This is a genomic window from Stenotrophomonas sp. JAI102, assembly GCF_013409105.1.
Taxonomy (GTDB): domain Bacteria; phylum Pseudomonadota; class Gammaproteobacteria; order Xanthomonadales; family Xanthomonadaceae; genus Stenotrophomonas; species Stenotrophomonas maltophilia_AA.
Map to the genome: position 1 here is coordinate 57,050 of NZ_JACCCI010000001.1, position 55,056 is coordinate 112,105.

A 55,056-nucleotide genomic window follows, 5' to 3' on the forward strand; every position below is an offset into this window, starting at 1 on the left:
ATGCCTGTGCGCAGCAGTCGGTGGCCGCGCCGCCCCGTGCGCTGGCGGCGGACCTGCTCGACAGCTGGACCCTGCCCGTGGCCAGCCGCATCGCGGCGGCATGGGAGCTGCCCAAGGCCGTGCACGACGCCTTGATCCGCCAGAGCGGCAGTGGACTGGCGGCGAGCCTGCGTTTCGCCCGCGCGGCGGCGGCGGCCAGCCTGCTGTGCCGGCACGGCCAGATCGGCCAGGTCCAGGCGCTGGCCCTCCTGGAACAGCTGGACGGTACGCCGCCACATGCGCTGCAGTGGATCTGGCGGCGCGTGCACGGGCGCGCGGTGGAGACCCTGGACGGTGAAGAAGCCGAGCTCGAGGTCGCCGGGGCCGGCTGAGCTAGAGCTGCGATTCCAGCGGCAGCCAGCTGATCGCGCGCGCGCTGGCGCGCAACCAGAACCCGGTATCCGGTTCGGTATACAGCCACTGCGGTGGCTGGGCATCGCGTTCCAGCCAGCGGACGTCACCGTCCGGTCCCAGGGCCACCCAGTAGCTCTGGCTCGGGCTGGCCAGGCGCAGGTACTCCTCGCGCAGCTGCCCGGCCAGCACGGGGTCGTCGAACAGCACGCCCATCTCGGTGTTGAGATAGGCCGAACGCGGGTCGAGGTTGAACGAGCCCACGAAGCCCCGCCGGTCATCGACCATGAAGGCCTTGGTGTGCAGGCTGGCGCCGCTGCTGCCGAACAGGCCGCCGCCATCGACGTTGCCGCGCGATTTGAGCTCGTACAACTGCACGCCACTGCGCAGCAGCGGCGCCCGGTAGTGCATGTAGCCACTGTGCACGGCGGCCACGTCATTGGCGGCCAGTGAGTTGGTGATCACGCCGACCTGGGCACCACGCGCGACCATCGCGCCCAGCCCTTCGGTGCCTTCCTCGCCGGGCACGAAGTAGGGCGAGATCAACAGCGCCTTGTGCTGTGCGCTTTCCAGTTCCTGGACCAGGCGCGTCACCAGCCAGTCGGCCTGATCGTCGCGGCGATGCTTCATCGGCGGATCCGAGGCGATCTCCACGTTGGGCGTCCAGTGCAGGTCGAGCGCATCGCGGTAATACGAGCGCGCCGCCTGCGAACGCGCCACGCGCGCCAGGTACGGCTTGGCACTGTCCAGCCGCGCCTCGTGCTCGCTTTCGCGGATCAGCAGGCGCAGCTGCGGTTCGGTGTAGAACGCCAGGGCGCGGATCGGCACCGCGGTGTCGCTGTTCCAGTAGTCGTCGAAGATCGTGTTGGCCTGCTGCACCGCTGCACCGGCCACCAGCAGGTCCAGGTCGCGGAAGTTCACGTCGGGGCGGGCGCTGAAATACTCCTCGCCGATGTTGCGGCCGCCGACGATCGCCACGCGTCCGTCGGCGATCCAGGATTTGTTGTGCATGCGGTGATTGACGCTGAAAAAGCGCTGCACCATCTCGACCAGGCGCCAGAGCCCGCTGCGGTTGCGGAACGGGTTGTACAGGCGGATCTCGATGTTGGGATGCGCATCGAGCGCCATCATCAGCGCGTCCTTGTCCTGCGCGTTCATGTCATCGAGCAGGATGCGTACCCGCACGCCACGCTCGGCCGCGCGGTACAGCTCGTTGGTCATGAGGTGGCCGATCAGGTCGTCGTGCCAGATGTAGTACTGCAGGTCCAGGCTGCGGCCGGCGTGCTGGGTGATCACCGCGCGCGCGGCGTACGCGTCCAGCCCGTCGGACAGGAAGGCGACACCGGTCTGGCCGGGATGTTCGGCCTGCAGGCGGACCAGCTCTCGATCGATCGGGGTCTGGTCGGCCTGGGTGGGCAGCACCGTGGAACGCTCGCCCACGGCCTGCGGGGTGAGGTGATCGGCCAGCAGCAGGCCGCTGAGGACCAGCAGGATCAGCAGGGCGACAACGATCCCCAGCCAGCGCAGCAGCCGGCGCCAGAACGGTTTTTTCTCGGTCATGCCCCGATCGTAAGCGGCCGGGGCGTGCAGGGCGAGTGCTGGCGCGGTTTAGAAACGCTCGTCCGGTGCCAGGTAACGCCACTGGCCCGGGACCAGCTTGCCCATCGCCACGCGACCGATGCGCAGGCGGCGGATGCTGATGACCTCCAGCCCGACCTGGGCGCACATGTCGCGCAGCTGGCCCGGATGCACCGGCTTGATCGCAAAGCGCAGGCGGGTTTCGTTCTGCCAGCTCACCTTGCACGGCGGCAGCGGCCAGCTGCGGAAGCTGAGGCCGTGCGCGAGGCGCTTCATGCCGTAGGGCGCCAGCTCGCCACTCACTTCGACCAGGTATTCCTGCTCCAGCGTCGCACCGCGATCCTTCAGGTGCGAGATCACGCGTCCGTCCTGGCTGACCACCACCAGGCCGCTCTCGTCGTCGGACAGCGGCATCACCCGCTGCAGGGCGTGGAAATGCCGCTGCAGCAGGGTCACGCCGGTGGCATCGAGCTCGCTGCGGCTCTCCGGGGTCACCAGCGCGCACAGTTCATCCGAGCGCATGCCGGCCGGCTTGTGCAGCAGCATGCTCACGGTTTCGGTGCGGGTCGCTTCGGCGTTCTCGCGCAGCACGATCGTCTCGTCGGTGACCATCGTCTGCGGCTGCTCGACCACCTGGCCGTTGACGGTCACCCAGCCGCCCTCGATATAGCGCTGGGCGTCGCCACGGGAGCAGCCGATCAGGCTGGTCAGGCGTTTGTCGAGTCGGATCGGGTCGGTCATCGGGCAGGCAATATAAAACGGGAAGCGGGCGGGGAGTGTACTGGCTGGGGCCCGACGCTGCGCGATGAGGGCCGCCGCGGCTCAGCCCGGCGTGCGTTCCAGGTGGGTCAGGTACAGGCGCAGGTCGAACTCCAACTGGTGGTAGTCCGCTTCCATGTGGGTGCACAACTGGTAGAAGGCCTTGTTGTGGTCCGATTCCTTCAGGTGGGCCAGTTCATGCACCACGATCATCTTCAGGAACGGGGCCGGGGCCTCGCGGAAGACCGTGGCGATGCGGATCTCGCGGCTGGCCTTGAGCCGGCTGCCCTGCACCCGCGAGACCGTGGTGTGGGTGCCCAGTGCATGCTTGAGCACCTGGAGCCGGCTGTCGTAGATCACCTTGGACAGCGGCGCGGACTGGCGCAGGTAGCGCTCTTTCAGGCCCTGGGTGTAGTCGTACAGTTGGCGGTCGTTGCGCACCGTGTGCAGCTCGGCGTAGCGGCGTTCCAGCCACGGCCCCAGCCGGTCGCCCGCGATCAGCTCGCGCACCTGCTGCTGCAGGGCGTCGGGATAGCCGGCGAGGTACTTCAGGGCGGTCATGCAGGCGGTTGGGGCGGGGCGGGCAGACCAGTATGATGGGCTCCGGAATCCCGCAACAACAGATGCTAGGCGTATGGCGAAGGCAAATCCCCTGCAGGAGCAGCTGCTCAAGGCTGGGCTGGTCAAGAAATCCCAGGTCTCCCAGGCCGCCCGTGAACAGGTGAAAGCCCGCCACGGCAAGGCCCCGGTCGCGCCCAGCGAGAGCCAGCGCGAGGCCGATCGCCTGCGCGCGGAGAAGGCCGAGCGCGATCGCGCGCTGGAAGCCGACCGCAAGGCCAAGGCCCACGCCCAGGAACTGCAGGCCCAGGTCCGCCAGATCATCGAGGCGCACAAGGTCAAGCGGGAAGGCGAGAGCGAGTACCGCTTCAACGATGGCACGCTGATCCGCACTCTGCTGGTCAACAATGTGCTGCGCCGCCAGCTGGCCTCGGGCAGCCTGGTGATCGCCCGCCATGGCGAGGGCTTCGAACTGCTGCCGCGCGCGGCGGCCGAGAAGGTCCGCGAGCGCGATGCCAGCGTGATCGTGCTCGACAACAGCCAGCCCGTCAGCGAGCCGAGCACCGGCAACGCCGAGGACGATGCGTACTACGCCCAGTTCCAGGTACCGGACGACCTGGTCTGGTAAGCCGCGCCTGAAGCGTTCACCCGGCGCCACGCGCGTTCAGCCCTACGTCGGCTGGGCAGCGGGGCCCGGGTCTATGCTGGAGACCTGACACCGGCATGGGAGACACATCATGGCGACAGGTTGGGCAGGCGACGGCGCCGTCCAGGATCAGATCGACGCCACCGTCGATGACGCCATCCAGCGGGCGCGCGCACAGCTGCGCGACGGCCCCGGGCTGACCCACTGCGAACAGTGCGAGGCACCCATTCCCGAGGCGCGGCGCAAGGCCGTCCCCGGCGTTCGCCTGTGCGTGCGCTGCCAGGAAGAAGAAGACGCCGCCCAGCACGAAGGCAGCGGCTACAACCGGCGCGGCAGCAAGGACAGCCAGCTCCGGTAGGTGCCGACCGTTGGTCGGCACGCAATAACGCATACTGACCAACGGTCGGTATCTACAACCGGCGTGGCACGTGCCCTCAACCGTCCCCCTGGATCCCACCGGGTGCCTGCGACGGATCCCGCCAGCGCCGTACCGTGCGCTGGAAGAACATGTTGTTCGGCATCTGCAGCACCGTGCCTTCATGGCCGTTGCCGGTTTCCTGCAGCGTGGTGTAGATCAGGTTGATGTCGATGACCCGACCCTTGAGCCCGGGCTTCTCGCCGTTCTCCAGCAGTTCGATGTAGTCGTGCAGGCGGAACGGACGGGTGGTGAAGATCAGCAGCGTGCAGAAGATGTTGGACAGCACGCTCCACGCGGCGAAGAACGCCACCGCGCCGACCGCGGCGAAACCGGTGAAGGCAGTCCACAGCACCGAGGCCGATGCGCCGACGATGCTCAGCACGATCAGCACCGCACCGAAGTTGATCACGAAGCTGCTGATGCGGCGCGCACCCATCACCATCTCCGGCGGCAGGGTGTAGTGCTCGCCAAGGCGGCGGATCAGCCGACGGGCGATCAGACGCAGCAGCCAGGCCACCAGCACGGTCACCAGGATCTGCAGGGCAGGGACGCCGTAGTGCAGCCAGTCGTGGGTCCAGGCGGGCAGATGGTCTTTCATGGGGGCGGAATTCCTTTGCAGCGATAGTGCCGATCCCGCCATGGTAATGCCGATGCGCCTCACCGCATCGAGGTGCCTGCTTACTGCAGGGGACTGCGGTACACGTCGAACGCAGCGATCATGGTGGAGGCGCACAGCGGCGCATTCTGTGCGTACTGCACACAGACATCCGGCGCCTCGGGCGCCAGCGTGACCCGCATCTGCAACGGGCTCCACGGCAGCGTGCAGCCGGTGGCCAGTGAGAGCAGCACGGCCAGGCAACTGGATGACATGGGGATACTCCTTGGCGAGCGCCGGTAGTGACAAGGGATTGGATGCCGCTGCCACCGGAAAGGTTTAAAGACCGCGCAGAAAAAGAAATCCAGCGGCGGCTTAAACCTTTTCGTTGCCCCCCGCATCCAACGGATATGCTCGACACGACCATGCCCACTTCCAGCGCCCCGACCGAGGCCGATGCCGCCGATGACGACGCCCTGGTGCGTGCCGCGGCGGCCGGTGACGTCACGGCGTACGAGCGGATCTACCGGCGCCATTCGCCACGGGTGTACGCCGTGCTGTGGCGCCTGTGTGGCGGCCATGCGGCCCGCGCCGAGGATGCCCTGCAGGAGGCTTTCCTGCAGGCATGGCGCGCGTTGCCGGGCTTCCGTTTCGAAAGCAGCCTGGGCACCTGGCTGCACCGCCTGGGCGTCAACGCCGCGCTGATGGAGCTGCGTGCCAATGCCACCGGCGATGCACGCGATGCCGGCGAGGAGGGCTGGGAGTCACTGGCGATGCTGCCGGCCCAGGACCGCTGCGCCGGGACCTCGATGGACCTGGAGCGGGCGCTGGAAACGCTGCCGCCACGGGCCCGGGCGGTCCTGGTCCTGCATGACATCGAAGGGTGGAAACACCAGGAAATCGCCGACCAGCTGCAGATGGCCGTCGGCAGTTCCAAAGCACAGTTGCACCGTGCGCGCGGCCTGCTGCGTGCGCGCCTAGGAGAAACCGCATGAACCCCCATGATTCCGATCACGACGAGCTGACTGCACGCCTGCATGCCCTGCCGGCCGAGCGCGTCCCGCCGGCGCGGGTGTGGCAGGCCATCGCCGCCCAGCTGCCGGCCCAGAGCGCAGCCCCGTCCCCGGCGGCGACCGTGCCCACGTTGTTGACGCGTCGCCGACGTGGCCGCTGGCCGCTGCGTATCGGGCTCGGCTTGGCGGCCGCGCTGGCGCTGCTGATGGTGGTGCCGACCCCGGTCCCGCATACGCCGGCACCGTCGCTGCTGCAGCGCCAGGCCGATGCGATGGCCGGCGAATACCAGCAGGCCATCGCCGCCCTGCCCAATGCCGAGGTCACCGAGGACTGGCGCCCGGCCCTGCACGAACTCGATGCCAGTGCGGACACCATCCGCTCGGCCATCGCTGAAAATCCCCGCTCGCGCTATCTGCTCGGGCAACTGCAGCGTACCTATGCGCTGCGGCTGGAACTGACCCAGCAGGCGGTGTTGTCCGCCGGCCTGCCCACCTGAAGGAGAACCCCATGCGTATTCCTCTGTCCCTGATCGCCGCGCTCGCCCTGTGCCTGCCGCTGGTCGCCCAGGCCGCTACCAGCGTCAACGAACGCCATCCCCTGGGCGCCGGCGGGCGCGTGGAAATCAGCAACATCGCCGGCAAGGTCACCGTCCGTGGCTGGGATCGCAGTGACGTGGCGCTGACCGGCTCATTGGCCGATGGGCTCACCCTCAAGCAGGACAAGAGCAGCAACCGCGTGCGCTGGGAAGTGGAGTATCCGCGCGGCCGCAGCAACGGCGGGGCGACCCTGGAGCTGCGCGTGCCGCGGTCGGTGGAAGTGCAGCTTGGCACCGTCAGCGCGGACATCGACGTGGCCGACATCGACGTACGCCGCCTGCAGGCCAACAGCGTCAGCGGCAGCATCACCGCGGCCGGGCGCAGTGGCGAGACCACGTTGAACACGGTCAGCGGTGGCATCCGTTCGCAGCTGCAGACCGCACGGCTGGATGCGCGCACGGTCAGCGGCCAGCTGCTGGCCGGCGGTGGGGCATCGGGGGAAGTGGCGGCCGAATCGGTCTCCGGACGGGTCAATATCAACGCTGGGCGAATCCAGCGGCTGGCGGTGGAAACCGTTTCGGGCAGCCTGGACGTGAGCGCGACCGGCATGGCGCCGGGCGGCAAGGTGACGATGCAGACGGTCAGCGGTTCGGTCGCGCTGAAACTGCCGGTGAACGTATCGGCGCAGTTGAACGTCAAGACGTTCAGTGGCGGGATCCAGTCCGATGCCGGGCAGGTGGAGAAGCCGCGCTATGGCCCGGGCAGGAGCCTGGATGCGCGTCTTGGCTCGGGCGATGGGGATATTTCGATCAACGCCCATTCCGGGAGCGTGCGGGTCAGCCTGGGCCGTTGAGTGCGGCCACCGCACCGGCCGATGCCGGTGCGGTCGGCAGCAATGTCAGCCGGCTTTTTTCAGCGCCAGGGTATTGCCCAGCACTTCGATCTTGCCGCCACCCTTGCGGAAGGCAGCCAGATCCGCAGCGATGCTCTGGCTGCTGACGGCGGAATTGGACCCTTGCTTGCGGTCGACGCGAACGGTGTTGCTTGCCTTGGGGGAGGTCTTTGGCGTACGAGCCATGGATGCTCCTGCTATGGATGAAGCGTGGAAGAAAACGTCGACAGATCCTGCTGTTGTCGACGGTAGTCCTGCCGCACGAGGCGGCAATCATCGCCGCCCATGTCGAACTGGCGGCAGATCGCGGGTCGCTGCGAGTAGATCGTGCAGCGCAGGTGATAGGGGTCGATCGCAGCGCACCAGCCTTCTTCGTTGCGTGCCATCACCGTGCCGCCACGCGCATCGGTGTCCAGCAGATAGCCGGGCACGTTGTCGTCGGGCATCACGGTGACGGTGAGCCGACAGCACACCGCGTCGCAACGACGGCAGTCGATGGGGTCGGGCTCGGACGATGTAAGGAGTGCAGCCAGGCGTTCGCCCAATCTGAGTGTCTCTTTGGCGGCTCGGGGTGAAGCATGCTGTGAACGAGCCGGATCACAGCGATGAGCGATCCCGGCACCGCGGACAGGCCGACGGTGGCAGTATCGAAGAGGACGGTGGCCAATCAGGCCCGGAAGACAATGCTGGGTGCGTCAAGCGCATTGCGCTGTGAAGCCGAAAGATGATAGCGCTTCCGGCGTAACGTTTTGTTAATAAGGCCGTTCACGCCTCTTCAGGCCTTGTGGGACAAAGCTTGGCGAAATAGAGGGATCAGTTGGCGGCGGCCAGTGCCAGCCCGTGGACCACACCGAAGGACGGATTGCCGCGGACCAGGGTCGAACCCGGGAAGGTGTTGGCCACCGCCTGCTGCAGATAGCCGGCGCGGGACATGCCGCCGGTCAGGAACACGGCCGCCGGGTCGTGGCCGATATCGCTGCGCACCTGCTCCAGCAGGGCGGTCAGCTCGCCCAGGTAGCCGCCGGCGGCGGTTTCCAACCGCGCGGCATCGATCTGCACCTGCAGGCCACGCTCGATGAAGTCCAGCGCACTGTCATGGCGGTTCACGCTGCTCAGGGCGATCTTGCAGCGCTCGACTTCGCGGTACAGGCGCGCGGTGTTGCCCGTGTCCTGCAGGGCGGTCAGGCGCGGACCGAACGGCGCATCCACATCGCGGTAGGTGTGCTGGCGGAAATCGCGCTGGCGGGTCATGTCCTGGACCATCGCCGCTTCCACGTAATGGTGCGCCGGCACCCGGGTGATGCCGCGGCCGAACAGCGGCATGTAGCCGCCCAGGCTGAGGGCCAGGTCGATATCGGTACCGCCGCGGGCGATGCCCCAGGCGCGGTGGATGGTCGGGGCCTGGCCACCGCCGACGCGGGCATGGGCAACGTCGGTGGTACCACCGCCGATGTCCACCACCACCGCGTCATGCTCCTGCGGGCTCTCGGCGTGGTAATGCATCGCTGCGGCGGCCGGCTCTTCGAGGAAATCGATGCTGTCGAAGCCGGCCGCGATCGCCGCGCCGTGCAGGATGTCCAGCGCCTGTGCGTTGCCGGCCTCGCCGATCGAGCTGCGGAACTGCACCGGGCGGCCCAGCGTGGCGGTGCGGATGGGGGTGTCCAGCTGGCGCGAGGCGGTCAGGCGGATGTGCTCGAGGATGTGCGTGGCGATGCCGGCAATGGTCTGGCGCGCGCGCGGGTGCAGGTTGTAGCCGAGCATCGACTTGGGGCTCTGGACCAGGTTGCCTTCGTTCTCCTCGAAGTAGGCTTCCAGCGCGTCATCGCCGTAGACCGCGTTCTGCAGCAGGGTGGTGGAGCTGAGCGGCGCGCGCATCTGCTCTTCCATCCACTGCCGGCGCACCACGCGCAGGGCCTCGCGGCGCAGTGCATCGGGCGTGCGCTCCTGGCCGGCGGCGCGGGCATCGCGCGCGGCCGCGTCGACCAGCCGGGCCAGGTCGTGCTCCAGCGCGGGGGTCAGTTCGAAGTCGTTCGGGTCGCGCATCACCTCGGGGAAATACACGGTGGTGCGGAACTGTTCGGCCTGGCCGAACTGGATCGGCACGACCTTGCCGTCGATCACCACGGCGGCGGCGGAGTTGCTGGTGCCAAAGTCGATGCCGAGTTTCATGCGCGGTCCGGGCCGGTGGTCAGGGGGCGCGCACTTTGCGGCAACGGGACCGCCGACGCAAGGGCAGGGGGTAACAGGCGGTTACAATGGCGGCCGTTTCGTTACCGAAGAGTTGTCGATGTCCGCCATTCCCGCCTGCCCGCAGTGCACCCTGGAAAACACCTATGCCGATGGCGCGCTGTTCATCTGCGCGGACTGCGGCCACGAGTGGGCCGCCGGCGACGGCGCGGGCGAGGCCCTGGTGGTACGCGACAGCAACGGCAACGTGCTGGCCGCCGGCGACACCGTCACCGTGATCAAGGACCTGAAGGTGAAGGGCTCCTCGATCCCGCTCAAGCAGGGCACCGTGATCCGCAACATCCGCCTGGTCGAGGACGATGCCGAACACATCGAAGGCAACTCGGAAAAGATCAAGGGCCTGGTCCTGAAGACCTGCTTCCTCAAGAAAGCCTGATCGGCCTCAGTCGGCGCGGGCGCCCCGCTGGCGCCAGCGCTGCAGGCTGTCCAGCTTGGCCTGGTAGCGGGACTGCAGCGCATCGCCGTTTTCCGCGGCCAGGTCGCGCGCGCGCTGCATCTCCTGCGAGGCGCGGTTCGGGTTGCCGGCCAGGAAGTAGGCGCGGGCGAGGGCGAAGTGGAACGGGTGGGCGGTGTCATACAGGCGCACCGCGCGGCGGTAGAAGCGGACGGCCCCCGCATAATCGCGCCGCTGTTCCGCCCGCGCCCCGAGGATGTACTGCGCGAAGGGGTCGTTGCGCTGCACCCGGGCCAGACGGTCGTCCAGCCGCTCGGCCTCCCGGGTTTCGCCCAGCCGACGGTAGAGGACGCTGGCGTTGCTCAGGCTGGCACCGTGCCGTGGCTGCAGCCGCAGGGCGGTTTCATAATCCCGGCGGGCCTGAGCGGTGTCGCCCACGCGCGCATCGAGCACGCCGAGATTGTTCCAGCTCCCCACGAAGTCCGGCGCCATGCGCAGCGCGGCCTGGAAGTTGGCGCGTGCGCCGGCGGCATCCCCTGCGGCCATCCGGTCGGCCCCCCGGTTGTTGTAGAAGTGGGCCAGCGCCCGTTGCCGGGTGATCTTCTGCGGCCCGTACCGGTCATACAGCACGTTGTGGTCCAGATCGACGGTGCCGCTGCGACCGTCCAGCGCGATGCCGGCATTGACGTGGCCGACGCTGTAGATCACCCCGGAGGCCTGGTACCAGCTCACCACCTGGGCCACCTCCTGGACATGCGCGTCGATGCCGGCGAGGTTGGCCAGGGTGACGAACAGCAGGGTGAACGACAGGCAGTTGGCGCGCCGTGTCTGCCATGTCTCGCCGATCGTGTGGGTTGCATCGGCGTCGTAGGCCAGATGCAGTCCCTGCGCGTCGAAGATCATCTCGACCAGCCGCTGCAGGCGGCGCTCGCGCGAGTAACCGGGATCGATGACCCGCTCGTGCAGCAGGGCCAGCAGCGGGGCCGGCACGTCCAGAATCTGTGCCGGCGTGGGCAGAGCGGTGGTGCCCGGTTCGGTGGCGATGGACGGCGGCGGGGTGTCGGCCGCCCAGACCGGCGCGGCGGCCAGGGCCATCCACAGGGTCAGTACTCGGCATGCGGTCATCGCCGTCACCTCGCGGGGCGCTGGGGTCCGTCGGGTCCAGTCTAGGCGCGTTGATGGGGGCCGGCGTGCCGTTCATCGGCTGTCCGCGCCATCCACAGAGGATGTGGACCAGCGGTCGACAAACATGTGGATAACCTTGCGCAGCCGCTGCGCGGCAACGGTTCTGTGAAGGTGGTCAAAAAAACACCGCCCGGCTTGCCAGCGTCGCCGCGACGGCCAATCATGGCGGCATGCACTTTGAACCGATCCTCCTCCCTGCCGGACAGCTCGCCGCGCTGGAAACCGCCTACGCCGTGCCGCCGCGGGCGTACCACAACTGGTCGCACGTCCAGGCCGTCCTGCAGCACTGCCGCACGGTCGCCGACGCCGGCCCCGGCTGGAGCCGGCCGCGCGAGGTGCAGCTGGCCGTGCTCTACCACGACGCCGTCTACGACGCGGGCCGCGGTGACAACGAAGCGCGCTCGGCGGACATGGCGCGCGAGGCCATCGCGCGCTGGTTGCCGGATGCCGGGATCGATGCGGCGCGCGTGGTCGAGCTGATCGAACTGACCGCACGCCACAGCAAGCTTGCGCCTGGCGATGTGGACCCCGAGGCCGCGCTGTTCCTGGACTGCGACATGGCCATTCTCGGTGCGCCGGCGGCGGTGTTCGATGCCTACGACCGGGGCATCGCGGAGGAATACGCCGGGCGCGTGCCGGGCTTCCTGTTCCGGCTGAATCGACGGCGCTTCCTCAAGCAGGTGCTGGGGCAACCGCGCATCTTCCTGAGCGACTTCTTCCACCAGCGCCTGGATGCGCCGGCGCGTGACAATCTGCGTCGCCGGGTTGAGCGCTGAACCACGCCCGCTACACTGTGCGCGCTGTTTTCCCTTCGTGTGTGGCCATGTCCGTGTCCGTTCCAGATCCCGATCCGCGTCCGCAGCCGCCGGAAGAGCCCGGCCCCAACGAGTGCTGCGGCAGCGGCTGCCCGCTGTGCGTGCTGGATCTGTACAGCGATGAGCTGCAGCGCTACCGCGCCGCACTGGCGGCGTGGCAACAGCGCCACCCCGAGGCCACCGACTGAGCAAAGGCGCTGCGATGCCGCTTCCCCTGCCACGCCCCTCCCACTGGCCGCCGACGCATCTCGGACGGGTCGCCCTGGCCACGCTGCTGGCCCTGGGGCTGTTCATCGCCACCGCGCTGTGGACGCAGTGGGCACGGGATGACCTGGACTGGGTGCAGGCCACGCTGAGCCTGTATCTGCACGGGCCGTGGGGGCTGGCATTGCGCGGCGCCTACTGTGTCCTGGCGCTGGCGATCATGCTGCTGGCCGTGTCCCTGCATGCCAACAGCCGTTCACCGCGGCGCAGTGCGGCCGCACCGCTGCTGTTCTCGGTCGCCGCGCTGGGGTTGATGGGGGTGGCGATCGGCGACAGCTGGTTGCCCGAGCGCGCGCCGCTGCTGGCACCGCTGGTGCACGGGGTGTCGGCCAATACCGCCTTCCTGTGCGTGAGCGTGGCGATGCTGCTGCAGAGCTGGTACCTGCGCGCCGACCCCCGCTGGCGCGACTGGGCCGGTCCCGCGTGGTGGTGGGCCTGGCTGTGCTTCGTGCTGCTGTGGCTGCACGTGCTCTGGCGCGGGCCGCCGCGCGGCGCCGGCCAGAAACTGGTGATCGCGGTGGTGCTGGTCTGGCTGGTGTCGGTGGCCTGGCAGCTGTGGCGGCAGGCACGCCGCGACGCGCGCTGAGCGTCCGGCCATGCTGTGTACATGCCCTTGGCAGAGCAGGGGCGTATCGTTGCCGCACTAGTCATGGGATGCGCGACGATGCGGCGAGCCGGTTGGGGGATGATGCTGGGTGTGGTGCTGGCGGGGATGTCCGGACAGGCGCTGGCCGCGCCGCCGCAGCAGCTCAGTCACGGGCGTTTCGAGAACGTGCCGGTGTACCTGCCGGATGGTCGCCCGCAACGGGTGGTGGTGTGGTTCGACGGCACCGCCGGCCATGCCGACAGCCAGCAGCGCATCGATGCACTGCGCGCCGGGGGTGCCCTGGTCGCGCAGGTCGATGTCGCGCATCTGCGCCAGGTGCTGGCCCGCGAGAAGAGCGGTGACTGCGCGTTCGGTGCCGGTGATGTGGAGAATTTCTCGCGCTGGTTCCAGGCCTACCTGCACGTGCCGGGCTACCACCTGCCGCTGATCGGCGGCGATGGCGAGGGTGCGGCGCTGGCCTATGCCGTGGCCGCCGAGGCCGACACCCAGGTGTTTGCCGGGCTGCTCACCACCGGCTTCTGTCCGTCGGGCGTGCGCGAGCGCAAGGTCTGCGGTGCCGGCAGCAGCCATGGCCGCCTGCAGCCCGCCGAGCTGAATTTCCCCTGGTTGAACGCGGCCGGCGATGTGCATTGCCCGGCCGGCGAGTCGGCCGCGTTCGTGCGCAGGGTCGGCATGGGGCGCCAGTTCGAGCGCACCGCACGGGGCGATGCGTTGCCCGGCCTGTTGGCCGCGGCAAAGGTGATCGGGGCGCAGAAGGGCGTCAGCCTGGCGCCGCCGCCGGATGATCTCAAGGGCCTGCCCGTGGTCGACGTGCCCTCGAGCAAGGCCGGCGATACCTTCGCCATCTTCGTCTCCGGCGACGGCGGCTGGGCAGGCCTGGACAAAGAGGTGGCCGCCTCGTTGAGCGAGGCCGGGGTGCCGGTGGTCGGCGTGGATTCGCTGCGTTACTTCTGGACCGCACGCACCCCCGAAGGCTTCGCGCGCGACCTGGAGCGCATCGCCACGCACTACAGCCGCCAGTGGCAGCGCCGCAACGTGGTTCTGGTCGGTTTCTCGCAGGGCGCCGATGTGCTGCCGGCGGCGATCAATCAGCTGTCACCGGCCACGCGGGAGTCGGTGTCGATGATTGCGCTGTTGTCGGTCGGCAAGACCGCGGACTACGAATTCCATGTCAGCAACTGGCTCGGCGGCGGTGGCGATGGCCTGCCGATCGCGCCGGAGGTGGCCCGGCTGCCGGCCGGCAGGACGCTGTGCGTGTACGGCCAGGACGATGGCGACGCGCTCTGCCCGTCGCTCCCGCCCGGTGGCAACGCGCAGATCATCGCGCTGCCCGGCGACCACCATTTCAAGGGCGATTACGATCGTCTCGCCGACACCATCGTGCAGCACCTGCCCGCGCGTTGAGCGCCAGCGGCAGCGGACAGCACCCACGCGTGCCGACACGGGATCAATCGTGCCGGCGCGGGTCCAGCGAGATCAGCCGGGTGGCATCAAGCAGCGCGGCAGGCAGGTGCACGCCGCCCGGTGCGGCCAGATAACGGGCCCGCCAGACCGGCGCGAACTTCGACTTGAAGCGACGCAGTCCGCTGAAGCCATAGAAACGTTCGCCGTGCCGCGCCACCACGTTGGCGAAGCGGTTCCAGCGCCCGGCCAGGCGATGCTGGGCGAGCCCGGACAGCGGCGCCATGCCCAGCGAGAACCGGTGGAAGCCCTGCTGACGCCCCCACAGGAACAGCTCGATGAACAGGAAATCCATGGTGCCCTTGGGCGCGTCATCGACATGCCGCATCAGGTCGACCGACAGTTCGTTCCCGGCCGGCGCTTGCCACAGATTGGCGAAGGCCACGATACGGCCCTCGGCTTCGACCAGCGCCACCGGGAAGCGTGACAGGTAGGCCGCATCGAAGCTGCCCAGCGAGAAACCCTTTTCATCGCCGGCCTTGTCATCCAGCCACTGCTGGGAGACCACGGACAGCGCGGGCAGCAGTGCCTGCACGTCCTCGGGCGGCGCAACCCGGAAGCTCAAGCCACCGCGCTTGCCGCGGTTCCAGGCCTGGCGCAGATCGGCGCGATCGCGGCCCTCCAGCGTGAAGTCCTGCAGCGGCACCATTGCCTCTTCGCCAAGCTTGACCAGGGTCAGGCCGAGGTCGAGGTAGGTCTGCCAGTGTGCTTCACCGACCTGGTAGAACACCGGGCGCAGCCCCAGCCGGTCGGCCTCTTCGCGGAAGCGCCAGATCAGCGCGCGCACCACCTCCGGTGGGCCGACCGGATCGCCCATCGCGATCAGCGAACCCCCGTAGCGCTGCATCATCACGAAGCCGCGCTGCGCCTCATCACGCAGCACCGCCTTGTCCGCGGTGAGCACCAGGCAGGCCTGGGTGTCCTCGGCGGCGGCCAGGATCGGGGCGAGCGCGTCCAGCGTGGACGCATCGGCGGCTGGCAGCGGGCTGCGCGTGCTGTGCAGCAACCGCGCCAGGCCGAAGATGGTCAGCGCGATTGCCACCAGCAGCAATGCACGCAACGCACGTGGCGCGTTGCCCTGCAGCGCGAACTGCCACCACAGCTCGTTCTGGTATTCCACGTGGCTGTAGACGAAGAACAGCAGCCAGATCACAGCGACCAGGACCAGCCCGAGGTTGCGGATCCACGGCCATGACCAGGCTTCATCCAGCAACGCGCCTTGGCGGTAGAACTCGCGGCGCGAGGCCCATAGCGCCGCGGCCACCAGCAGCGCCGACAGCGCGATCAGTACCTGTCCACCGCGCAGCCAGATCGGCAAGGGCGAGAGCACACAGATGCCGAGTGCGAGCATCCACGCCGCATGGCTGCGTCGCTGCAGGCCCTGGCCGATCAGCAGCAGCGCGACACCCGCGAGACTGCCAAGCAGGTGCGAGGTTTCCAGGATCGGCAGCGAGGCGGTGACCAGGTGCCGGCGCGGCGTCGGCAGGGTGCCGTCGATCACCAGCGCGGCGCCGACGCTGAACACCGCCAACGCGATGATCTGGGGCAGCCACGGGCGCAGCGCGGTCCAGCCGACCCGGGTCGCCCCGGCACCGGCGCGCAGCGGGCGGCGCAGTGCGGGCGCGACCGCCAGCACCGTGGCCAGCAGCAGCGGCAGCACGTAATAGGTGACACGGTAGATCAGCGCGGCGGCCAGCACGGCGGCCGGGGCCACCTGCGGCAGCAGCTTGAGCAGGCTCCATTCGAACACGCCCAGGCCGGCCGGCACGCTGGAGATCAGGCCGGCCAGCACCGCGACCAGATACAGCCCGACGAAACCGGGCAGACCGGTCGGGGTATCCATCGGCAGCAGCACATAGAAGGCCGCGCTGGCCAGCACCAGTTCGACCACACTCAGCGCGGTGACGCCCAGCATGGTGCGCCGGTCGGGCAGCCACAGCGCGTGCCCGCGGATCTGGAAACTACGGCCTTCGCGGCCGACCAGCAGCACCGTGCCCGCATACGCGAGCAGGCCCGCCATGCCGATCGCACGCACCGCCTGCACCGTTATCGGCAGGGCCAGCGCCGCCGCGCCCGGTTCAAGCACGAAGGCCAGTGCCAGCAACAGCCACGCGCCGAACACGAAGCCCAGGGTGCTCATCAACACGACCTGGCCGATCTCGCCCAGGCTCAGGCCGGCACGGCCATAGCCGCGCAGGCGCACCGCACCACCGGTGAGCGCGGCAAAGCCCAGCGTCTGCCCCAGCGTATGCGCGAGAAACGCGGTGATGCCGACCCGCGCCGGATGCAGGCGCTTGCCGCTGCGGCGCAGGCCGATCGCATCGAAGCCGATCAGGCAGGCATAGCTGGCCAGCCCGAGCAGCACGGTCAGCGCGATCTGGCCGGCGCCGAGATCGTGGAAGGCCTCGCGGATCGCGCGGTAGCCGTGCGCGTCGAATTCGTTGGCCAGGCCGCGCAGGGCCAGGGCCAGGATCACCAGTGGGATGACGACGGTGGCGGCGCGGCGCCAAAGGGCGCGGGCCGGCATCGGAGCAGGGGCGGTGTCGGTCATCGGTACAGCGTGCTCCGGGGTGGGCGATGAAGGAGTCAACGCAGGCGTGGCCGCCTGGCCGGCAAATCGTGCGCCTGATGCCGACGCTTGCCAAGCGGATGCGCTGTGCATGCTGTGGCCGCTTTGCAGCCAGGGCCCGGCACGCGCGCGCCGCATCGGTGACAATGCCGTTTCATCCAGAGGAGCAATCGCCATGTTGGAACGTTTCGATGTCGGCCCGCGCATGTCCGAAATGACCGTGCACAACAAGGTCGCCTATCTCTCCGGGCAGATCCCCGAAGACACCAGCCAGGACATCACCGGGCAGACCCGCCAGGTGCTGGAAGAAATCGACAAGCTGCTGGCGCTGGTCGCCAGCGACAAGCAGCACATCCTGCGTGCGGAGATTTTCCTCGCCGACATCGGCGATTTCGCCGGCATGAATGCCGCGTGGGATGAGTGGGTGGTGGCAGGCATGACCCCGGCACGCGCCACCGTGGAAGCCAAGCTGGCCGATCCGAGCTGGAAAGTGGAGATCGTGGTGACGGCGGCCTTGCCGTAACCGTACCCTCCCGCCGCCGTCGCGAGGCGTGCACCGCCCCGCGTTACGGCCGGGGGGGGCTGACCAGGTCGATGCAGTCCACCGGACACGGTGGGATGCACAGCTCGCAGCCGGTGCACAGATCGGCGATGACGGTGTGCATGTACTTGGCGCCGCCGACGATCGCATCGACCGGGCAGGCCTGGATGCATTTGGTGCAGCCGATGCAGTCCGCTTCGATCACCACCGCGACCTGCGGTGCCTTGTGTTCGCCGCGCGAGCGGTCGAATGGCACCGCCGGCACGCCCAGTGCATTCGCCAGCGCGCGCGCGCCCGCATCGCCGCCGGGCGGGCAGTGATCGACGCCCGCCACGCCACGCGCCATCGCCTCGGCATACGGGCGGCAGCCGTCGTAGCCGCATTGCCCGCATTGGGTCTGCGGCAACAGTCGATCGAGGCGTTCGGTCAGGGTGTCGATGGTGGGGCTCATGGCGTGGCGGTGGCTGCGCGGTGGGGCATCAGGCCCGGCTGTGCCGGGCAGGGGGCGTGCTCGCCGGTTCAGCCCGACGGGGCTTGATGGGCTTGCCGCCATACCAGGGCTCGTGGGCGAGTGCGAGCATCGGGCGGTCTTCGCGGCTGTCGCCGTAGGCATGGATGCGCAGGTAGCGCGCGAGGTCGTAACGCCGGCGGATATGCTCCACCTTGTGCGGCCCGCAGTCGCCCTCGGCGTAGCGCCCGGTGAGGCGTCCGTCGCGGCTTTCCAGCCGGTTGCAGATCAGGTCCAGCCCCATCGCCTCGCACCACGGACGCAGATACAGATCCAGCGAGCCGGACACGATCACCACGGTGTGCTGCTGGGTGAGGTGCCAGTGGATCTGGTCGAGCATCTCCGGCCGCATCACCTCGGGCAGCACGTCACGCGCATAGCCCGCGGCCTGCGTGGTGATGTCTTCGACATGGCGGTCGGTGAAGGTCAGGCGGGTGACGCGCGCGCGCAGCCGGTGGGCCGAGATCAGCTTGAGGCGGTAGGCCAGCAGCCACGGACCCACTTTCCACCAGGCCTGCGCAAGCTGTTCGGGAGTGGCCACACGGCGCAGGAAACGGCCGTAGGTATCGCAGGTGGTGACCGTGTGGTCGAAATCGAACAGCGCCAGTTCCAACCCACACCTCCAGGCAGAAGAGCGTGGCAGGGCGACCGGGTGGCCGCCCTGCCGCCGCGGTCAGCGGACCGGCATGCCCGGCAGCGCGGTGCTGTCGGCGTCCAGCAGGGCGAGCGCGCCACCGTCGAAACCGGCCGACAGGATCATGCCTTCGCTCAGGCCGAAGCGCATCTTGCGCGGGGCCAGGTTGGCGATGAACACCACGCTGCGGCCTACCAGCTGTTCCGGCTCGCCGTAGCTGGCGCGGATGCCGGAGAAGATCTGGCGCTTGCCCAGGTCGCCGGCATCGAGTTCGAAGCGCAGCAGCTTGTCCGAGCCTTCCACGAATTCGCAGACCAGCACCTTGCCGATGCGCAGATCCAGCTTGGCGAAGTCGTCGATGCCGATGTAGGCCGGTGCGGCCTCGCCATCGGCCGCAGCGACCGGTGCCGGTGCGGCAGCGGGCTTGGCCGGTTTGGCCGGGGCGGCGGGGGCCGGGGTGGCGGCCTGCAGGGTGTCTTTGGAAGCGTCGGTCATGGCGTCGATTTTTTTCGGGTCGATTCGGGTGAACAGGGGCTCGTACACCGCGATGGTGTGCGCGGTCAGCGGGGCGGCGATGTCGGTCCAGGCGTGCACCGGCGCGGCCAGGAAGGCCTCGGCCTGCGCGGCGGTGGCCGGCAGCACCGGCTTGAGCGCGGTGACCAGCACGCGGAACAGGTTCAGGCCCTGGGAGCAGACCGACTGCAGCTGCGCGTCCGCGCCCTCCTGCTTGGCGATCACCCACGGCTTTTCATCGTCGATGTAGCGGTTGGCCTCGTCGGCCAGTGCCATGGTCTGGCGCAGCGCGCTGGCCGGATCGTTGCGCTCGTACGCCTCGCGGATCGGCGCCAGCGCGGCGACGAAGCGGTCGTACTGGGCCGCATCGGGCAGCGCTGTGGCCAAGCGGCCTTCGAAGCGCTTGCTGATGAAGCCGGCGCAGCGGCTGGCCAGGTTGACGAACTTGCCCACCAGATCCGCGTTGACGCGCGCGATGAAGTCGCCCAGGTTGAGGTCGAGATCGTCCACGCCGCCGGAGGACTTGGCCGCGAAGTAATAGCGCAGCGCTTCCGGTTCGAGGCCTTCATCCAGGTAGGTGCGGGCCATCACGAAGGTGCCGCGCGACTTGGACATCTTCGCGCCGTCCACGGTCAGGTACCCGTTGACGTGCAGGCGGGTCGGTGCGCGGTGGCCGGTGCCATGCAGCACCGCCGGCCAGAACAGACCGTGGAAGTTCACGATGTCCTTGCCGATGAAGTGGTGCAGCTCGGTGCTGGTGCCGGCGCGCAGGTGCGCGTCGAAGTCTTCGCCGGTCTTCGCGCACAGGGCCTGGAAGCTGGACAGGTAACCGATCGGCGCGTCGAGCCAGACGTAGAAGTACTTGCCCGGGTGGCCCGGAATCTGGAAGCCGAAGTACGGCGCATCGCGCGAGATGTCCCATGCGCGCAGGCCGCCTTCGGCGTTGAGCCACTCACCCAGCTTGGCCTTGACGCCGGGCAGGGCGACGTCGCCGGCCAGCCACTCGCGCAGGAAGCCTTCGAAGCGGCCGACCTCGAAGAAGAAATGCTCCGAATCGCGGATTTCCGGCGTGGCGCCGGAGATCACCGATTTCGGGTCCTTCAGGTCGGTCGGGCTGTAGGTGGCGCCACACACTTCGCAGTTGTCGCCGTACTGGTCCGGGGTGCCACAGTTCGGGCAGATGCCCTTGATGTAGCGGTCCGGCAGGAACATGCCCTTGGCCGGGTCGTAGAACTGGGCCACGGAGCGGCGCGCGATATGGCCTTCGGCCTCGAGCTTGAGGTAGAAGGCTTCGGTCAGCGCCTTGTTGGCCGCCGAGTTGGTCGAGTCGTAGTGGTCGAACGCGACGCCGAACGCGGCGAAATCGCGCTCATGGCTGGCCTGGATGTTGGCGATGAAGGCCTCCGGGGTCACGCCGGCCTTTTCGGCCGCGAGCATGATCGGGGTGCCATGGGTGTCATCGGCGCAGACGAACCAGGTCTTGCCGCCGCTCATTCGACGCGCGCGCACCCAGATGTCAGCCTGGATGTAGCCGACCAGGTGGCCCAGGTGCAGCGGGCCGTTGGCGTAGGGCAGGGCGGTGGTGACGAGAGCGGTGCGGGTCATGATGGGCGCTGTTGCCAGGGGAACCGGGGATTATCGCACGCCAAAACGCAGTAACCCGGCCGAAGCCGGGTTACTGGCGCTGGAACCCGCGCGGGGCTTACTCGCGGACCCAGGTCTGGGCGCGGCAGATGAAGGCTACGCAGCCGGACACGTCCAGCTTGGCGCCGCCGGCCTGCAGCTTCATCTTGGACTTGTAGGTCTTGCCGTTGCCCGGGTCCAGGATGGTGCCGCCGGACCAGGCGTTGGCGCCATCGGCCTTCAGGTTCCACAGGATGGTCATGCCCTTGACCGGCTTGTTCTTGTTGGCGCCCTCGCAGCCGTCGCAGACCGGATTGGGGCCCTTGTCCGAGTGCAGGATGTCCACGACCTTGCCGGTCAGGGTGCCGTTGGTGGCCTGGGTGATCTCCACGATCGACTTCACCTTGCCGGTCTTGTCATCGATGGTCTTCCAGCGGCCGACGGCGCCGTCGGCGGCGCTGGCCGACATCGCGGCCATCATCAGCGGCAGCGCCAGCAACAGGGTCTTGAAAGTCTTGCGCATGTTCCCCTCCCAGGGATGTCCGTGAACGCCGGCGCAGGCGGCCGGTACAGGGCCGACTGTATACCCATTCGCTCCGGTACGGAACGTGCCCGGCGCACGGTTCAGCCGGCGTCGGCCGGGATCTCGTACAGCTCCAGCGGCAGGTCGTCGGGGTCGGCGAAGAAGGTGAACCGGCGGCCGGTGTACTCGTCCACCCGGATCGGCTCGCAGGCCACGCCGGCCGCGGTCAGCCGCGCGATCATCGGTTCCAGCGCGTGCACGCGGAAGGCCAGGTGGCGCAGGCCCTGCGCCTCCGGGCGGCTGGCGCGGGGCGGCGCGCCCGGGAAGGAAAACAGCTCCAGCTGGCTGCCGTCGGGCAGGGCCAGATCGAGCTTCCAGGAGTCGCGCGCCTGCCGGTAGTTCTCGGCGATCACCCGCAGGCCGAGTAAGCGCGTATAGAAATCCTTCGAGCGTGCGTAGTCCGCGGCGATCAACGCCACGTGGTGCACACCGATCAGGGGCGAGGGATGCGTATCGTTCATTGCAGGGTGTCCAGCCAGCGCCGGGCGATCTGCAGCGCCAGCGGATAGGGTTCGGGGGCGTTGCGGTTGCTGAGCACGATCACCGTGAGGCGCTGCGCCGGATAGCGCAGGATCACGTTGCGGAAGCCGATGCTCTCGCCGCTGTGCCACTGCGCGCCACCGTTGAGCCGCCAGCCGAAACCGTAGAACGGCACGTCCGGCTCGGCGGTGCGCGTGGCAGGCGAGAACATCTGCTTCAACGATGTCGCTTTCAGCAGGCGCTGGTCATACAGCGCCGCGTCCCAGCGGGCCAGGTCATCCAGCGACGAATACACGCCGCCATCGCCGAGCACCGCACTGGTCGGGCTCTGGTCGGTGCGCTGCCAGCGCCCGTCGCGCTCGGTGTAACCGTAGGCGCGGCGCGCGATATCGTCCACGCCGTCCTGGTGGGCGGCACTGTCGTGCATGCCGAGCGGCAGGAAGATGCGCTGGCGCAGGAAGCGGGCGAAATCGGTGCCGGAGGCCTTGCCAACCACCAGCGCCAGCAGCGCGTAGCCGCTGTTGCTGTAACGGTAGGCCGTGCCCGGTGCGAAGTACGTCCGATCCTGGCCTTCGAGCAGGTGCAGCACATCCTGGTCGTGTACCTGCGCGGTCGCGTCGGCGGCCATCAGGTCTTCGTAATCGAGCAGGCCGCCGGTGTGGCTGAGCAGCTGGCGCAGGGTGATGGCATCCGCCGCGGCCGGCAGCGAGGGCAGCCAGCGCTTCACCGGATCGTCCAGGGTCAGCGCGCCATCTTCGGCCAGCAGCAGGACCGCCGCGGCGGTGAACTGCTTGCTGACCGAGGCCAAGCGGAAATTGGTCTGCGCGGTCACCGCGGTGCGATCTTCCAGCACTGCCAACCCGTAGCCGCGACGGAACACCGGCTTTCCGTCGTGCAGCACCAGCACCGCCGCACCCGGAACCTGGCCGTCGTAGCGTTGCATCAGCGCATCGATGCCCGGGTCCGGTGGCGTCAGCACCGGCGCTGCCACGACAGCACCGCTCCCGGCGATGCACATCGCACTGATCCACACACGCAGATGCCGGACGATGTGCATGCTCGTTTCCTTCGGGGGTCAGGGCGCAGGTGTTGTCGCACCATTTGGGCTGGCGATCCAGCGGGCGATCTTGGCATCGAGGATGTCCAGCGGCATCGAGCCGTCGCGCAGCACTTCCTCGTGGAAGCGACGCGCATCGAAACGCGGCCCCAGCGCAGCCTTGGCCTTGTCGCGCAGCTCCATCATCTTCAGCTCGCCCAGCCCATTGGCCAGGGTCTGGCCGGGCAGGGCCATGAAGCGCTCGACTTCGGCGGTGGCATCGGTGGTGCTCATGTCCGCGGTCTTGACCAGGTAATCGACCGCCTGGCGCTTGCTCCAGCCCTGCGCGTGCACACCGGTGTCGGCGGACATGCGCGCGGCACGGGTCAGCGCGGCCTGCAGGTAGCCGATGCGCTCGTACGGATCCCGGTAGACGCCCAGTTCCTCGCCCAGCGATTCGGCGTACAGGCCCCAGCCTTCGACGAAGGCGATATCGCCGCCCAGGCGACGGAAGCGCGGCAGCTTGTCCAGTTCCTGCTGCAGGCCCAGCTGCACGTGATGGCCCGGGATGCCCTCATGCAGGAACTGCATCGGCGCGGACCAGCGGCGTCGGCTCGGCAGATCGCCGGTGTTGATGTACAGCACGCCCGGGCGCATCCCGTCCGGCAGCGGCTGCTGGTAGCTCACCGCGCCGGCGGTGGCCGCGCGTTCGGGCTCGACCGCGCGGATCTCCATCGGCGCCTTCGGCAGCGTGCCGAGCAGGGGCGGCAGGCGCGCATTGACCTGGCTCTGCAGCTGCTTGTACCGGTTGATCAGCGCATCGGCGTTGGCGTACTGGAAATCGCGATCGGTACGCATGGTCCGCAGCAGCTTCTGCTGCGAGCCGCGGAGCCTGTTCTCTTTCATGATCGTGGCGATCTGCGCCTGCAGCGAGGCCACGCGCTGTTCGGCCAGTGCATGGATCTGCTCGGGCGTCAGCGTGGAGGCGGTGCTCTGCACGATGGTCTGCGCATACCAGGCCTTGCCGCCGGGCAGGCCGGCCAGGCCATCGGTGCTGCGCGCGGCGGGCAGGTACTCGGTGGCGATGAAACCGCGCAGGGCGCGGTAGGACGGCATGATGCGGAACTCGATCATGCGCTTGTACTCGGCGCTGATCCGCGCTTTGTCGGCTGCCGGGAAATCCTCGGGGAGGTTGCGTACCGGCGCCCAGAAGATGCTTTCTTCGGCGGTCGGCTTGATCACCGCATCCAGCTGCGGCAGCACTTTTTCCATCAGATCGCGCGGCTGCACCACGCCGGCGGCCATGCCTTGGCGCATGTTCGCGATGGCCTGCTCGAACAGGGCGGGAATGCCCAGCGAGCGGCGCGACCAGCCATCGTAATCCTGCACCGTGTTGAACGGTTGCGCGCCGGAGCCGGAGCCGAGGATGGCCATGATGCTGCCCAGGTTGTAGTACTGGCTCACCGGCAACATCCAGCCGGGGAACTGCTCGGCGGCCAGCGACATGCGCGCATCGCGCACGAATATCTCGTAGCTGAGCAGGTCCTGGCCGGTCAGGCCGTCCGGGCCGATCTTCTCGACCTTGCCCAGCCATTCCACGGTGAAGTCATGCGACTGCTGCCGATAGGCGGCCGAGAGGATGTTGGGGAGCTGGTCGTTGTGGCGGCTGTCGCCCTGGAAGGTGGCCTGCAGCGGATTGAGCCGCATCGAGGCATCCCAGTATTCGTCGTAGATGCGGTCCAGCTGGGCGGCCTTGCTCTGCTGGCGCACCAGCGGCTGGCGGGCCGGGGCGGCCGCCGGGCGTGCACGCGGCTTGGCCTTGGGCTTGGCGGCGGGCCGGGACTGCGTCGCGGCGGGCCGGGTGGCCTTTTTCTTGGCAGCTTCGGCCGGAGCGGCGGCACTGAAGGCCATCAATGCGGCGATGGCAAGCGCCAGGGCGCGGGCGGGGTGGGGCATCGGCTGTTTCCGTAAACGCACAGACCCGGGAGCTTGCCCGATTCGCCTGCGTACGGCCAGCATCGCTCCCCGGTCAGCTTTGTCATGTACGGCGCCCAGTCAGCTGCGGCAGCGTGATGCTGCCGCGCTGCTCAACGATCGCCGGCGCGGGTGAACGGCATGGTTTCCGGGGCGACCGCGCCGCCGGAGATGATGAAGCTCATCGCCTGGTCCACGGTCCAGTCGGTGGGCGTCAACAGCTCGACCGGCACGATTTCCAGATAGCCCGAGGTCGGATTGGGGGTGGTGGGTACGTAGACGGCGGCCAGCTCGCGGCCGCTGCCTTCTTCCTTCATCACCCGCGTCACCAGGCCGACCGACTTCATGTCGCGATGCGGGAAGTCGATCAGCACCACGCGCTGGGTGCTGCCCGGTTCGGTCTGCAGCATGTCCAGCAGCTTCTTGGCGCTGTCGTAGATGATGCTCGCCAGCGGGATGCGCTTGATCACCGCACCGAACCAGCGCAGCAGGCGCTGGCCGATCACGCGGCGGCTGAGCACGCCGACCGACAGGATCACCAGCAAGGTGGCGGCCAGGGCGATGATGTCCTGCATCCACTCGACCTTGATCCAGCCCAGGTAATGCGGGAACGAGGCGGCGATCCGCTCGGACAGCGGCACCACCAGCGGGCTGGAAATACCCGAGAGCAGCACGAACACGAATTTGACCACCACCCAGGTCAGCCAGATCGGCAGCAGGGTCAGCAGGCCGGTCAGGAACAGCCGCTGCAGGGAGGGACGCGGAACGAGTTGGGGGGCTTCGGGCGACATCCGCGCATTGTAGCGGGGGCGATGTCCGGTTTACGCTGCCGGTCCCCGCAGGACGCGGGGGCCGGGGAGAACGCTGTGGTGAAGAATGGACTGAAATGGGTGGTCGTCTCGATCCTGAGCCTGCTGCTGGCCGTGGTCGGGGTCTGGGCGGCCTCGCGGTTCTGGCCGCTGCCGGCCGAGCAGCGCGAGGCGATGCGGCTGCTGCAGGCACCGCTGCCCACGCCCGGCGCGAATGGCTTCAGCGCGTTGTGGACCCTGCGCCATGACGGTCTGGATGCTGCCGGCCGCGAGGCCGTGATGGCGCAGGATGTCGCGCGTTGGCGCCAAGGGACGCCCGGCCAGCGGCCGGTGGACTCCAGCGCGGACGGGCGCTACCCCGCGACCCCGATTCCGGCCTCGGCGAACTGCGGCCGCCGGGCCGTCGGCTGTCTCGAGGCGGTGCGCGCCGACCCCGACCGGTTCCAGGCCGCGCATGCCGGCCATGAGCCGCTTCACCAGCGCGTGGCCGCGATTGCCGGCTACGGTCACTTCGTCTCCGCGTTCGCGCCGTTCGATACCGACCCGATGGTGCCGCTGCCGGCTTTACAGCCGGTGTTCGATCCGGTGTCCGCGCACGCGCTTGCCCATGTGCGTGGCGACAGTGGCGCCGCACTGGCCGGTGCCTGTGCGGACATCCTCAGTGGGCGCCGGATGGCGGGGCAGGGCGACACCCTGATCACCAGCATGATCGGCGCGGCGATGGTGGAGAGCAACGCGCGGCTGCTGGCCGACATCCTGGTCGAACTGCCCGCCGATGCGGCCGTGCCAGCGGTCTGCGACGCTGCACTGGCGCCGATGACGCCCGCCGAGCAGAGCCTGTGCACCGCGATGCGCGGTGAGTTCGCGCTGGCCGGGGCGGGCCTGCGCCTGTCGAGCGGGGATCCGGAGGGAAACCGCCTGCTGTTGGATGTGCCACGCACCCAGGCACGCATCGCGCCGCGCTACGCGTGGGCATGCGCCGCCAGCGCCGAGCTGGTCGCCGCGCGGGATGCGCCCACGCCGATTCCCGGGCCGGCGCAGGATCGCTTCGCCTGTATCGCCAATCCGCTGGGCTGCACCCTGGCCAACATCAGCGGACCGGACATGCGCCAGTACGCGGGCCGCCCGCAGGACGCCGCCGCGATGCTGCGCCTGGTGGCGGCGCAGCGCTGGCTGCGGCAGCAGCCGGTGGCGGTGTCCGTGGCGCTGCAGACCTTGCCCGAGGCGCTGCGCTCGCCCACGCGCACGCCGGTACTCAGCGAAGAGGGGCAATGGTTGCAGGTGGATCGGCGTGTGGTCGTGGACGAGCTCGGGCCGACACTGCGGGTGCCGATGCGCGCGCCGGCACGGTGAGCGGCGCGCGGTTGGCGGTGTTCTAGCGGTCGTCCGCCGCCTCCAGCGGCTGGAATGCACTGCCATCGCCCACCGTCTCCAGCGTCCAGCGGCGTGGCGAGGTGAGCGTCTCCCAGCGCACGCTGTCTTCGTCCGAGTCGATGCTGCCCTCGGTGTGGCGCACGCGGCGGGTCGCGTAGTTGATGCTCAGGCTTTCGGTGTGCCCCGAGTTGCGCATCAGCGAGCTGTTGTCGTAGCCGATCAACGCGAAAGCGCCGTCCTGCCAGCGGAAGGTGAAGCTGGCCGAACCGGTCGACCAGCTGCCGGCATTGGAGAAGAAGAACAGCGTGGTGCGCAGCGTGCCGCGCGCGATCGAGACGCCGGGGCCGTCGTCAAAGACATCGGACAGGTTGGGCGCCTCGTGGCGGGTGATCAGCGTGTGGTTCTGCGCGGCCAGCGTGTAACCGCCCGCCGGACCGGCGAACGCAATGGCGAGCATGCGCGGGTTGCTGTCCAGCGGGCTGATGCCGAAGCCATCGTGTTCGACGATGTTGCGCGGATCCTGCTGGCGCAGCACCAGTACCAGATCATCGCGCTGGTCGCCGTTGAGGTCGCCGCTGAGCTGTTCCTCGATGCGCCAGCCGGTCGGCAGGAACCCGTCGGCCATGCTGGCACGCGCCGGCAGCACCGGATAGTCGACCGGCGGTATCCGCAGTTCCTGCGCAGACGCGGTCAGGGCGGTGAGCAGCAGCGGGGGCAACAGGAGCAGGCGCATGGTCTTCCGTGGCGGGGATCAGGCGCGCGAGCATAGCAAGCGCGCCATCACTCACCCCGCGCGCTGGCGTGCCTCGGGCTTGAGCCGCAGGTAGACCTGCTTGCGCACGCGGGCGATCACGTCGCCGTTCGCGTCGACAATGTCATTGCTGAACCAGTGCAGGTATTTCCCGCCGCTGGCGGTGGCGGCCCGCAACTGCTCCAGCAGTGTCTCGTCCAGACGGAACTCGGCCACCACCGTGCCGCGGCCCGGCGTGAGGAACTCGATCTCGCCGGCGCGATCCCAGACGTAGTAATCGCGCCCCAGGTTCTGCATCACGGTGAGCATCCAGAACGGATCGGTCATCGCGAACAGGCTGCCGCCGAAATGCGTGCCTACGTAGTTGCGGTTCCATGGGCGCATGCGCAGCTCGACGCGCACATGGCGGTAGTCCGGGCTGACATCGGTCACGTGGATGCCGGTGAACAGGAACGGCGGCCATAGATTGATGCCGTGGCGGAAGACGGAGGCCTTCATTCGGATCACGTCACGCTGGGGAGGTGATCGAAGTCTACCATTCGCTTGCGTATGGTGGGCGGTGGAGGCTCAGCCGGGGCCGCCGTCGTCGACCGCATAGCCGTTGCGCCCCGCGGCCTTGGCCTGGTAAAGCGCCGCGTCGGCCCCTTCAAAATAATGCCGTGGTTCCGTGTCCGGGCCCGGCACCCGGGTAAACACGCCGGCGCTCAGGGTGATATGCGTGGTCGCACTGCGGCCGGCCGGAATCTCCAGTCCCTGCGCCCGCGCCACCAGATCCTGCACCACCTGCACCGCGCCTTCCGGCGTGGTGTCGGGCAGGATCAGCGCGAACTCGTCGCCGCCGAAGCGGGCGGCCATGTCGCGGGGACGACGCGCGTGCGCACGGATTTCCTGGGCGATCCTGCGCAGCACGGTGTCGCCGGCCTGATGGCCGAACTCGTCGTTGTGCCGCTTGAAATGATCCACGTCGAGCAACACCAGGCTCAGCGGCCGTCCGCTGCGGCGACCGGCATCGTGCTCGGCCTGCAGGGTCTGCTCGAAGCGCAGCCGGTTGCCCAAGCCGGTGAGCGCATCGCTGTTGGCCTGGTGCCGCCAGGCACTCACCCGCCACAGCGTCCACGCCAGGAGCACGGTCAACATGCCGGTCAGGGCCGCGGCCGGCGCGAACCACAGATGGCCCGCACGCAGCAGCACGAAGCTCAGCAGCAGCGTCAGCGGCAGGGCGAGTACACCGCTCTGCCACGCCCGCGGCAGCGTCAACAACAGGCAGCACAGCGCCACCAGCAGCCCGGTGAGGGCGCTCTGCCACGCCGGCGGCAGCGGGTTGATCACCTTGTCGGCAAGCAGCATCGAGGCGACATTGGCCTGGTACTCGCTGCCACTCATCCAGCGCTCGCGGGTGGTCGGGGTAAGCAGGCGCGGCGTGATGCCGCTGGCGGTCATGCCGACCAGCACCAGACGTCCGCGCAGCAGCGCCGGGTCGACCTCGCCGTCGAGCACGTCCACATAGGACACCTGCGGGAAGCGTTCGGGCGGTCCGGCGTAGCGCACGCGCACGTAATGGTCGCGGCGCCACTGGTAGGGCGAGGCCACCGTCGGCTGGTCGTCGTGCAACCCGGGCAGCGGGCCCTGTGTGTTGGCCAGTGCCAGTCCAAGCGCTGGCCAGTGCGGTGCGCCGATCCCGGCGGTGAGGTAGAGACCACGGGCGACGCCATCGCCGTCGACTTCGATATCACTGTGGCCCAGGCTGGCCGCGTTGGCGGCGATCAGCGGGATCGGCAGCAGTTCCTCGGCCATGCGCGGGCCACTGGCGGGCGCGGCCAGCACCGGCAGCACCACGTGTCCGTTGCGGCGGATCGCCGCCGCCAGTTCGGCATCCTGGGTGCTGTCCTGGCGGTCCGGTTCCGACAACATCAGGTCCAGCACCACGCGCTCGGCACGGGCATCGGTGAGCCGGTCCAGCAGGCGTGCGTGGGTGCCGCGCGGCCACGGCCACTGGCCAAGCTGCTGCAGGCTGTTGTCGTCGATCGCCACGATCAGCAGGCGCGCATCCGGCGTGTACTCCCAGCCGCCGACGTACGCGTCGTACACCGCCTCATCCTGTTTCCAGAACCACTGCCAGTGACTGGCCACGACCGCCAGCGCACCGACCAGGGCTGCCAGCACGATGCGTTGCGGCCAGGGCAGGTGGAGGGGGGTCACAACAGCAGCCACAACAGCAGTGCACCGCCCCCGGCGGCGTAACAGGTGCGGCACGGCAGGGCGATCTGCTGCGCCGGCGAAAACGGACCGGCGTAACCGTCCTCGTCGATGTACTGGACGCGCACGTGCAGCGTGCCGCGCCAGGGGCGCTTGATCGACACCTCCGGCTGGTCGAGTTCGCGGTCGAGCAGCGGCGCGCTGAAATCGCCGCGGTGGTCCAGCTGCACGCGGTAGCGCTGGCCGGGTTCGCCGGCCTGCCAGCGCAGCGTCAGCTGGCCTTTGGCGGCTTCGGGCGGCTGCAGGGCCGGGTCGACCGGCAGATCGGTAATGGTCAGCGGCAGGGGCTGGCCGAACCGGCCGCGATGGCCGTTGCGGTCCACCGACGCCACCCGCCAGACGTAGTCGCCGGGCGCCAGGTCCTGGTCCGGGCGCAGCTGCGTGCCGCGGCCGTCCTGCTCCAGCACCGGGGCGAGGAACTGCGGATCGCGGGCGATCTGCAGCACGGTGCGCTCGGCATCGGCGACCCGGGCCCATTCGAAGCGCGGTCGCGCGCTGTTGACGGTCTGCCCATGCAGCGGGCGCACCGTCAGCGGCGCAACCGGCTGGTCACGGACCTTGAAATCCTGCCCGGCATCCAGGCCTTCCACCTGCGCCGCGCTGACCGCCCGCACCAGCACGCGCAGATCGCCCGGCGGCAGGTCGGGCAGGGTGAGCGCGGTGGCGTCGGTGTCGCGCGCGAACAGCAGCACGTCGGGTTGGTCGGCGCGGACGACTTCAACCCGGTAGCCCATGGCGTCCGTCACCGGCTGCCAGGCCAGGGCTGCGGGCAGGGTGGCCAGCCGCTGCGGATCGGTGGAAAGCACGGGCGCGGGCAGCAGGGCTTCCAGGCCTGCGGGTCGCGCATCCAGCGAGGGGCTGCGCGTGGCCTGGCCGCCGGTGACCAGGCGTTGGCCGCGGCGGTTGCCGACCTGCACGCGGCCTTCCAGCACTTCGGTCGCCGCGCCGCGGCCCTGCAGGCCGGCGCTGACCCGGAACACGGTGCCACGCACGCTGCTGGTCGCGGTGGGCGCATCGATGATGAAGCGCGACGCCGGGCCGCTGGCGGGCGTCACCCGGTTGCTGGCGCGGCCCTGCTCCAGGCGCAGGCGGGTGTCGACCATGCCGGTGTGGCCATAGCGGGAGAGCTGATCGAAGCGCAGGCGCGAACGTTCGCGCAGCTGCAGGTGCGAGTCATCGGCGAACACCACGGTGACGCTGGCATCCTCGCCGGTGATCAGTTCCTGGCCGATCCGCAGCAGATCGCCTTCCAGCACATCGCGGCGAGGCTGACCGTCGGCTTGGCTCTGCACCGGGCCGCGGACGGCGAGCACCCGCGCCGGGGCGGGCTGCACCTGCAGCCAGGCCACGGGGAAGCGCAGTTGGCTGCCGGGCGGCAGGCGGTAGGGATCGGCGATGCGGTTGTGCGACTGCAGCTGTTCCCAGGCGATGGTCGGCTTCAGGTAGCGGGCGCTGAGGTCCCAGATCGTATCGCCGGGCCGGACCCGGTAGGTCCAGTCCTGGGCCAGGAGCGGCGCGGTGGACAGCATCAAGGCCACCAGCACCAGCAGGCGGGCAGCTAAAGAGAAGCAAGGCAATCGGGTCAATCTCACGGTCGTTCACGGCCCTGCAAGGCGGGGCGCAGCCAAGTAGGCCGCCATGGCCCAGACCTCATCCTCCCCGATGGATCGCGGCCTCCAATGGGCCGCGGCGGCATTATTGCCCGGGAGCCGTGCAGGGTTTCTGAACGTGATTCACGTCACACATCGAAGACGGGCGTTCGGATAGACGACTTCGCAGGGCCAGCGCCCCGGCAGGCGCTGGCCCTGATCGATCAGAACAGCAGCGACGCCATCCGGCGGCGGTACTGGCCGACCAGATCTTCATCCTCGATCACCTTGAAGGCGTCGATCAGCAGCTTGCGCGGGCGACCGTCGTCATACGTGCGGTCCCGGCGCAGCATGTCCAGGAACTGCTCCAGCGCGGCGGCGTCCTGTCCGGACAGCAGCAGCTGCACGCCACGCAGATGGCGGGCCTGCAGGTCATCGCCATTGGCCGCGATGCGGGCATCCAGCACCTCGGCGGCCGGGGCATCCTGCAGCGCGCTGGCGAACTCCAGGCGGGCCCGGGCGCGCACGGCGCGATCATCGGTGGACAGATTGGCCGGCAGCGCATCGATCAGTGCCGTGGCCTCGGCGGTGGCACCGGTCTGCAGCAGCGCCAGGGCAAGGTCGAGCTTGAGCTCTTCCTTGTCCGGCTCGGCGGCGATGGCCGCGCGCAGCACGTCGACCTGGGCCTGCGGATCGAGCGGAGCGGCTTCTGCCACCTCCTCGACTTCTGCTGCGGCCTCCAGCGGCACCACGCCGTGCTGGCTCAGGAACTCGCGCAGCTGACCTTCCGGTACCGCGCCGGGGAAACCATCGACGATCTGCCCGCCCTTGACCAGGAACACGGTCGGCACCGAGCGGATCTGGAAGGCGGCCGCGATCTGCTGTTCCTTGTCGACATCGACCTTGGCCAGCTCGAAGGCACCGTGGTATTCGCCGGCCAGCTTTTCCAGCATCGGGCCCAGGGTCTTGCAGGGGCCGCACCAGGTGGCCCAGAAATCGACCAGCACGGGGGTCTGCAGGGATTTCTGCAGGACCTCGGTCTCGAAGGTCTCGGTGGTGGCGTCAAATACGTGCGGCAGATCGCTCATGGTTTCAGATCAACGGGAAACTGGAGAGGAAGTGTATGGTGCCGCCCGCCGCCGGACGCAACCCCACCGCGCGGAATCGGCCGGGAACGGCGACAATGCAGCCCTTGTGAACAGGCCGGGTGCAGCATGTCGGGACTTCATCGTTGGGAACGTGCGCTCGGCATTGCCGCCGCCGTGTTGTTCGTGGGCGCGGTGCTGGGCTTCGGCGCGGCGCTGCCGCTGTTCGATCCGATCGGCCACCCGGTCGCACTGCTCGGCGCGATGGGCGTGCCGCATGCGCTGGCGTTCAACATCGTCGGCTTCGCGCTGCCGGGCCTGCTCGCCAGCCTCGTCGCGCTGCGTCTGCTGCTGCGGGTACCGCGGACGGCACCGTGGTCGATGCGGGTGGGCGCGCAGCTGCTGATGCTGGCCGGGGTCGGCTTCACCGCGATGGGGGTGTTGCCGCTGGATACCCGCGATCTGGACAATCCGGCCAGCCAGTACCACGCCAGTGCGTGGATGGTCTGGGTGCTGGCCTTCGTGCCCGGGGCGGTGATGTCCGGGATCGGCGCGCTGCGGCTGCCGGCGTGGCGGGCCGTGGGCGCGCTGCACCTGGCCTGCGGGCTGGGCGTGCTGCTGTCGGCCTTCGCGCTGCAGGTGCTGCTGCCTGCGCCGCTGGCCCAGCGGGTGGCCTTCGGTGTGTGGCTGGTCTGGCTGGTGGCGGTGCTGCCGCTGGCCCCGGGCGCGTGCCGCGCCTGAGCACGGTTCGCCTGCCGCTGCGCCCCGGCACCGCGCCGAGGCCGGGGCAGGGCGATGACGTATTCGGCCAATCTCCAGTCAATTCAATGAGATGACGGGTTTGGGCGATGCGGTGGGCACCCTCGATTGGAGCCCTTTGCCGCACTGCGGTACCCTGTGCCGCTTTGCCGCCGCACTAGCGTTTTTATGACCAGCGTCGAACCCAACGTTTACGATCCGCAGCAGGTTGAATCCGCCGCCCAGCAGTATTGGGATGCCACCCGTGCCTTCGAGGTCACCGAGACTTCGGACAAGCCGAAGTTCTACTGCCTTTCGATGCTGCCGTATCCGTCCGGTGCGCTGCACATGGGCCACGTGCGCAACTACACGATCGGCGACGTGATCAGCCGCTACAAGCGGATGACCGGTCACAACGTGCTGCAGCCGATGGGCTGGGATGCGTTCGGCCTGCCGGCCGAGAACGCGGCGATCAAGAACAAGACCGCGCCGGCCAAGTGGACCTACGCCAACATCGAGCACATGCGGGGCCAGTTCAAGGCCATGGGCTATGCGATCGACTGGTCGCGCGAGTTCGCCACCTGCACGCCCGAGTACTACGTGCACGAGCAGCGCATGTTCACCCGGCTGATGCGCAAGGGCCTGGCCTACCGACGCAACGCGGTGGTGAACTGGGACCCGATCGACCAGACCGTGCTGGCCAACGAGCAGGTCATCGACGGCCGCGGCTGGCGTTCCGGCGCACTGGTGGAAAAGCGCGAGATCCCGCAGTGGTTCCTGCGCATCACCGATTACGCCCAGGAACTGCTGGACGGCCTGGATGAACTGCCGGGCTGGCCGGAGTCGGTCAAGACCATGCAGCGCAACTGGATCGGCCGCTCGGAAGGGCTGGAGATCCAGTTCGACGTGCGCGATGCCGACGGCAGCACGCTGGACCCGCTGCGCGTGTTCACCACCCGTCCGGACACCGTGATGGGCGTGACCTTCGTGTCGATCGCCGGCGAGCATCCGCTGGCCCAGCACGCGGCGAAGTCCAACCCGGCGCTGGCCGCGCTGCTGGCCGAGATGAAGCAGGGCGGCGTGTCCGAGGCTGAACTGGAAACCCAGGAAAAGCGCGGCATGGACACCGGCCTGCGTGCCCTCCATCCGGTCACCGGCGCCCAGGTGCCGGTGTGGGTCGCCAACTTCGTGCTGATGGGCTACGGCACCGGCGCGGTGATGGCCGTTCCCGGCCACGACCAGCGCGACAATGAATTCGCCAACAAGTACGGCCTGCCGATCCGCCAGGTCATCGCGTTGAAGTCGCTGCGCAAGGAAGAAAGCGCATACGACGCCACCCGCTGGCAGGACTGGTACGGCGACAAGACCCGCGAGACCGAGCTGGTCAACTCCGAAGAGTTCGACGGGCTGGATTTCCAGGGCGCCTTCGAGGCACTGGCCGAGCGTTTCGAGCGCAAGGCCCAGGGCCAGCGCCGCGTCAACTATCGCCTGCGCGACTGGGGCGTGAGCCGCCAGCGCTACTGGGGCTGCCCGATCCCGGTGATCTACTGCCCGAAGTGCGGCGCCCTGCCGGTACCGGAAGAGCAACTGCCGGTGATCCTGCCGGAGAACGTCAACTTCGTCGGCACCGGTTCGCCGATCAAGGCCGATCCGGAATGGCGCAAGACCACCTGCCCGGACTGCGGCGGCGCGGCCGAGCGCGAGACCGACACCTTCGATACCTTCATGGAGTCGAGCTGGTACTACGCGCGGTACACCTCGCCGGGTGCCCGTGATGCGGTCGACAAGCGCGGCAATTACTGGCTGCCGGTCGATCAGTACATCGGCGGCATCGAGCACGCGATCCTGCACCTGATGTATTTCCGTTTCTTCCACAAGCTGCTGCGTGATGCACGCATGGTGGACAGCAACGAGCCGGCGCAGAACCTGCTGTGCCAGGGCATGGTGATCGCCGAAACCTACTACCGCCCGAACCCGGACGGCTCCAAGGACTGGATCAACCCGGCCGATGTCGATGTGCAGCGCGACGAGCGCGGCCGCATCGTCGGGGCGACCCTGATCGCCGACGGCCAGCCGGTGGTGATCGGTGGCACCGAGAAGATGTCCAAGTCCAAGAACAACGGCGTGGACCCGCAGGTGATGGTGAGCAAGTACGGCGCCGATACCGTGCGCCTGTTCTCAATGTTCGCCGCCCCGCCGGAACAATCGCTGGAGTGGAACGAAGCCGGCGTGGACGGCATGGCCCGCTTCCTGCGTCGCCTGTGGGCACAGGTGCAGAAGCACGCCGCCGACGGCGCCGCCCCGGCCCTGGACGTGGCCGCACTGAACGCCGAGCAGAAGGCGCTGCGCCGCAAGACGCATGAAACCATCGGCAAGGTCGGCGACGACTACGGCCGCCGCCACAGCTTCAACACCGCGATCGCCGCAGTGATGGAACTGATGAACGCGCTGGCCAAGTTCGATGACGTCAGCGCGCAGGGCCGTGCGGTCCGCCAGGAAGCGCTGCGTGCCACCGTACTGCTGCTCAATCCGATCACCCCGCATGCCAGCCATGCGTTGTGGCAGGTGCTGGGCCACGCCGAAGAACTGCTGGAAGACCAGGCGTTCCCGCAGGCCGATCCGGCCGCGCTGGTGCGCGATGCGGTGACGCTGGCGGTGCAGGTCAACGGCAAGCTGCGCGGCACCATCGACGTCGCCGCCGATGCCCCGCGCGACCAGATCGAAGCACTGGGCCTGGCCGAGCCGAACGCAGCCAAGTTCCTGGAAGGCCAGGTGGTGCGCAAGATCATCATCGTGCCCGGCAAGATCGTGAACATCGTGGCGGCCCCGCAGGGCTGATCCTGTCGTACCACCGGGTGCCTGCGCGCCCGGTGGTACGGATCTCCAGGGACCGATACGGGAGGCGCCGCGCGGGCGGTCCGGTATCAAGTCCTGTTCACGCGGCATCCGGCACGATCACTGCTTGTTGCCGCGACCGCCCGGCTCCTACAGACTGTGTCCATGACCCGATTCCTGCTTGCCCTTGTCCTGACCGCAACCCTCGCCGGGTGCGGCTTCCATCTGCGCAACAAGTTGATGCTGCCGGCCGATACCGCGGCGGTGCAGGTGGTCTCCACCGCGCCTTACAGCGAACTGGTCAAGTTGCTGCGCCGTGGCCTGCAGGCCTCCGGGGCGCAGATCGCCGACAGCGACAGCACCGGGCCGGCGGCCCAGCTGCAGGTGCTGTCCGAGCGTTGGGGTGATCTGCCGATCGCGATCGATGCCCAGGGTCGTGCCCAGGAATACAGCCTGCGCTACGCCGTGATCTTCATCTTCCGCCGCGAAGATGGCAGTGAGCTGGTGCCGCAGCAGGTGATCGAACTCTCGCGCGATTACGTGTCGCCGCCGACCGACGCCACCGGTACCACCACCGAGCGCGAGATCCTCGCGGACGAACTGCGTCGCGAGATGTCCGCCTCGATCATGCGCCGCATCGACAGCGTGGTCCGCGCCGAGCTGGAACACGGCCGTGCCCCGGCCAAGCCGGGTACCGCGCCGGTCGAGCCGCCGGCGGCCACCCCGGCCCCCCCGACGTCGACGACCCCGACGCCGGCGGTACCCGCCGACGTTCCGCAGGGGCACTGAGTCCGGTCCGCCTGCGGATCGGCCTGCCCGCATGGAACTGCGCCCCGAACAGCTCGCCAGCCAACCGGCCAGCCAGCCGTTGGCACCGGTCTACCTGATCGCGGGGCCCGAGACGCTGCGCGTGCTTGAAGCGGCCGATGCCGTGCGGGCACGTGCCCGCGCCGATGGCGTCAACGAGCGCGAAGTGTTCGATGCCGATGGCCGTGACTTCGACTGGAACCAGCTCGACGCCAGCTTCAACGCGCCCAGCCTGTTCAGTGCGCGTCGCCTGATGGAACTGCGCCTGCCCAGCGGCAAGCCGGGCAAGGAAGGCGCGGAGGTGATCAGCCAGTTCTGCGCCAATCCGGCCCCGGACGTGATCCTGCTGATCACCTGCAACGAATGGAGCAAGGCACACCAGACCAAGTGGGCCGATGCCGTCGGCCGCGCCGGGGTGATCTCGGTGGCCTGGGCGATCAAGCCCCATGAACTGACCGAGTGGATCGAACGTCGCCTGCGCGGCAAGGGCCTGCGTGCCGATCCACAGGCCGTGCAGCGCCTGGCCGAGCGGGTGGAGGGCAATCTGCTGGCCGCTGCCCAGGAAATCGACAAGCTGGCCCTGCTGGCCGATGGCCAGACCCTGGACGTGGAGACCATGGAGTCGCTGGTGGCCGATGCCGCCCGTTACGACGTGTTCCGCCTGGTCGAAGCGACCTTCTCCGGCCAGCCCGCCGCGGTGCTGCGCATGATCGCCGGCCTGCGTGCCGAAGGCGAAGCCGTGGCCGCGCTGACCCCGATCGTGATCCGCGAACTGCTCTCCACCGCCGGCCTGGCGCGGGTGCAGGCGCGCGGTGGCAACCTGGCCGCGGAGATGAAGAGCCGTGGCATCTGGGAATCGCGGCAGGCGCCCTTCAAGCGCGCGCTGCAGCGTCACCCCGAGGTCAAGCGCTGGGAGCGCTTCGTGGCCGAGGCCGGGCTGGTCGACCGCATCGCCAAGGGGCGCGCCGACGGCGATGCCTGGCTGGCGCTGGAGCGGTTGCTGATCGCCGTCTCCGAAGCCCGTGCCGTGCGCCTGCTCGCCCGGGCCTGAGCCCATGGGGCTGCGCATCTATTACGGCGGGACCTTCGATCCCGTCCATCTGGGCCACCTGGCCATTGCCCGTGCCGCACGCGACAAGCTGCAGGTCGCCGTGCGCCTGCTGCCGGCCGCCGACCCGCCGCACCGCCCCGCCCCCGGCGCCGACGCCGCGCAGCGCCTGGCGATGCTGGGCCTGGCCATCGGCGACGAGCCCGGCCTGCTGCTCGACCGCCGCGAGCTGGACCGGGCCGCGCGCAGCCCCGGCGTGCCGTCCTATACCGTCGATACGCTGCGCGAGCTGCGCGCAGAGCTGGGCCCGCGCCAGCCGATCGCCTGGCTGGTCGGCGCCGACAGCCTGCTGGCCCTGCCGAGCTGGCACGCGTGGACCGCGCTGTTCGATCTGGCGCATTTCATCGTCGCCGACCGCCCGGGCAGCCCCTTGGCCGACACGCCCGACCCGGTCCTGGCACAGGCCCTGGAGGGGCGCTGGGCCAGTCACGAGCGCGCGTTGTTCACCGCCCCGGCCGGGCGCCTGCTGCGCCTGCAGGCCCCGCTGCGCGAGGAATCGGCCACCGCCGTGCGGACCCGGATCCAGGCCGGCGGCCCCTGGCAGCAGTTGCTGCCCGAGCCGGTGGCCGGCTATATCCGCGACCACCGCCTGTACGGCGCAACACCGTCGTGAATACGCGCGGGCGCGCCGCCCCGTATAATCGACCCCACATTTATCGAGTTGACCCGCTTTGAGCAACCAAGCCCAGCCCCAGACCATCAAGGTCCAACTGCCCAATCCGGCGCCCTCCGTTCTGCAGCTGCTCGAGTGCGTGCGCGGGGCCACCGAAGAACTGAAGGCGAAGGATCTCGTTGAGATCGACGTCATCGGCCGCTCCAGCGTCGCCGATTACATGGTGATCGCGTCGGGTACCTCCAGCCGTCACGTCAAGTCGATCGCCGACGAGGTGGTGAGGTTCGCCAAGAAGCTGGGGGTGATGCCGCTGGGCGTGGAAGGCGAGCGCGAAGCCGAGTGGGTGCTGGTCGACCTGGGCGACGTGATCGTCCACGTGATGCTGCCGCGCGTGCGCGAGTTCTATGCGCTCGAGCGCCTGTGGACCGTGGGCGACCAGCCGCCGATCGAACTGCTCGACGATGCGGACGACGACTACGACGCGCGCTGATCGCAGCGTGCAGGGTCACGACGACGGCGCCGATGGCGCCGTTGTCTTTTGCGGCGCCGCGTGCGGTGCCTGCCGAGGACAGAGATGAAAGCCAAGTTGATCGCCACCGGCGAACGTGCCCCGTCCTGGGTCGCGCAGGGCTTTGCCGAGTACCAGAAGCGGCTCTCGCACTGGTTGCCGTTCGAGCTGGTCGAGATCGAGCCCGGCCTGCGTGGCAAAGGGCGCGACGCGCGCCGCGCCACCGATGACGAAGGCAAGCGCGTGATCGCGGCGCTGCCGAAGAATGCCTACGTGGTCGCGCTCGATGTGCCGGGACGCCCGCTCAGTTCCGAACAGCTGGCCCAGCGCCTGGAGCATTGGCGCGGGCAGGGCAGGGACCTGGCCTTCCTGATCGGCGGGCCGGAAGGCCATTCTGCCGAGGTGTCGGCGATGGCCGACGAGAAATGGTCGATCGGGCCGCTGACCCTGCCGCACATGCTGGTGCGCCTGGTGGTGGCCGAGCAGCTGTACCGCGCCGCGGCGATGCTGGCCAACCATCCGTATCACCGCGCGTGAAATAGTTGTCGCCAGACGGGTTACATCGCGCGAAAAACGGGCTACAATGCGCACCCCGCCCGAATAGCTCAGCCGGTTAGAGCACTTGACTGTTAATCAGGGGGTCGTTGGTTCGAGTCCAACTTCGGGCGCCAAGATTCGAGAAAAAGCCTCGCAGCGATGCGGGGCTTTTTTTTGCAACAAAAAGCCCGGGCATTGCCCGGGCTCGTTGTTCCCCAAATGCGGCTACCTCATTCGAAGGTGTACTTGGCCCCCACGGTGAAGTAACGGCCGATCGCGCCGCTGAAGTGCAGCGGGTTGTAGTTCACGCCACCGTAGGTGGTCGGATCCAGCGGGGCGATGCGGTCGAACAGGTTCTGCACCGACGCGTTCAACTCGAAGGCCTCGGTGATGTTCCAGCGACCGGAGAGGTCGAAGGTGGTGAACGAGGAGATCTTCTCGACGTCGGTACCGTCGGCGTAGGAGAACTGGTACGAGCCGTCGGGGCCGCGGAAGTCGGTGTTCTCCATCTTGGAGATGTAGTTGGCCACGCCGCTGACGCTCCACGGGCCCTGCTTCCAGGTGGTGCCGAAGTTGATGCGGTCCTTCGGCGTGCCGATGCAGTTGGTGACGTCGCAGTTGCCGTGCGTGCCGGCATAGTCGACGGTCACATCCGAATCCGTGCGCTCGAACTTGAGCACGTGGCTCCACTGCAGGTCCATCTCCAGCTGGCCTGGGCCGATGTCGAAGGTCTGGCGGATGTCGGTATCGATACCGCGCACGCGGGTCGATGCGGCATTGATGTAGTCCGTGTTGACCGCCAGGATCGTACCGGTGCCTGCGACGCCATTGATCAGATCGGTGTCACGCAGCACGTTGCCCGCCGCGATCGCATCGGCAGTGGCACCCTGTGCGATTTCGTTGGTGCGCTTGATCTGCCACGCATCGATCGTCATCGAGGTGCTGGAGGTCGGCTGCAGCACCAGACCCACCGAGTAGCTCTTGGACTCTTCCGGCTTCAGGTCCGGATTCGGCCGGGTGATGATGGCGACCGGGCGTGCACTGCAGTTGGTGCCCACATCCGCAATCGGGCTGGCTGCGCAGCGGACCGGATCGCGGGCGTTGGAGAATGCGGCCAGGCCGCCGTCGCCGTTCTCGGCCGGGTTCGGCGCGCGGAAGCCTTCGGCATAGCTGCCGCGGACCGCGATCCAGTCGGACGGGGTCCACTTGATGCCGACCTTCGGCGTTGCCTTGCCTTCGCCGCTTTCATACTTGTCGTAGCGGACCGCACCGGACAGTTCCAACTGCTCCAGCACCGGCGCGGACAGTTCGACGTAGCCGGCGTACACGTTCTGGGTGCCGTCATAGGCCGAGTAGCCCAGACCGATGATGTCGCCCTGGTCGGTGTAGGTCTGCGGGGTCAGGCTGTTGCTGGTTTTACGCCACTCGGTACCCAGCGCCAGTCCCAGCGGGCCGCCCTTCAGGTCGGCCAGACTGCGCGAGACGGTGAAGTCGAACATGTCCAGGCTGGACTTGGCGCGGGCACTGATGTCCGGCGAGATGTAGTCGTACAGCGCCTGCGAGTTCTGACCGGCGTTGTCGCCGATGCGCCACACGCCACCCGGGCAGGCCGGGTTGCCAAGTGCGCATTGCACGGCGCTGTAGCGCAGGAAGCCGGTGCGCTTGTTGGTCAGGTCCGTACCGGAATGCAGGTAGGCGGTGTCGTAGCTCCACTCGCCCCAGTTGCCCTTGACGCCCACCAGGAAGCGATTGAACTCATTGGTGTTGTTGGTGACACGTGGACCCACATCCCATGCGGAATAGCGCAGGCGTGAAGCCTGGCCCTGGATCGGATTGTCCGGATGGGTCGGGCTGAGCACGACCGCGCCGGGACCACTGCTGGCGTTGCGCGGGCCGTCCGGGAAGCCCCAGCTGCCCGACACGCCCGAAGGGGTATTGCTGAAGGTGGTTTCCTTCTTGGAGTAGCCGATCTCGGTGTAGATCTCGCCGCCCTCGCCCAAGGCGAAGCTGGCACGGCCGAACACGTTGACGTACTTCTCTTCCGGGGTCAGGTCACGGTACAGCTGTGCCGGGTCCCACAGGCACCCGTTCTGCGCGATCGATGCGTCGGTCTGGTCTGGAATGGTGGTGAGACCCTGGCAGCCGGGCAGCGGAACGAGGAAGGCGGGGGTGGTGGCGGTCACGGCACGGTCGTCGAACACCGAGCCGTTGGGGCTGTTGCCGCCGCCGGTGCGGCCGTTGAGGAACGCGCCGCCCAGGAACTGCGCGTTGTTGCCATAACCGTAGCGACGGATGTCACCGGTGCCGATCCACTTGCGGTCCTTGCGGTCGCTGATCTTGATCGCGTCGGTCTTGCCCACGTCGAGGCTGAAGAACGCGTTCCAGCCGTCGGTGGCCAGATCGCCGGTGCCGGCGGTCAGGGTGGCCTTCTTGGCATCGCCGTCGCTGTCGCCGGACAGGCCGTAGGAGGCGCGCAGGATGGCGCCGTTGAAGTCGCTGCGCAGGATGATGTTGACCACGCCGGCGATGGCGTCCGAACCGTAGATCGCAGAAGCGCCGTCCTTGAGGACTTCAATGCGCTCGACCGCATCCAGCGGAATGGTGCTCAGGTCGGTGAAGACCTTCTGGCCGTCATCGGCCAGGCCGTAGGTCGCCATGCGGCGGCCGTTCAACAGGACCAGGGTGGAGCCGGCGCCCAGGCCGCGCAGCGAGATGCCCGCGCCGCCGCCGGCAAAGCCGTTGCCGAAGGTCTTGGGAATGGAGCCCGAGCCGTCCGCGGTCAGGGTCTGCAGGTACTCGGCGACCGTGGTCTTGCCGGTGCGGTCGATTTCCTGGCGGGTGACCACCTGGACGGGGGAGGGGGTTTCGGTATTGGTGCGGGGGATGTTCGACCCGGTGACGGTGATCCGGTCAAGGTTGGTCGCCTGCTCCTGCGCGAACGCGGAGGACGACGCCATGGCGCCCACCAGCAGCAGCGCGCCGCCGGCAAGGATGGTGGAAATGGAATGTGCCAGGGTGGTGCGGCGGCTGTCGTCGCGGCGTTGGATCGGGTGTTTCACAGCTTCTCTCCTGACTGGGAAAACCTAGATGTCAATAAGTCGACACCAGAACGGTGGCAACGGCGCCAATCTAGGTTTCCAGCAGGTGACGCAAGTGTGAAAAATTACTTAATTCGCGAAAGATCGCGTGATGGCGCTGTGTGAATGGGGAGAGCCCGTTGCAGGCTCTCCCCGGGCACATCTAACGCGGCAACGTGAATTCCACCGGGACCAGGCCATCGGCCTCGATGACCTGGCCATTGACGGTGGCGGGCACGAAGCGCCAGTGGCGCAGCACCTGCTGGCGCGCGGCCTGGTCGAGCACGCGCGAGCCGCTGCTCTTCTCGATGTCGACCCCCAGCGGACGGCCATCGGTACCGACCCGGATGCGCAGCACGACCGTGCCCTGTTGGCCCAGGCGGATCGCGGTGATCGGATACGGCGGCGGCGGGGCGCTGCGGTACTGGAGCTGGGCCCCCTGCGCCGGGGCGGCTGCGGCAGGCGCCGGCGCCAGCAAGGGAGGTGACGCCTCGCTGGCCGGTAGCGGGGACACCGCCAGCGCATCATCGACGGCGGCAGTGGGCGTCGGCGGTCGCTGCGTGTTCACCGGTGCCGTCGGAACCTTCGGCGGTTCCGGATCGGCATGGATCGGTTTCGGTGGCTGCGGAGGCGGCGGCAGCACCCAGCTCACCCGCATGCGCTCGCGCGGGGCCGTGATCAGCGGCTGTGCGGCAGGAATCAACAACACCATCAGGGCCAGCGCATGGACCGCGATGGCAGTGCTCCACCCGAGCACGCGGGACGCTTCGATGTGCAGCGGGACAACCGGGGACGGGGTACGGACCATGCTCCACTCTCCTTGCCAGATGTGCGGAAACATCAACGTGCGTGCGCGGCGGATGGGGTCAGGCGGGGCCGCGCAATGACAGCAATACCCGAGCCCGGCACGGGCCGGAAGTCAGGGGCAGGGTGGGGAGTTGGCTGGCAGTCAGAATCGGACCGCGCACAGCATGACGGCGCCTTTCGGCGCCGTCACAGGGACATCGACCGGAGCGCGGATCAGCGGCCCAGATCGAACACCACGTCCAGGTTGACCGACACCGTCGATTCGCCCGGCGAAACCGGCGTCGACACATCGGCCGCCATCGGCGCCGCCTGGGCACGCATCATCACCGGACGGAAGTTGCCGCCACCGCTCTCGGAGATGCTCACGATCCGGCGCACGCGCAGGCCCAGCGATTTGGCGTAGGTCTCTGCGCGGGCCTGGGCCTTCTTCAGCGCGGCGAGGCGGGCCTCGTCATAGACCGGTTCGGGCTGGTCGATCTCGAACTGCGGGCCGTTGATCTGGTTGGCGCCCTGGGCCGCCAGCGCGTCGAGCACTTTGCCCAGCTTGGCGATGTCGCGCACCTTCAGGCTGACCGTGTTGCTGGCCTGGTAGCCGGTGATCTTCGGCGCTTCGTTGTCGGCGTAGCGGTACTGCGGGCTCAGGTTGACGCCGCTGGTCTGCACATCACGCTCGGCGATGCCGGCCGCCTTGATCGCAGCCAGCACCTTGGTCATCTGCTCGGCGTTCTGGCGCATGGCGGTATTGCCGTCCACGGCCTGGGTGACCACGCCGGCCGAGAGCGTCGCCACGTCCGGCACGCGCCTGGCCTCGGCATTGGCCGAGATGTTGAGCAGGGTGCCGTCGGCCGGCACGGCGATGGTGGGCTGGGACTGGGCGTGGGCGGTCATCGAAGTTCCCAGGGCAAGGGACAGGGCGAGCAGCAACGGGGACAGGGACGGGCGGCGCATGTACATCTCCTTGTGAAGACGTTGAGGTTGGTGTCGGGGCGATGAACGCGTCGTGAGGTTTGATGGGGTTGATCGCGATTGGAGCGTGTTGCTTGCGATTCAGACAGTAGGCTCAGGTTATGCTTCCTCGATGCTTTATCTCGCCTCTCGATCCCCCCGACGAAACGAACTGCTTGCGCGCCTGGACCGACCGTTCCAGGCGCTCGACCTTCACGTGCCCGAAGTCCGTGCAGCCAACGAGTCGGCCGCCGACTACGTGCAGCGCGTCGCCGCCGACAAGGCGCGCGCCGGGCTGGCCCTGGTCGCGCACGATCCGGACGCGGTGGTGCTGGGCTCGGACACCGAGGTCGTGCTGGACGGGCGCGTGTTCGGCAAGCCCACCGATGCCGACGACGCCTGCGCGATGCTGCGCACCCTCGCAGGGCGCACCCACCAGGTGATGACCGCCGTGGCGCTGGTCGCCGCGGGCCGGGAGCAGGGCGTGCTGGTGGTGTCGGAGGTGACGTTCGCGGCAATCGATGAGGAGCGGATCGCGGCCTACGTGGCCAGCGGCGAGCCGATGGACAAGGCCGGTGCCTATGCGATCCAGGGCGGCGCCGAACGATACATCCGCCATCTGGCGGGAAGCTATTCGGGTGTGATGGGTTTGCCCCTGCAACAGACCGAGCAGTTGCTGCAGACGTTTGAACTGAAGGGAGTCGCCCATGTCTGAAGAAATCCTGGTCAATGTCACCCCGCGGGAAACCCGCGTCGCCGTCATCGAAAACGGCATGCTGCAGGAACTGCATATCGAACGCGGCTGGCGCCGCGGCGTGGTCGGCAACATCTACAAGGGCAAGGTGCAGCGGGTGATGCCGGGCATGCAGGCCGCCTTCGTCGAAGTCGGGCTGGAGCGCGCGGCGTTCCTGCACGCCAACGATGTGATCCGGCCGGCCCCGGTAGCCAGCCCCGATACCGAAGGCACGACCCTGCCGCCGCCGTCCTCGGTGCCGATCGTGGAGCTGCTGCGCGACGGCCAGGACATCGTGGTGCAGGTGGTCAAGGACCCGATCGGGACCAAGGGCGCCCGCCTGACCACCCAGATCAGCATTCCCTCGCGCTACATGGTGCTGCTGCCGCAGTCCAAGGTGGTCGGCGTGTCGGCCCGGATCGAGGACGAGACCGAGCGTGCGCGCCTGAAGACCCTGGTGACCGAGCTGTCGGCCCAGCACGGCGGCTATGGCTACATCGTGCGCACCAATGCCGAAGGCCAGCCGGCCGAGGCGATCGCCGAGGACGTGGCCTATCTGTCGCGCGTCTGGAACGTGGTGGAGCGCCGTGGCCGCGATGCCGCCCCGCTCAGCGTGATCTATGAAGACCTGAGCCTGCCGCTGCGCTCGGTGCGCGACCTGATCCGCAAGGACGTGGACAAGGTCAAGGTCGATTCCAAGGAGACCTTCAACCAGCTGCAGGCGTTCGTGGCCAAGTACATGCCGGTGCTGGCCGAGAAGATCGAGCTGTACAGCGGCGATCGCCCGATCTTCGACATGTTCGGGGTCGAGGACGAGATCGGCCGCGCGCTGGACAAGCAGGTGCCGCTGAAGTCCGGTGGCTACCTGGTCATCGACCAGACCGAGGCGATGACCACGATCGATGTGAACACGGGTTCCTTCCTGGGCCAGCGCAACCTCGAAGAGACGGTGTTCCGCACCAATCTGGAGGCCGCGCAGGCGGTCGCGCGCCAGCTGCGGCTTCGCAACCTGGGCGGCATCATCATCATCGACTTCATCGACATGGACGATGCCGAGCATCGCCGCCAGGTGCTGCGCACGCTGGAAAAGGCGCTGGCCCGCGACCATGCCAAGACCACGGTCTACGACTTCTCGCCGCTCGGCCTGGTCGAAATGACCCGCAAGCGCACTGTGGAAAGCCTGGAGCGCCAGCTGTCCGAGCCGTGCCCGGAGTGCAGCGGGCGTGGCTCGATCAAGACCGCCGAAACGGTGACCTACGAAATCTTCCGCGAGATCACCCGGGCGGTGCGCCAGTTCGATGCGGCGCGCCTGCTGGTGATCGCCTCCTCCAAGGTCGTGGCGCGCATCACCGACGAGGAATCCTCGGCGGTGGCCGAACTGGAGGAGTTCCTGGGCAAGAGCATCCGCTTCCAGGCGGACGAGCAGTACCTGCAGGAGCAGTTCGATGTCGTGCTGCTCTGATCGCGGCCGGTCCGGCATTCCCACGTTCCGATGAGCACACCGCTCCGCCTGCGCCTGCGCCGGATCCGCCGCCATGCCGTGTATGCGGTGGCGATCCTGCTCGTGGGCGTGGCCCTGCTGGTCGGCACCGCCAGCCAGCTGCTGCCCCTGGCCGAGCGTCACCCGGACGAGGTGGCGGCGTGGTTGAGTGCGCGCGCGGGGCAGCCGGTGCGTTTCGACGCGTTGGATACCGCCTGGACCCGGCGCGGTCCGCTGCTGCAGCTCAAGGGGCTGCGCATCGGGGAAGGCCAGGGCCTGCACATCGGCGAGGCCGAGGTGCTGGTGTCCATGTATGCCGGCCTGCTGCCGGGGCACTCGCTGACCGAACTGCGCCTGCGCGGCCTGGCGTTGGTGCTGCAGCGTGCCGAGGACGGCCGCTGGTCGGTGCAGGGCCTGCCGCAGTCCACGGCGGGCGACCCGTTGGACACCCTGCGCCGGCTCGGTGAGCTGCAGGTGATCGGGGGCCGGCTGAGGGTGGATGCGCCCTCGCTGGGCGTGAACGTGACACTCCCGCGTATCGACCTGCGCCTGCGCATCAACGGCCAGCGCCTGCGCGTCGGTGCACGTGCCTGGGCCGATCCGGCCGCGCAGCCGCTGACGGCGGTGCTGGACTTCGAGCGCAAGCGCGGTGATGGGCAAGCGTGGCTCTCGGCCGACCCGGCCGATTTCCGTGCGTGGTCCTCGCTGCTGCAGTTCGGTGGCATCGGACTGCAACAGGGCACCGGTGAGCTCAATGCCTGGGTGGACCTGCGCGATCACCGGGTGGTGATGGTCACCACCGACGCGGACCTGCAGAACGTACAGGTGCGTGGCGTGAAGCTGGCGGACGGCACGCATCCGCAGCTCGCGCTGCAGACGCTGGAGCTGCGCGCGCGCTGGCGCTGGGTGCAGGGCGGCTGGCGCGCGGATGCGCCGCGCCTGCGGATCGGCCTGGAAGGCAGCACCCAGCAACTGGATGGCCTGCTGCTGGCCGGCGGCCAGCACTTCGCGCTGTCCGGCGACAACATCGATGCCACCGCGTTGCTGCGCGGGCTGGCACTGACCGACCGGATCGACCCGGGCCTGCGCGAGTGGCTGCATGAGGCCGCACCGCAGGTGCGCATGACGCGTGTGCGGATGGCGGGCGAGCAGGGCGGCGCGCTGTCGATCGAGGGCGATCTGGAGGACATCCGCTTCGCCGCGGTCGGCCACTCGCCCGGACTCAGCGGCGTGGGCGGACGCTTCAACGGCGATGCCGATGGCTTCACGCTGGATCTGCAGCCGCAGCGGGTGATGCACTTCGATTGGCCGAGCGGGTTCGGCGAGCGCCACGACGTGCGCCTGGGCGGCCAACTGGTCGGCTGGCGTGACGAGGCCGGCGGCTGGCGGATCGGCACGGCGGCGCTGCGCGTGCAGGGCACCGACTACGCCGCCGACGTGCGCGGCGGCATCTGGTTCCAGAACAACGGCACCCGCCCGTGGCTGGAACTGGCGGCCAAGATCGACGATGTGCCGATGACCGCCGCCAAGCGTTTCTGGATCCATTCCAAGATGAGCAAGGCCGCCACCGATTGGCTGGATGCCGCGCTGGTCTCCGGGCAGGTCCGCGGCGGCATAGGTCTGGTCACCGGCGATCTGGAAGACTGGCCGTTCGACAAAAACAATGGCCGCTTCGAAGCGACCGGGCACATCGACGCCGGCAGCATCCGCTTCCAGCACGACTGGCCGACGATGGACAACGTGGACGCGGACATCGCCTTCATCGGTCCGGGCTTCGAGCTGCATGGCAAAGGCGATCTCGCCGGCGTGGCGGTGGACCATTTCGATGCCGGTATTCCGGATTTCGGCGTGACCGCGCTGTACGTCAAGGCGACCAGCCGCAGCGATGCGGGTGCACTGCTGGCCATGCTCAAGCAGAGCCCGCTGCAGGCCACCTACGGCGAGACGCTGGACAACCTCACCGCGAAGGGGCCGGCAGTGGTCAGCTTCGATCTGCTGCAGCCGCTGCACCATGTTGAAGGCAGCGGCCACCTGCGGGGTACGGTCGATCTGGCCGGCGCGACCCTCACCGAGAAGCGCTTCGACCTGGTCTTCGAGAACATGCGCGGCACCGCCCGGTATGGCCATGGTGGCTTCGATGCGGAAAACCTGGCGGTCCGTCACCAGGGCCAGGACGGGCTGCTCAGCCTGCGCGCCGGCGAATTCGTGCGCGATCCGCAGCAGGCCTTCGAATCCGAACTGACCGCTTCGCTGGAGGCCGGTGCGCTGCTCGACCGCGCGCCGGAACTGAACTGGCTCAAGCCCTACATCCGGGGCACCTCGCGGTGGACCATCGGGGTGACCCTGCCCAAGGTCGCCGCCGGCAGCAAGGTCGAGCCGCCGACCGTGCTCAAGCTGCATTCGGATCTGGTCGGCACCACGCTGGAACTGCCCGCACCGCTGGACAAACCCGCTGCTACACCGCTGGCGACGGACGTCACCGCGCAGCTGCCGATGGGCAGCGGCCGGGTCGATGTCGCGTTCGGGCAGAGGCTGGCCCTGGCTGCGCGTACGCGTGACAACCAGACCGGCGTGCAGGTCACCCTGGGCAGCGACCACGTGGATCGCGATCCGCCGGCCAGCGGGCTGGTGGTGAACGGTCGCAGCGGCTCACTGGATGCGCTGGAGTGGATCGGCCTGGCGCGCTCGCCGGACGGCGGCGACGGCAAGGACCCGATGCCGCTGCGGCATGTGGATGTGCAGGTGGGCCAGCTGCTGCTCGCCGGCGGTGTCTTCCCGCAGACCCGGCTGCAGCTGCGCCCGACCGGCAACAGCGTGGACGTGCGCATGGACGGGCCGTCGCTGGCCGGCACCCTGAGCGTCCCCAATGCCGAGGGCGGCACCATCGTCGGCAAGCTCAGCCGCGTGCACTGGCAGTCGCTGCCCACGCCGGTGAAGGCGCCGGGCGACGGCGCGCCGATCCTGCTGCCGCCGGACGTGACCCTGCCGGCACGGGTCCAGGCCAGTGCCAACGACACCAACCCGGCCAAGGTGCCGCCGCTGTCGCTGGATATCGACGACCTGCAGTTCGGCAAGGCCAGGCTGGGCCAGGCGGTGCTGCGCACCCGGCCGATGGCCAATGGGCTGAGCGTGGACCAGCTGCAGTTCCGCGCGCCCAAGCAGGAGATCGACGTCAGCGGGCGCTGGATGGGCATGGGCGAGACCGCGCGCAGCCAGTTCAACGTGCAGGTCAACAGCGAGGACCTGGGCGGGCTGATGCAGAACCTCGATTACGGCGGCCAGCTGCGTGGCGGCCAGGGCCAGCTGACCATGACGGCCGGCTGGCAGGGCGGCCCGTCGGACTTCCAGCTCGGTGCGCTGCAGGGCCAGCTCGACGTGCAGGCCCGCAATGGCCAGCTGCTGGAGCTCGAGCCCGGCGCCGGGCGCGTGCTCGGCCTGCTCAGCGTGACCCAGCTGCCGCGCCGGTTGATGTTCGATTTCCGCGATTTCTTCTCCAAGGGCTTCGCCTTCAACCAGGTCGAAGGCCGCGTGGCGTTCAGCGACGGCATGGCCACCACCGACAAGGTGCTGATCGAAGGCCCGGCGGCCAATATCACCATCCGTGGCCAGACCGACCTGCGCCAGCAGCGCTTCGACCAGACCATCGACGTCAACCCGCGCGCGGGCAACCTGCTCACCGTGGTCGGTGCGGTGGCCGGCGGCCCGGTCGGCGCGGCGGTCGGCGCAGCGGCCAATGCGGTACTGTCCAAGCCGCTGGGCGAGATCGGCGCCAAAACCTACCGCGTGACCGGCCCCTGGGCCGAACCCAAGGTCGATGTGATCGACCGCGACGCAGCGCCCAAGCCGGCCCCGGCCGCACCCCCGGCGCGCTGACCCCTTTCCCGCGCCCGGGTTGCGATCGCGCCCGGCGCCCACAGATCAAAGAGCATGAACAACAACGCACTTTCGCTGGCCACCGACCGTCTGCTGCTGCCCGCCGGGCTGGATGCGAACGGTCTGGAACGCACGTTCGGCACCCTGCTGGGGCCGGGCATCGACTTCGGGGATCTGTATTTCCAGCACGCACGCCGCGAGAGCTGGAGCGTGGAGGATGGCATCGTCAAGGACGGTGCGCATTCGATCGAGCAGGGCGTGGGCGTACGCGCCATCGCCGGTGAGAAGACCGGCTTCGCCTACTCCGACGACATCCACAGCGACGCGCTGCTGGCCGCGGCCAACTCCGCCCGCGCCATCTCCCGCGAGGGTGGGGCGCAGTCGGCCCGCTCGCTGGTGCGTGGCAGTGGCCGCGCGCTGTACCCGGCGCTGGACCCCATCGACGGCATGGGCAACGAGGCCAAGGTCGAGATGCTCAAGCGCCTGGACCGCTACCTGCGCGCCGCCGACCCGCGCGTGCAGCAGGTGATGGTCAGCCTCTCCGGTGGCGTGGACACGGTGCTGATCGCGCGCAGCGATGGTGTGCTCGCGGCCGATGTCCGCCCGCTGGTGCGATTGAACGTACAGGTCATCGTCGAGCAGCACGGCCGTCGCGAGTCCGGCTACTCCGGCGGCGGCGGTCGTTACAGCTATGAAGAATTGTTCGCCGACGGGCGTCCGGAAGGCTTCGCGCGCGAGGCCCTGCGCCAAGCGCTGGTGAACCTGGAGGCGATCCCGGCCCCGGCCGGGGTGATGACCGTGGTGCTCGGCCCGGGCTGGCCCGGCGTGCTGCTGCACGAAGCGGTCGGCCACGGCCTGGAAGGCGACTTCAACCGCAAGGGCACCAGCGTCTACGCCGGCCGGATCGGCGAGCGCGTGGCCGCACCGGGCGTGACCATCGTCGACGACGGCACCCTGGACGGTCGTCGCGGCTCGTTGAACATCGATGACGAGGGCCACCCGACCCAGTGCACCACGCTGATCGAGGACGGCATCCTGGTCGGCTACATGCAGGATTCGCTCAATGCGCGCCTGATGGGCGTGGCGCCGACCGGCAACGGCCGTCGCGAGTCGTTCGCGCACATGACCATGCCGCGCATGACCAACACCTACATGCGCGCCGGCCAGCACGATCCCGAAGAAATGATCCGCTCGGTCAAGCGTGGCCTGTATGCGGTCAACTTCGGTGGCGGCCAGGTCGACATCACCAGCGGCAAGTACGTGTTCTCGGCCACCGAGGCCTACCTGATCGAGGATGGCAGGATCACCGCGCCGGTGAAGGGCGCCACCCTGATCGGCAACGGGCCGGAGACCATGCAGAAAGTCCGCATGATCGGCAACGACCTGGCCCTGGACGAGGGCGTGGGCATCTGCGGCAAGGATGGCCAGAGCGTACCGGTCGGCGTGGGCCAGCCGTCGCTGCTGATCGATGGCATCACCGTGGGCGGCACCCAGGCCTGAGCCGGATGCGTACGCCCGTGCTGCCCGATCACGCGGCCGCCAGCAGGGTGCTGGCGCCGCCGCGTGAGCGCCGGGACTCAGTCCTCGGCGTTCTCGTCGCTGTCGCTGTCCGTGTCGGCCACATCGTCCAGCGCATCCTCGGACGCGGCATTCACGCCTTCCAGGCCGAGCGCGGCGGGCAGCAGCAGCGTACGCAGCACCTGGAAGATCTCGCGGTACGCGCGCGGCGGCTTGTTCTTGGCCTTTTCGGCCTGGGCGTTGCGCACCAGCGTGCGCAGCTCCTGGCGGTCCGCATGCGGGTACTCGTCCAGCAGGGCGCTCAGCGCCTTGTCGCCGTCCTTGAGCAGGCGTTCGCGCCAGTCTTCGACGCGGTGCATGGTCGCCACTTCCCGGCGCGAGGTCTCGCTGTTGGCGTCGAGCGCGTCGCGGATCGCATCCAGCACGGCGTCGTCTTCGCGGCGCATGTGCTTGGCCAGGAACGCCAGCTGGCGCTTGTGGGCGATATGGGCGGTGATGCGCTTGGCCTCGGCGATGTGCGGCAGCAGATCTTCGGGCACCGGCAGGCGCGCCAGCTGGGCCGGGGTCAGCGAGACCAGCTTCTCGCCCAGGGCCAGCACGTCCAGCGCAGCCCGGCGGTTCTGGCTGCGGCTGATATCAAGGAATTCACCGGTTTCTTCGTCGCGTCCGCGCATCGTCTTATTTCCACATCCGTAAACTGTGCCGGCGTCGCGCCGGGCACTCACCTGTACAGGATAAAGCATTGAACGTGATCTCCCCTGAAGTCTCCCCGGCCGACGACAGCCTGCAGCGCCTGGAGCAGTTGGCCGACATCTCCCAGCGCCTGCTGGAGCGGGCCAAGGCCCTGGGCGCCACCCAGGCCGAGGTCAGCTGCAGCGATGAGCGCGGGCTGGATGTGAACGTGCGCCTGGGCGAGGTTGAAACGGTCGAATCCACCCGCGACCGCGGCATCGCCGTGACCGTCTACTTCGGGCAGCGCAAGGGCAGTGCCAGCACCGCCGACCTGCGCGAGAGCAGCCTGGAGTCGACCGTGGCCCAGGCCTGCGCCATTGCCCGCCACACCGAGGACGACGAGGCGGCCGGCCTGGCCGAGGCGGCGCTGATGGCCCGCGAGTTCCCGGACCTGGACGGCTGGCACCCCTGGGAGCTCAGCGCCGATGCGGCGCTGGACCTGGCGCTGGCCTGCGAAGCCGCGGGCCGTGAGGCCGACGCCCGGATCAGCAACTCCGACGGCGCCTCGGCCGCGACCGCGCAGAGCCTGTCGGTGTATGCGAACTCGCACGGCTTCATCGGCCGCGAGCGCAGCAGCCATCACTCGATCGGCTGCGCGCTGATCGCCGGGCAGGGCGATGGCATGCAGCGCGATGGCTGGTACAGCAGCGCGCTGGCACGCGAGGATCTGGACGATGCGGCCTCGATCGGCCGCCGCGCCGCCGAGCGCACGGTCGCCCGGCTGGACCCGCGCTCGATGAGCACCGCGCAGATGCCGGTGCTGTATTCGCCGGAGGTGGCCCGCTCGCTGATCGGCCACCTGCTCGGCGCGGTCTCCGGTGGCGCGCTGTACCGCCGCGCCAGCTTCCTGCTCGACAGCGTCGGCACCCGCCTGTTCCCGGACTGGTTCGGTATCGAGGAGTTGCCGCTGCTGCGCCGTGGGCTGCGCTCGGCCGCCTTCGATGGCGATGGCGTGGCCACGCGCAATTCGGCGCTGATCCGCGATGGCGTGCTGGAGCGCTACATCCTGGGCAGCTATTCGGCGCGCAAGCTCGGCCTGCCGACCACGGGCAATGCCGGGGGCGTGCACAACCTCAAGGTCACCGCCAACGCGGGTGATCTGGTCTCCATTGCCCGCCAGATGGGCGACGGCCTGCTGGTCACCGAGCTGATGGGGCAGGGCGTCAACAGCGTGACCGGTGACTACTCGCGAGGGGCCGGCGGCTTCCGCGTGGAGAACGGCGAGATCACCTACCCGGTGGACGGCATCACCATCGCCGGCAACCTCAAGGACATGTTCGCCAGCATCGAGGCGGTGGGCACGGACATCGACACGCGCTCGCACGTGCATACCGGCTCCATCCTTGTAGGACGAATGACCGTTGCCGGTAATGATTGACGTATTCTATGGAGGCTGCCCTGGCAGGCGGGGAGCCTGCCGCGTGCACTACCCATTACCTCGAACAAGGAGTTTTACGTGAGCGATTTCGATACCGTCACCCCGCCGCCTGTCGGTGCCCCGGCCCCGGCCGACCAGCGCACCATGGCGCTGGTGGCGCACCTGCTGGGCATCTTCACCTGGTTCATCGGCCCGCTGATCATCTGGATGATCAACAAGGACGACAACAGCAAGGGCTTCGTCATCGACCAGGCCAAGGAAGCGCTGAACTTCCAGATCACCATCACCATCGCGATGCTGATCTGCATCGTGCTGATGATCGTCATCATCGGCGGCCTGCTGGCCCCGCTGGTCGGCCTGCTGAACCTGGTGTTCTGCATCATCGCCGCAGTGAAGGCCAACAACGGTGAGTACTACCGTTATCCGTTCACCCTGCGCCTGATCAAGTAATCGAGCCGCAGCGCTGGAACGAAAAACGCCCGGGATTCCCGGGCGTTTTTTTGTGTCCTGGTGTTGTAGAGCCACGCCACGCGTGGCTGCCCTCACGATCGCTCAATGATCCCGCTCAACCGCCAGTTTCGCCAGTGCCCGCAGCGCATCCGCCGCCTCACCATACCCGGCCAGACCATCGAACAGCTGTTCGCTCAGCGTGCGCAGATGCGCCTTGGCACCGTCCATGCCCA

Annotated in this window: 54 protein-coding genes and 1 tRNA gene (2 of these 55 only partly in view); 27 read left to right on the top strand and 28 right to left on the bottom strand. The window is 68.6% G+C overall.

Annotation, left to right across the window (positions count from 1 at the left end; genetic code table 11):
- Positions 1–371: the final stretch of an HDOD domain-containing protein gene (locus tag HDC96_RS00245; RefSeq protein ID WP_179459561.1), read on the top strand. Its footprint begins 745 nt before the window's first position; the window shows 371 of its 1,116 coding nt (coding positions 746–1,116); its start codon lies beyond the left edge, outside the window; it ends in the stop codon at positions 369–371.
- A gap of 1 nt (position 372) precedes the next feature.
- Here HDC96_RS00245 and HDC96_RS00250 read toward each other — a convergent pair whose 3' ends face one another.
- The 3 genes from HDC96_RS00250 to HDC96_RS00260 form a co-directional block, all read right to left on the bottom strand.
- Entirely contained in the window at positions 373–1,950 is a 1,578-nt protein-coding gene (locus HDC96_RS00250; RefSeq protein WP_179458264.1) for a phospholipase D family protein, read from the bottom strand.
- Positions 1,951–1,998: 48 nt separating this feature from the next.
- Entirely contained in the window at positions 1,999–2,709 is a 711-nt protein-coding gene (locus HDC96_RS00255) for an rRNA pseudouridine synthase (protein WP_179458265.1), read from the bottom strand.
- An 81-nt stretch (positions 2,710–2,790) separates the two neighbouring features.
- Positions 2,791–3,288: a M48 family metallopeptidase gene (locus HDC96_RS00260; RefSeq protein WP_123730546.1), complete on the bottom strand. Its 498-nt coding sequence runs from the start codon at positions 3,286–3,288 to the stop codon at positions 2,791–2,793.
- A 73-nt stretch (positions 3,289–3,361) separates the two neighbouring features.
- Between HDC96_RS00260 and HDC96_RS00265 the strand changes: the two genes are divergently transcribed.
- Both HDC96_RS00265 and HDC96_RS00270 read left to right on the top strand, forming a co-directional pair.
- On the top strand, positions 3,362–3,913 hold the full coding sequence (locus HDC96_RS00265) for a DUF2058 domain-containing protein (RefSeq protein WP_179458266.1): 552 nt from the start codon (positions 3,362–3,364) through the stop codon (positions 3,911–3,913).
- Between the two features lie 109 nt (positions 3,914–4,022).
- Entirely contained in the window at positions 4,023–4,289 is a 267-nt protein-coding gene (locus tag HDC96_RS00270) for a DksA/TraR family C4-type zinc finger protein (protein ID WP_176989214.1), read from the top strand.
- A gap of 76 nt (positions 4,290–4,365) precedes the next feature.
- Here HDC96_RS00270 and HDC96_RS00275 read toward each other — a convergent pair whose 3' ends face one another.
- Positions 4,366–4,947 carry a mechanosensitive ion channel family protein gene (locus tag HDC96_RS00275; RefSeq protein ID WP_179458267.1) on the bottom strand — a complete coding sequence of 194 codons (582 nt, stop codon included), beginning with the start codon at positions 4,945–4,947 and terminating at the stop codon, positions 4,366–4,368.
- Between the two features lie 80 nt (positions 4,948–5,027).
- Entirely contained in the window at positions 5,028–5,219 is a 192-nt protein-coding gene (locus HDC96_RS00280; RefSeq protein ID WP_179458268.1) for a hypothetical protein, read from the bottom strand.
- Between the two features lie 135 nt (positions 5,220–5,354).
- Between HDC96_RS00280 and HDC96_RS00285 the strand changes: the two genes are divergently transcribed.
- The 3 genes from HDC96_RS00285 to HDC96_RS00295 are packed head-to-tail and all read left to right on the top strand — an operon-like array spanning position 5,355 to position 7,347.
- Entirely contained in the window at positions 5,355–5,939 is a 585-nt protein-coding gene (locus HDC96_RS00285; RefSeq protein ID WP_179458269.1) for a sigma-70 family RNA polymerase sigma factor, read from the top strand.
- Positions 5,936–6,454: a hypothetical protein gene (locus HDC96_RS00290; RefSeq protein WP_179458270.1), complete on the top strand. Its 519-nt coding sequence runs from the start codon at positions 5,936–5,938 to the stop codon at positions 6,452–6,454. The genes HDC96_RS00285 and HDC96_RS00290 overlap by 4 nt, the downstream gene beginning before the upstream one ends.
- An 11-nt stretch (positions 6,455–6,465) precedes the next feature.
- Positions 6,466–7,347, top strand: coding sequence for a DUF4097 family beta strand repeat-containing protein (locus HDC96_RS00295; RefSeq protein ID WP_179458271.1), 882 nt, complete (start codon positions 6,466–6,468; stop codon positions 7,345–7,347).
- Between the two features lie 45 nt (positions 7,348–7,392).
- On the opposite strand, the gene HDC96_RS00300 is transcribed toward HDC96_RS00295, so the two are convergent.
- The 3 genes from HDC96_RS00300 to HDC96_RS00310 all read right to left on the bottom strand — a co-directional run bounded on the left by HDC96_RS00300 (position 7,393) and on the right by HDC96_RS00310 (position 9,555).
- The gene (locus HDC96_RS00300; protein WP_019183415.1) at positions 7,393–7,572 is read right to left on the bottom strand and encodes a hypothetical protein; all 180 of its coding nucleotides are present in this window, start codon (positions 7,570–7,572) and stop codon (positions 7,393–7,395) included.
- Positions 7,573–7,583: 11 nt separating this feature from the next.
- Complete coding sequence (locus tag HDC96_RS00305; RefSeq protein ID WP_019183414.1) at positions 7,584–7,832, bottom strand: YkgJ family cysteine cluster protein; 249 nt, start codon at positions 7,830–7,832, stop codon at positions 7,584–7,586.
- A 367-nt stretch (positions 7,833–8,199) separates the two neighbouring features.
- Positions 8,200–9,555 carry an Hsp70 family protein gene (locus HDC96_RS00310; protein WP_179458272.1) on the bottom strand — a complete coding sequence of 452 codons (1,356 nt, stop codon included), beginning with the start codon at positions 9,553–9,555 and terminating at the stop codon, positions 8,200–8,202.
- Positions 9,556–9,673: 118 nt separating this feature from the next.
- On the opposite strand from HDC96_RS00310, the gene HDC96_RS00315 reads away from it, so the two are divergent.
- Positions 9,674–10,009 (top strand): zinc ribbon domain-containing protein YjdM, encoded by a 336-nt coding sequence (locus HDC96_RS00315; protein ID WP_179458273.1) that lies wholly within the window; start codon positions 9,674–9,676, stop codon positions 10,007–10,009.
- 6 nt (positions 10,010–10,015) lie between these two features.
- On the opposite strand, the gene HDC96_RS00320 is transcribed toward HDC96_RS00315, so the two are convergent.
- Positions 10,016–11,152 (bottom strand): tetratricopeptide repeat protein, encoded by a 1,137-nt coding sequence (locus HDC96_RS00320; protein WP_179458274.1) that lies wholly within the window; start codon positions 11,150–11,152, stop codon positions 10,016–10,018.
- A gap of 230 nt (positions 11,153–11,382) precedes the next feature.
- Between HDC96_RS00320 and HDC96_RS00325 the strand changes: the two genes are divergently transcribed.
- The 4 genes from HDC96_RS00325 (at position 11,383) to HDC96_RS00340 (ending at position 14,302) form a co-directional block, all read left to right on the top strand.
- Entirely contained in the window at positions 11,383–11,988 is a 606-nt protein-coding gene (locus HDC96_RS00325; RefSeq protein ID WP_179458275.1) for a hypothetical protein, read from the top strand.
- A gap of 47 nt (positions 11,989–12,035) precedes the next feature.
- A complete protein-coding gene (locus tag HDC96_RS00330) occupies positions 12,036–12,215 on the top strand; it encodes an oxidoreductase-like domain-containing protein (protein ID WP_179458276.1) in 180 nt (59 codons plus the stop codon).
- A gap of 14 nt (positions 12,216–12,229) precedes the next feature.
- Complete coding sequence (locus HDC96_RS00335; protein ID WP_257018540.1) at positions 12,230–12,877, top strand: DUF998 domain-containing protein; 648 nt, start codon at positions 12,230–12,232, stop codon at positions 12,875–12,877.
- A 78-nt stretch (positions 12,878–12,955) separates the two neighbouring features.
- Positions 12,956–14,302, top strand: a complete 1,347-nt coding sequence (locus HDC96_RS00340) for a virulence factor family protein (protein ID WP_179458277.1) — start codon at positions 12,956–12,958, stop codon at positions 14,300–14,302.
- 43 nt (positions 14,303–14,345) lie between these two features.
- Here the strand turns inward: HDC96_RS00340 and mprF are convergent, their stop codons facing one another.
- Positions 14,346–16,910, bottom strand: coding sequence for a bifunctional lysylphosphatidylglycerol flippase/synthetase MprF (gene mprF, locus HDC96_RS00345; protein ID WP_179458278.1), 2,565 nt, complete (start codon positions 16,908–16,910; stop codon positions 14,346–14,348).
- Between the two features lie 193 nt (positions 16,911–17,103).
- On the opposite strand from mprF, the gene HDC96_RS00350 reads away from it, so the two are divergent.
- The gene (locus HDC96_RS00350) at positions 17,104–17,451 is read left to right on the top strand and encodes a RidA family protein (RefSeq protein ID WP_019183404.1); all 348 of its coding nucleotides are present in this window, start codon (positions 17,104–17,106) and stop codon (positions 17,449–17,451) included.
- Positions 17,452–17,494: 43 nt separating this feature from the next.
- Here the strand turns inward: HDC96_RS00350 and rnfB are convergent, their stop codons facing one another.
- The 8 genes from rnfB to HDC96_RS00390 all read right to left on the bottom strand — a co-directional run bounded on the left by rnfB (position 17,495) and on the right by HDC96_RS00390 (position 25,611).
- A complete protein-coding gene (rnfB, locus tag HDC96_RS00355) occupies positions 17,495–17,920 on the bottom strand; it encodes an Rnf electron transport complex subunit RnfB (protein ID WP_179458279.1) in 426 nt (141 codons plus the stop codon).
- Positions 17,921–17,948: 28 nt separating this feature from the next.
- The gene (locus HDC96_RS00360) at positions 17,949–18,590 is read right to left on the bottom strand and encodes an HAD family hydrolase (protein WP_179458280.1); all 642 of its coding nucleotides are present in this window, start codon (positions 18,588–18,590) and stop codon (positions 17,949–17,951) included.
- A gap of 60 nt (positions 18,591–18,650) precedes the next feature.
- Positions 18,651–20,729, bottom strand: a complete 2,079-nt coding sequence (metG, locus tag HDC96_RS00365; protein ID WP_179458281.1) for a methionine--tRNA ligase — start codon at positions 20,727–20,729, stop codon at positions 18,651–18,653.
- Positions 20,730–20,826: 97 nt separating this feature from the next.
- Positions 20,827–21,270: a DUF2147 domain-containing protein gene (locus HDC96_RS00370; RefSeq protein ID WP_179458282.1), complete on the bottom strand. Its 444-nt coding sequence runs from the start codon at positions 21,268–21,270 to the stop codon at positions 20,827–20,829.
- A 101-nt stretch (positions 21,271–21,371) separates the two neighbouring features.
- Positions 21,372–21,791 carry a VOC family protein gene (locus HDC96_RS00375; protein ID WP_179458283.1) on the bottom strand — a complete coding sequence of 140 codons (420 nt, stop codon included), beginning with the start codon at positions 21,789–21,791 and terminating at the stop codon, positions 21,372–21,374.
- A complete protein-coding gene (locus HDC96_RS00380) occupies positions 21,788–22,828 on the bottom strand; it encodes a serine hydrolase domain-containing protein (protein ID WP_179459563.1) in 1,041 nt (346 codons plus the stop codon). Before HDC96_RS00380 ends, HDC96_RS00375 begins: the two co-directional genes overlap by 4 nt.
- A 57-nt stretch (positions 22,829–22,885) precedes the next feature.
- Entirely contained in the window at positions 22,886–24,802 is a 1,917-nt protein-coding gene (locus tag HDC96_RS00385; protein WP_179458284.1) for a DUF885 family protein, read from the bottom strand.
- Positions 24,803–24,933: 131 nt separating this feature from the next.
- Positions 24,934–25,611, bottom strand: coding sequence for a DUF502 domain-containing protein (locus HDC96_RS00390; RefSeq protein WP_179458285.1), 678 nt, complete (start codon positions 25,609–25,611; stop codon positions 24,934–24,936).
- A 78-nt stretch (positions 25,612–25,689) separates the two neighbouring features.
- Here HDC96_RS00390 and HDC96_RS00395 point away from each other — a divergent pair, with 78 nt between their 5' ends.
- Complete coding sequence (locus HDC96_RS00395; RefSeq protein ID WP_179458286.1) at positions 25,690–26,982, top strand: hypothetical protein; 1,293 nt, start codon at positions 25,690–25,692, stop codon at positions 26,980–26,982.
- 22 nt (positions 26,983–27,004) lie between these two features.
- Here the strand turns inward: HDC96_RS00395 and HDC96_RS00400 are convergent, their stop codons facing one another.
- From HDC96_RS00400 to trxA, 5 genes are all read right to left on the bottom strand, one after another.
- Positions 27,005–27,736 carry a hypothetical protein gene (locus tag HDC96_RS00400; protein WP_179458287.1) on the bottom strand — a complete coding sequence of 244 codons (732 nt, stop codon included), beginning with the start codon at positions 27,734–27,736 and terminating at the stop codon, positions 27,005–27,007.
- A gap of 51 nt (positions 27,737–27,787) precedes the next feature.
- A complete protein-coding gene (locus HDC96_RS00405) occupies positions 27,788–28,252 on the bottom strand; it encodes a DUF4442 domain-containing protein (protein ID WP_179458288.1) in 465 nt (154 codons plus the stop codon).
- A gap of 69 nt (positions 28,253–28,321) precedes the next feature.
- Positions 28,322–29,953 (bottom strand): CHASE2 domain-containing protein, encoded by a 1,632-nt coding sequence (locus HDC96_RS00410; protein ID WP_179458289.1) that lies wholly within the window; start codon positions 29,951–29,953, stop codon positions 28,322–28,324.
- Complete coding sequence (locus HDC96_RS00415) at positions 29,950–31,539, bottom strand: FecR domain-containing protein (protein WP_179459564.1); 1,590 nt, start codon at positions 31,537–31,539, stop codon at positions 29,950–29,952. The genes HDC96_RS00410 and HDC96_RS00415 overlap by 4 nt, the downstream gene beginning before the upstream one ends.
- Before the next feature lie 284 nt (positions 31,540–31,823).
- Positions 31,824–32,687 (bottom strand): thioredoxin, encoded by an 864-nt coding sequence (trxA, locus tag HDC96_RS00420; protein WP_179458290.1) that lies wholly within the window; start codon positions 32,685–32,687, stop codon positions 31,824–31,826.
- Positions 32,688–32,813: 126 nt separating this feature from the next.
- Between trxA and HDC96_RS00425 the strand changes: the two genes are divergently transcribed.
- The 8 genes from HDC96_RS00425 (at position 32,814) to HDC96_RS00460 (ending at position 39,964) form a co-directional block, all read left to right on the top strand.
- Positions 32,814–33,425, top strand: coding sequence for a DUF998 domain-containing protein (locus tag HDC96_RS00425; RefSeq protein WP_179458291.1), 612 nt, complete (start codon positions 32,814–32,816; stop codon positions 33,423–33,425).
- A gap of 186 nt (positions 33,426–33,611) precedes the next feature.
- The gene (gene leuS, locus HDC96_RS00430) at positions 33,612–36,260 is read left to right on the top strand and encodes a leucine--tRNA ligase (protein WP_179458292.1); all 2,649 of its coding nucleotides are present in this window, start codon (positions 33,612–33,614) and stop codon (positions 36,258–36,260) included.
- Between the two features lie 162 nt (positions 36,261–36,422).
- Positions 36,423–37,046 carry an LPS assembly lipoprotein LptE gene (gene lptE / locus HDC96_RS00435; RefSeq protein ID WP_179458293.1) on the top strand — a complete coding sequence of 208 codons (624 nt, stop codon included), beginning with the start codon at positions 36,423–36,425 and terminating at the stop codon, positions 37,044–37,046.
- 31 nt (positions 37,047–37,077) lie between these two features.
- On the top strand, positions 37,078–38,115 hold the full coding sequence (gene holA, locus HDC96_RS00440; protein WP_179458294.1) for a DNA polymerase III subunit delta: 1,038 nt from the start codon (positions 37,078–37,080) through the stop codon (positions 38,113–38,115).
- A gap of 4 nt (positions 38,116–38,119) precedes the next feature.
- A complete protein-coding gene (nadD, locus tag HDC96_RS00445; protein WP_179458295.1) occupies positions 38,120–38,785 on the top strand; it encodes a nicotinate-nucleotide adenylyltransferase in 666 nt (221 codons plus the stop codon).
- A gap of 58 nt (positions 38,786–38,843) precedes the next feature.
- Positions 38,844–39,275, top strand: a complete 432-nt coding sequence (gene rsfS / locus HDC96_RS00450; protein WP_179458296.1) for a ribosome silencing factor — start codon at positions 38,844–38,846, stop codon at positions 39,273–39,275.
- Positions 39,276–39,359: 84 nt separating this feature from the next.
- Positions 39,360–39,830: a 23S rRNA (pseudouridine(1915)-N(3))-methyltransferase RlmH gene (gene rlmH / locus HDC96_RS00455; RefSeq protein ID WP_088434465.1), complete on the top strand. Its 471-nt coding sequence runs from the start codon at positions 39,360–39,362 to the stop codon at positions 39,828–39,830.
- Between the two features lie 57 nt (positions 39,831–39,887).
- Positions 39,888–39,964 (top strand) — tRNA-Asn (locus HDC96_RS00460).
- Between the two features lie 96 nt (positions 39,965–40,060).
- On the opposite strand, the gene HDC96_RS00465 is transcribed toward HDC96_RS00460, so the two are convergent.
- The 3 genes from HDC96_RS00465 to HDC96_RS00475 form a co-directional block, all read right to left on the bottom strand.
- Positions 40,061–42,889: a TonB-dependent receptor gene (locus HDC96_RS00465; protein WP_179458297.1), complete on the bottom strand. Its 2,829-nt coding sequence runs from the start codon at positions 42,887–42,889 to the stop codon at positions 40,061–40,063.
- A 181-nt stretch (positions 42,890–43,070) separates the two neighbouring features.
- A complete protein-coding gene (locus HDC96_RS00470) occupies positions 43,071–43,715 on the bottom strand; it encodes an energy transducer TonB (protein ID WP_179458298.1) in 645 nt (214 codons plus the stop codon).
- Between the two features lie 212 nt (positions 43,716–43,927).
- The gene (locus HDC96_RS00475; RefSeq protein ID WP_179458299.1) at positions 43,928–44,662 is read right to left on the bottom strand and encodes an SIMPL domain-containing protein; all 735 of its coding nucleotides are present in this window, start codon (positions 44,660–44,662) and stop codon (positions 43,928–43,930) included.
- A gap of 130 nt (positions 44,663–44,792) precedes the next feature.
- On the opposite strand from HDC96_RS00475, the gene HDC96_RS00480 reads away from it, so the two are divergent.
- The 4 genes from HDC96_RS00480 to tldD are packed head-to-tail and all read left to right on the top strand — an operon-like array spanning position 44,793 to position 52,245.
- A complete protein-coding gene (locus HDC96_RS00480; RefSeq protein ID WP_179458300.1) occupies positions 44,793–45,374 on the top strand; it encodes a Maf-like protein in 582 nt (193 codons plus the stop codon).
- A complete protein-coding gene (gene rng / locus HDC96_RS00485) occupies positions 45,367–46,854 on the top strand; it encodes a ribonuclease G (RefSeq protein WP_176989244.1) in 1,488 nt (495 codons plus the stop codon). The genes HDC96_RS00480 and rng overlap by 8 nt, the downstream gene beginning before the upstream one ends.
- 30 nt (positions 46,855–46,884) lie before the next feature.
- Positions 46,885–50,745: a YhdP family protein gene (locus HDC96_RS00490; protein WP_179458301.1), complete on the top strand. Its 3,861-nt coding sequence runs from the start codon at positions 46,885–46,887 to the stop codon at positions 50,743–50,745.
- Positions 50,746–50,799: 54 nt separating this feature from the next.
- The gene (gene tldD, locus HDC96_RS00495) at positions 50,800–52,245 is read left to right on the top strand and encodes a metalloprotease TldD (RefSeq protein WP_176989246.1); all 1,446 of its coding nucleotides are present in this window, start codon (positions 50,800–50,802) and stop codon (positions 52,243–52,245) included.
- 77 nt (positions 52,246–52,322) lie between these two features.
- On the opposite strand, the gene yjgA is transcribed toward tldD, so the two are convergent.
- On the bottom strand, positions 52,323–52,937 hold the full coding sequence (gene yjgA, locus HDC96_RS00500) for a ribosome biogenesis factor YjgA (RefSeq protein WP_179458302.1): 615 nt from the start codon (positions 52,935–52,937) through the stop codon (positions 52,323–52,325).
- A gap of 68 nt (positions 52,938–53,005) precedes the next feature.
- On the opposite strand from yjgA, the gene pmbA reads away from it, so the two are divergent.
- Together pmbA and HDC96_RS00510 are read left to right on the top strand one after the other, a co-directional pair.
- A complete protein-coding gene (gene pmbA / locus HDC96_RS00505) occupies positions 53,006–54,373 on the top strand; it encodes a metalloprotease PmbA (protein ID WP_179458303.1) in 1,368 nt (455 codons plus the stop codon).
- Between the two features lie 78 nt (positions 54,374–54,451).
- Positions 54,452–54,823, top strand: a complete 372-nt coding sequence (locus HDC96_RS00510; RefSeq protein ID WP_179458304.1) for a DUF4870 domain-containing protein — start codon at positions 54,452–54,454, stop codon at positions 54,821–54,823.
- A 102-nt stretch (positions 54,824–54,925) separates the two neighbouring features.
- Here HDC96_RS00510 and HDC96_RS00515 read toward each other — a convergent pair whose 3' ends face one another.
- On the bottom strand, positions 54,926–55,056 hold the final stretch of the coding sequence (locus HDC96_RS00515; protein WP_179458305.1) for a farnesyl diphosphate synthase. Its footprint extends 748 nt past the window's final position; only the last 131 of its 879 coding nucleotides appear in the window; its start codon lies off the right edge, out of view — the gene reads right to left on this strand; the stop codon is at positions 54,926–54,928.

Bases quoted from the DNA above. Each gene is read 5' to 3' on its own strand.
- HDC96_RS00250 (WP_179458264.1), bottom strand. From the start codon at position 1,950: ATGACCGAGAAAAAACCGTTCTGGCGCCGGCTGCTGCGCTGGCTGGGG.
- HDC96_RS00255 (WP_179458265.1), bottom strand. From the start codon at position 2,709: ATGACCGACCCGATCCGACTCGACAAACGCCTGACCAGCCTGATCGGC.
- HDC96_RS00260 (WP_123730546.1), bottom strand. From the start codon at position 3,288: ATGACCGCCCTGAAGTACCTCGCCGGCTATCCCGACGCCCTGCAGCAG.
- HDC96_RS00265 (WP_179458266.1), top strand. From the start codon at position 3,362: ATGGCGAAGGCAAATCCCCTGCAGGAGCAGCTGCTCAAGGCTGGGCTG.
- HDC96_RS00270 (WP_176989214.1), top strand. From the start codon at position 4,023: ATGGCGACAGGTTGGGCAGGCGACGGCGCCGTCCAGGATCAGATCGAC.
- HDC96_RS00275 (WP_179458267.1), bottom strand. From the start codon at position 4,947: ATGAAAGACCATCTGCCCGCCTGGACCCACGACTGGCTGCACTACGGC.
- HDC96_RS00280 (WP_179458268.1), bottom strand. From the start codon at position 5,219: ATGTCATCCAGTTGCCTGGCCGTGCTGCTCTCACTGGCCACCGGCTGC.
- HDC96_RS00285 (WP_179458269.1), top strand. From the start codon at position 5,355: ATGCTCGACACGACCATGCCCACTTCCAGCGCCCCGACCGAGGCCGAT.
- HDC96_RS00290 (WP_179458270.1), top strand. From the start codon at position 5,936: ATGAACCCCCATGATTCCGATCACGACGAGCTGACTGCACGCCTGCAT.
- HDC96_RS00295 (WP_179458271.1), top strand. From the start codon at position 6,466: ATGCGTATTCCTCTGTCCCTGATCGCCGCGCTCGCCCTGTGCCTGCCG.
- HDC96_RS00300 (WP_019183415.1), bottom strand. From the start codon at position 7,572: ATGGCTCGTACGCCAAAGACCTCCCCCAAGGCAAGCAACACCGTTCGC.
- HDC96_RS00305 (WP_019183414.1), bottom strand. From the start codon at position 7,832: ATGCCCGACGACAACGTGCCCGGCTATCTGCTGGACACCGATGCGCGT.
- HDC96_RS00310 (WP_179458272.1), bottom strand. From the start codon at position 9,555: ATGAAACTCGGCATCGACTTTGGCACCAGCAACTCCGCCGCCGCCGTG.
- HDC96_RS00315 (WP_179458273.1), top strand. From the start codon at position 9,674: ATGTCCGCCATTCCCGCCTGCCCGCAGTGCACCCTGGAAAACACCTAT.
- HDC96_RS00320 (WP_179458274.1), bottom strand. From the start codon at position 11,152: ATGACCGCATGCCGAGTACTGACCCTGTGGATGGCCCTGGCCGCCGCG.
- HDC96_RS00325 (WP_179458275.1), top strand. From the start codon at position 11,383: ATGCACTTTGAACCGATCCTCCTCCCTGCCGGACAGCTCGCCGCGCTG.
- HDC96_RS00330 (WP_179458276.1), top strand. From the start codon at position 12,036: ATGTCCGTGTCCGTTCCAGATCCCGATCCGCGTCCGCAGCCGCCGGAA.
- HDC96_RS00335 (WP_257018540.1), top strand. From the start codon at position 12,230: ATGCCGCTTCCCCTGCCACGCCCCTCCCACTGGCCGCCGACGCATCTC.
- HDC96_RS00340 (WP_179458277.1), top strand. From the start codon at position 12,956: ATGCGGCGAGCCGGTTGGGGGATGATGCTGGGTGTGGTGCTGGCGGGG.
- mprF (WP_179458278.1), bottom strand. From the start codon at position 16,910: ATGACCGACACCGCCCCTGCTCCGATGCCGGCCCGCGCCCTTTGGCGC.
- HDC96_RS00350 (WP_019183404.1), top strand. From the start codon at position 17,104: ATGTTGGAACGTTTCGATGTCGGCCCGCGCATGTCCGAAATGACCGTG.
- rnfB (WP_179458279.1), bottom strand. From the start codon at position 17,920: ATGAGCCCCACCATCGACACCCTGACCGAACGCCTCGATCGACTGTTG.
- metG (WP_179458281.1), bottom strand. From the start codon at position 20,729: ATGACCCGCACCGCTCTCGTCACCACCGCCCTGCCCTACGCCAACGGC.
- HDC96_RS00370 (WP_179458282.1), bottom strand. From the start codon at position 21,270: ATGCGCAAGACTTTCAAGACCCTGTTGCTGGCGCTGCCGCTGATGATG.
- HDC96_RS00375 (WP_179458283.1), bottom strand. From the start codon at position 21,791: ATGAACGATACGCATCCCTCGCCCCTGATCGGTGTGCACCACGTGGCG.
- HDC96_RS00380 (WP_179459563.1), bottom strand. From the start codon at position 22,828: ATGTGCATCGCCGGGAGCGGTGCTGTCGTGGCAGCGCCGGTGCTGACG.
- HDC96_RS00385 (WP_179458284.1), bottom strand. From the start codon at position 24,802: ATGCCCCACCCCGCCCGCGCCCTGGCGCTTGCCATCGCCGCATTGATG.
- HDC96_RS00390 (WP_179458285.1), bottom strand. From the start codon at position 25,611: ATGTCGCCCGAAGCCCCCCAACTCGTTCCGCGTCCCTCCCTGCAGCGG.
- HDC96_RS00400 (WP_179458287.1), bottom strand. From the start codon at position 27,736: ATGCGCCTGCTCCTGTTGCCCCCGCTGCTGCTCACCGCCCTGACCGCG.
- HDC96_RS00405 (WP_179458288.1), bottom strand. From the start codon at position 28,252: ATGAAGGCCTCCGTCTTCCGCCACGGCATCAATCTATGGCCGCCGTTC.
- HDC96_RS00415 (WP_179459564.1), bottom strand. From the start codon at position 31,539: ATGCTGTCCACCGCGCCGCTCCTGGCCCAGGACTGGACCTACCGGGTC.
- trxA (WP_179458290.1), bottom strand. From the start codon at position 32,687: ATGAGCGATCTGCCGCACGTATTTGACGCCACCACCGAGACCTTCGAG.
- HDC96_RS00425 (WP_179458291.1), top strand. From the start codon at position 32,814: ATGTCGGGACTTCATCGTTGGGAACGTGCGCTCGGCATTGCCGCCGCC.
- leuS (WP_179458292.1), top strand. From the start codon at position 33,612: ATGACCAGCGTCGAACCCAACGTTTACGATCCGCAGCAGGTTGAATCC.
- lptE (WP_179458293.1), top strand. From the start codon at position 36,423: ATGACCCGATTCCTGCTTGCCCTTGTCCTGACCGCAACCCTCGCCGGG.
- holA (WP_179458294.1), top strand. From the start codon at position 37,078: ATGGAACTGCGCCCCGAACAGCTCGCCAGCCAACCGGCCAGCCAGCCG.
- nadD (WP_179458295.1), top strand. From the start codon at position 38,120: ATGGGGCTGCGCATCTATTACGGCGGGACCTTCGATCCCGTCCATCTG.
- rlmH (WP_088434465.1), top strand. From the start codon at position 39,360: ATGAAAGCCAAGTTGATCGCCACCGGCGAACGTGCCCCGTCCTGGGTC.
- HDC96_RS00470 (WP_179458298.1), bottom strand. From the start codon at position 43,715: ATGGTCCGTACCCCGTCCCCGGTTGTCCCGCTGCACATCGAAGCGTCC.
- HDC96_RS00475 (WP_179458299.1), bottom strand. From the start codon at position 44,662: ATGCGCCGCCCGTCCCTGTCCCCGTTGCTGCTCGCCCTGTCCCTTGCC.
- HDC96_RS00480 (WP_179458300.1), top strand. From the start codon at position 44,793: ATGCTTTATCTCGCCTCTCGATCCCCCCGACGAAACGAACTGCTTGCG.
- rng (WP_176989244.1), top strand. From the start codon at position 45,367: ATGTCTGAAGAAATCCTGGTCAATGTCACCCCGCGGGAAACCCGCGTC.
- HDC96_RS00490 (WP_179458301.1), top strand. From the start codon at position 46,885: ATGAGCACACCGCTCCGCCTGCGCCTGCGCCGGATCCGCCGCCATGCC.
- tldD (WP_176989246.1), top strand. From the start codon at position 50,800: ATGAACAACAACGCACTTTCGCTGGCCACCGACCGTCTGCTGCTGCCC.
- yjgA (WP_179458302.1), bottom strand. From the start codon at position 52,937: ATGCGCGGACGCGACGAAGAAACCGGTGAATTCCTTGATATCAGCCGC.